54 protein-coding genes (2 of these 54 cut by a window edge) are annotated in these 56,797 nt (G+C 74.2%); 22 read left to right on the forward strand and 32 right to left on the reverse strand.

Going from position 1 to position 56,797, the window contains the following annotated elements; all coding sequences use genetic code 11:
• Positions 1 to 1,780, reverse strand: the 5' portion of a protein-coding gene (locus tag GA0070609_RS20745) for a hypothetical protein (protein ID WP_088997872.1). Its footprint begins 86 nt before the window's first position; only the first 1,780 of its 1,866 coding nucleotides appear in the window; the start codon lies at positions 1,778 to 1,780; its stop codon lies beyond the left edge, outside the window.
• A 381-nt stretch (positions 1,781 to 2,161) separates the two neighbouring features.
• On the opposite strand from GA0070609_RS20745, the gene GA0070609_RS20750 reads away from it, so the two are divergent.
• Entirely contained in the window at positions 2,162 to 3,358 is a 1,197-nt protein-coding gene (locus tag GA0070609_RS20750) for a hypothetical protein (RefSeq protein ID WP_088995316.1), read from the forward strand.
• A gap of 100 nt (positions 3,359 to 3,458) precedes the next feature.
• On the opposite strand, the gene dxs is transcribed toward GA0070609_RS20750, so the two are convergent.
• The 4 genes from dxs to GA0070609_RS20770 all read right to left on the reverse strand — a co-directional run bounded on the left by dxs (position 3,459) and on the right by GA0070609_RS20770 (position 9,977).
• Complete coding sequence (dxs, locus tag GA0070609_RS20755; protein ID WP_088995317.1) at positions 3,459 to 5,414, reverse strand: 1-deoxy-D-xylulose-5-phosphate synthase; 1,956 nt, start codon at positions 5,412 to 5,414, stop codon at positions 3,459 to 3,461.
• A gap of 82 nt (positions 5,415 to 5,496) precedes the next feature.
• Complete coding sequence (locus GA0070609_RS20760) at positions 5,497 to 6,654, reverse strand: anhydro-N-acetylmuramic acid kinase (protein WP_088995318.1); 1,158 nt, start codon at positions 6,652 to 6,654, stop codon at positions 5,497 to 5,499.
• A gap of 16 nt (positions 6,655 to 6,670) precedes the next feature.
• Positions 6,671 to 7,906, reverse strand: a complete 1,236-nt coding sequence (locus tag GA0070609_RS20765) for a class I SAM-dependent RNA methyltransferase (RefSeq protein WP_088995319.1) — start codon at positions 7,904 to 7,906, stop codon at positions 6,671 to 6,673.
• Positions 7,899 to 9,977, reverse strand: coding sequence for an APC family permease (locus GA0070609_RS20770; protein WP_088995320.1), 2,079 nt, complete (start codon positions 9,975 to 9,977; stop codon positions 7,899 to 7,901). The genes GA0070609_RS20765 and GA0070609_RS20770 overlap by 8 nt, the downstream gene beginning before the upstream one ends.
• Positions 9,978 to 10,138: 161 nt before the next feature.
• Here GA0070609_RS20770 and GA0070609_RS20775 point away from each other — a divergent pair, with 161 nt between their 5' ends.
• Both GA0070609_RS20775 and GA0070609_RS20780 read left to right on the forward strand, forming a co-directional pair.
• Positions 10,139 to 10,804, forward strand: a complete 666-nt coding sequence (locus tag GA0070609_RS20775) for a potassium channel family protein (RefSeq protein ID WP_088995321.1) — start codon at positions 10,139 to 10,141, stop codon at positions 10,802 to 10,804.
• Positions 10,805 to 10,806: 2 nt separating this feature from the next.
• A complete protein-coding gene (locus tag GA0070609_RS20780; RefSeq protein ID WP_088995322.1) occupies positions 10,807 to 11,496 on the forward strand; it encodes a potassium channel family protein in 690 nt (229 codons plus the stop codon).
• A gap of 36 nt (positions 11,497 to 11,532) precedes the next feature.
• Here GA0070609_RS20780 and GA0070609_RS20785 read toward each other — a convergent pair whose 3' ends face one another.
• The 4 genes from GA0070609_RS20785 to dut all read right to left on the reverse strand — a co-directional run bounded on the left by GA0070609_RS20785 (position 11,533) and on the right by dut (position 13,954).
• Complete coding sequence (locus tag GA0070609_RS20785; RefSeq protein WP_088995323.1) at positions 11,533 to 12,213, reverse strand: DUF3159 domain-containing protein; 681 nt, start codon at positions 12,211 to 12,213, stop codon at positions 11,533 to 11,535.
• Complete coding sequence (locus tag GA0070609_RS20790) at positions 12,210 to 12,590, reverse strand: OB-fold nucleic acid binding domain-containing protein (RefSeq protein ID WP_088995324.1); 381 nt, start codon at positions 12,588 to 12,590, stop codon at positions 12,210 to 12,212. Before GA0070609_RS20790 ends, GA0070609_RS20785 begins: the two co-directional genes overlap by 4 nt.
• 124 nt (positions 12,591 to 12,714) lie before the next feature.
• Complete coding sequence (locus GA0070609_RS20795; protein WP_088995325.1) at positions 12,715 to 13,416, reverse strand: DUF3710 domain-containing protein; 702 nt, start codon at positions 13,414 to 13,416, stop codon at positions 12,715 to 12,717.
• Positions 13,417 to 13,441: 25 nt separating this feature from the next.
• Complete coding sequence (gene dut, locus GA0070609_RS20800) at positions 13,442 to 13,954, reverse strand: dUTP diphosphatase (RefSeq protein WP_088995326.1); 513 nt, start codon at positions 13,952 to 13,954, stop codon at positions 13,442 to 13,444.
• Positions 13,955 to 14,043: 89 nt separating this feature from the next.
• Here dut and GA0070609_RS20805 point away from each other — a divergent pair, with 89 nt between their 5' ends.
• Positions 14,044 to 14,550, forward strand: coding sequence for a DUF3093 domain-containing protein (locus tag GA0070609_RS20805; RefSeq protein WP_088997873.1), 507 nt, complete (start codon positions 14,044 to 14,046; stop codon positions 14,548 to 14,550).
• Between the two features lie 10 nt (positions 14,551 to 14,560).
• On the opposite strand, the gene GA0070609_RS20810 is transcribed toward GA0070609_RS20805, so the two are convergent.
• Positions 14,561 to 15,388 carry a hypothetical protein gene (locus tag GA0070609_RS20810; RefSeq protein ID WP_088995327.1) on the reverse strand — a complete coding sequence of 276 codons (828 nt, stop codon included), beginning with the start codon at positions 15,386 to 15,388 and terminating at the stop codon, positions 14,561 to 14,563.
• 140 nt (positions 15,389 to 15,528) lie between these two features.
• Entirely contained in the window at positions 15,529 to 15,825 is a 297-nt protein-coding gene (locus tag GA0070609_RS20815; protein ID WP_007075406.1) for a DUF4193 domain-containing protein, read from the reverse strand.
• A gap of 434 nt (positions 15,826 to 16,259) precedes the next feature.
• On the opposite strand from GA0070609_RS20815, the gene GA0070609_RS20820 reads away from it, so the two are divergent.
• Complete coding sequence (locus tag GA0070609_RS20820) at positions 16,260 to 16,778, forward strand: LytR C-terminal domain-containing protein (RefSeq protein ID WP_172899539.1); 519 nt, start codon at positions 16,260 to 16,262, stop codon at positions 16,776 to 16,778.
• A gap of 214 nt (positions 16,779 to 16,992) precedes the next feature.
• Here the strand turns inward: GA0070609_RS20820 and GA0070609_RS20825 are convergent, their stop codons facing one another.
• Complete coding sequence (locus tag GA0070609_RS20825) at positions 16,993 to 17,808, reverse strand: inositol monophosphatase family protein (RefSeq protein ID WP_088995329.1); 816 nt, start codon at positions 17,806 to 17,808, stop codon at positions 16,993 to 16,995.
• A gap of 287 nt (positions 17,809 to 18,095) precedes the next feature.
• Between GA0070609_RS20825 and GA0070609_RS20830 the strand changes: the two genes are divergently transcribed.
• Positions 18,096 to 19,706, forward strand: a complete 1,611-nt coding sequence (locus GA0070609_RS20830; protein ID WP_088995330.1) for an RNA polymerase sigma factor — start codon at positions 18,096 to 18,098, stop codon at positions 19,704 to 19,706.
• A 245-nt stretch (positions 19,707 to 19,951) separates the two neighbouring features.
• Positions 19,952 to 20,185 carry a DUF7455 domain-containing protein gene (locus GA0070609_RS20835; protein ID WP_073835435.1) on the forward strand — a complete coding sequence of 78 codons (234 nt, stop codon included), beginning with the start codon at positions 19,952 to 19,954 and terminating at the stop codon, positions 20,183 to 20,185.
• 377 nt (positions 20,186 to 20,562) lie between these two features.
• On the opposite strand, the gene GA0070609_RS20840 is transcribed toward GA0070609_RS20835, so the two are convergent.
• From GA0070609_RS20840 to GA0070609_RS20850, 3 genes are all read right to left on the reverse strand, one after another.
• Complete coding sequence (locus tag GA0070609_RS20840) at positions 20,563 to 22,293, reverse strand: DEAD/DEAH box helicase (RefSeq protein ID WP_088995331.1); 1,731 nt, start codon at positions 22,291 to 22,293, stop codon at positions 20,563 to 20,565.
• A 293-nt stretch (positions 22,294 to 22,586) separates the two neighbouring features.
• Entirely contained in the window at positions 22,587 to 23,225 is a 639-nt protein-coding gene (locus GA0070609_RS20845) for a trimeric intracellular cation channel family protein (protein WP_088995332.1), read from the reverse strand.
• Between the two features lie 40 nt (positions 23,226 to 23,265).
• Positions 23,266 to 23,484, reverse strand: coding sequence for a DUF3039 domain-containing protein (locus GA0070609_RS20850; protein ID WP_088995333.1), 219 nt, complete (start codon positions 23,482 to 23,484; stop codon positions 23,266 to 23,268).
• Between the two features lie 88 nt (positions 23,485 to 23,572).
• On the opposite strand from GA0070609_RS20850, the gene GA0070609_RS20855 reads away from it, so the two are divergent.
• Both GA0070609_RS20855 and GA0070609_RS20860 read left to right on the forward strand, forming a co-directional pair.
• Positions 23,573 to 24,502 carry a pseudouridine-5'-phosphate glycosidase gene (locus GA0070609_RS20855; RefSeq protein WP_088995334.1) on the forward strand — a complete coding sequence of 310 codons (930 nt, stop codon included), beginning with the start codon at positions 23,573 to 23,575 and terminating at the stop codon, positions 24,500 to 24,502.
• Complete coding sequence (locus tag GA0070609_RS20860; RefSeq protein WP_088995335.1) at positions 24,499 to 25,392, forward strand: carbohydrate kinase family protein; 894 nt, start codon at positions 24,499 to 24,501, stop codon at positions 25,390 to 25,392. Before GA0070609_RS20855 ends, GA0070609_RS20860 begins: the two co-directional genes overlap by 4 nt.
• A 33-nt stretch (positions 25,393 to 25,425) precedes the next feature.
• Here GA0070609_RS20860 and GA0070609_RS20865 read toward each other — a convergent pair whose 3' ends face one another.
• Complete coding sequence (locus tag GA0070609_RS20865; RefSeq protein WP_088997874.1) at positions 25,426 to 25,782, reverse strand: DUF3099 domain-containing protein; 357 nt, start codon at positions 25,780 to 25,782, stop codon at positions 25,426 to 25,428.
• 108 nt (positions 25,783 to 25,890) lie between these two features.
• Here GA0070609_RS20865 and GA0070609_RS20870 point away from each other — a divergent pair, with 108 nt between their 5' ends.
• Together GA0070609_RS20870 and GA0070609_RS20875 are read left to right on the forward strand one after the other, a co-directional pair.
• Positions 25,891 to 26,202, forward strand: a complete 312-nt coding sequence (locus GA0070609_RS20870) for a hypothetical protein (protein ID WP_172899378.1) — start codon at positions 25,891 to 25,893, stop codon at positions 26,200 to 26,202.
• A complete protein-coding gene (locus GA0070609_RS20875) occupies positions 26,192 to 26,503 on the forward strand; it encodes a hypothetical protein (protein WP_088995336.1) in 312 nt (103 codons plus the stop codon). The genes GA0070609_RS20870 and GA0070609_RS20875 overlap by 11 nt, the downstream gene beginning before the upstream one ends.
• An 11-nt stretch (positions 26,504 to 26,514) precedes the next feature.
• Here GA0070609_RS20875 and GA0070609_RS20880 read toward each other — a convergent pair whose 3' ends face one another.
• The 3 genes from GA0070609_RS20880 to GA0070609_RS20890 all read right to left on the reverse strand — a co-directional run bounded on the left by GA0070609_RS20880 (position 26,515) and on the right by GA0070609_RS20890 (position 29,751).
• Positions 26,515 to 27,756: a low temperature requirement protein A gene (locus GA0070609_RS20880; RefSeq protein ID WP_088995337.1), complete on the reverse strand. Its 1,242-nt coding sequence runs from the start codon at positions 27,754 to 27,756 to the stop codon at positions 26,515 to 26,517.
• A gap of 53 nt (positions 27,757 to 27,809) precedes the next feature.
• The gene (locus GA0070609_RS20885) at positions 27,810 to 28,400 is read right to left on the reverse strand and encodes an HhH-GPD-type base excision DNA repair protein (RefSeq protein WP_088995338.1); all 591 of its coding nucleotides are present in this window, start codon (positions 28,398 to 28,400) and stop codon (positions 27,810 to 27,812) included.
• Positions 28,401 to 28,530: 130 nt separating this feature from the next.
• The gene (locus GA0070609_RS20890; RefSeq protein ID WP_088995339.1) at positions 28,531 to 29,751 is read right to left on the reverse strand and encodes a S8 family peptidase; all 1,221 of its coding nucleotides are present in this window, start codon (positions 29,749 to 29,751) and stop codon (positions 28,531 to 28,533) included.
• Between the two features lie 191 nt (positions 29,752 to 29,942).
• Between GA0070609_RS20890 and GA0070609_RS20895 the strand changes: the two genes are divergently transcribed.
• The 4 genes from GA0070609_RS20895 to GA0070609_RS20910 all read left to right on the forward strand — a co-directional run bounded on the left by GA0070609_RS20895 (position 29,943) and on the right by GA0070609_RS20910 (position 36,764).
• Complete coding sequence (locus GA0070609_RS20895) at positions 29,943 to 31,427, forward strand: DUF7782 domain-containing protein (protein WP_088995340.1); 1,485 nt, start codon at positions 29,943 to 29,945, stop codon at positions 31,425 to 31,427.
• Positions 31,427 to 31,849 (forward strand): D-aminoacyl-tRNA deacylase, encoded by a 423-nt coding sequence (gene dtd / locus GA0070609_RS20900; protein WP_088995341.1) that lies wholly within the window; start codon positions 31,427 to 31,429, stop codon positions 31,847 to 31,849. The genes GA0070609_RS20895 and dtd overlap by 1 nt, the downstream gene beginning before the upstream one ends.
• Positions 31,850 to 31,956: 107 nt before the next feature.
• Positions 31,957 to 35,658, forward strand: coding sequence for a S8 family serine peptidase (locus GA0070609_RS20905; protein WP_088995342.1), 3,702 nt, complete (start codon positions 31,957 to 31,959; stop codon positions 35,656 to 35,658).
• Positions 35,659 to 35,783: 125 nt separating this feature from the next.
• Complete coding sequence (locus GA0070609_RS20910; protein ID WP_088995343.1) at positions 35,784 to 36,764, forward strand: transcriptional regulator TrmB; 981 nt, start codon at positions 35,784 to 35,786, stop codon at positions 36,762 to 36,764.
• 65 nt (positions 36,765 to 36,829) lie between these two features.
• On the opposite strand, the gene GA0070609_RS20915 is transcribed toward GA0070609_RS20910, so the two are convergent.
• Positions 36,830 to 37,618 (reverse strand): sporulation protein, encoded by a 789-nt coding sequence (locus GA0070609_RS20915; protein ID WP_088995344.1) that lies wholly within the window; start codon positions 37,616 to 37,618, stop codon positions 36,830 to 36,832.
• A 242-nt stretch (positions 37,619 to 37,860) separates the two neighbouring features.
• On the opposite strand from GA0070609_RS20915, the gene sigB reads away from it, so the two are divergent.
• The 4 genes from sigB (at position 37,861) to GA0070609_RS20935 (ending at position 40,242) form a co-directional block, all read left to right on the forward strand.
• On the forward strand, positions 37,861 to 38,871 hold the full coding sequence (gene sigB / locus GA0070609_RS20920; RefSeq protein WP_088995345.1) for an RNA polymerase sigma factor SigB: 1,011 nt from the start codon (positions 37,861 to 37,863) through the stop codon (positions 38,869 to 38,871).
• A gap of 113 nt (positions 38,872 to 38,984) precedes the next feature.
• Positions 38,985 to 39,341 (forward strand): ArsR/SmtB family transcription factor, encoded by a 357-nt coding sequence (locus GA0070609_RS20925; RefSeq protein ID WP_088995346.1) that lies wholly within the window; start codon positions 38,985 to 38,987, stop codon positions 39,339 to 39,341.
• Positions 39,338 to 39,838, forward strand: coding sequence for an SRPBCC family protein (locus GA0070609_RS20930; protein ID WP_088995347.1), 501 nt, complete (start codon positions 39,338 to 39,340; stop codon positions 39,836 to 39,838). The genes GA0070609_RS20925 and GA0070609_RS20930 overlap by 4 nt, the downstream gene beginning before the upstream one ends.
• The gene (locus GA0070609_RS20935) at positions 39,835 to 40,242 is read left to right on the forward strand and encodes a VOC family protein (RefSeq protein ID WP_088995348.1); all 408 of its coding nucleotides are present in this window, start codon (positions 39,835 to 39,837) and stop codon (positions 40,240 to 40,242) included. Before GA0070609_RS20930 ends, GA0070609_RS20935 begins: the two co-directional genes overlap by 4 nt.
• A 4-nt stretch (positions 40,243 to 40,246) precedes the next feature.
• Here GA0070609_RS20935 and GA0070609_RS20940 read toward each other — a convergent pair whose 3' ends face one another.
• From GA0070609_RS20940 to GA0070609_RS20950, 3 genes are read right to left on the reverse strand one after another with little or no spacing between them, the layout of a single operon-like run.
• A complete protein-coding gene (locus GA0070609_RS20940; RefSeq protein WP_088997876.1) occupies positions 40,247 to 42,802 on the reverse strand; it encodes a bifunctional acetate--CoA ligase family protein/GNAT family N-acetyltransferase in 2,556 nt (851 codons plus the stop codon).
• 19 nt (positions 42,803 to 42,821) lie between these two features.
• Positions 42,822 to 44,003 carry an acetoin utilization protein AcuC gene (locus GA0070609_RS20945; RefSeq protein WP_088995349.1) on the reverse strand — a complete coding sequence of 394 codons (1,182 nt, stop codon included), beginning with the start codon at positions 44,001 to 44,003 and terminating at the stop codon, positions 42,822 to 42,824.
• A gap of 48 nt (positions 44,004 to 44,051) precedes the next feature.
• The gene (locus GA0070609_RS20950) at positions 44,052 to 44,909 is read right to left on the reverse strand and encodes a sulfurtransferase (RefSeq protein ID WP_088995350.1); all 858 of its coding nucleotides are present in this window, start codon (positions 44,907 to 44,909) and stop codon (positions 44,052 to 44,054) included.
• A gap of 172 nt (positions 44,910 to 45,081) precedes the next feature.
• On the opposite strand from GA0070609_RS20950, the gene GA0070609_RS20955 reads away from it, so the two are divergent.
• On the forward strand, positions 45,082 to 45,771 hold the full coding sequence (locus tag GA0070609_RS20955) for a metal-dependent transcriptional regulator (protein ID WP_088995351.1): 690 nt from the start codon (positions 45,082 to 45,084) through the stop codon (positions 45,769 to 45,771).
• Positions 45,772 to 45,810: 39 nt separating this feature from the next.
• Here GA0070609_RS20955 and GA0070609_RS20960 read toward each other — a convergent pair whose 3' ends face one another.
• From GA0070609_RS20960 to GA0070609_RS33370, 6 genes are all read right to left on the reverse strand, one after another.
• Positions 45,811 to 46,359 (reverse strand): hypothetical protein, encoded by a 549-nt coding sequence (locus tag GA0070609_RS20960; RefSeq protein WP_088997877.1) that lies wholly within the window; start codon positions 46,357 to 46,359, stop codon positions 45,811 to 45,813.
• A 74-nt stretch (positions 46,360 to 46,433) separates the two neighbouring features.
• Positions 46,434 to 46,676, reverse strand: a complete 243-nt coding sequence (locus tag GA0070609_RS20965; RefSeq protein ID WP_088995352.1) for a DUF5522 domain-containing protein — start codon at positions 46,674 to 46,676, stop codon at positions 46,434 to 46,436.
• A gap of 131 nt (positions 46,677 to 46,807) precedes the next feature.
• Positions 46,808 to 47,758, reverse strand: a complete 951-nt coding sequence (locus GA0070609_RS20970) for an asparaginase (protein ID WP_408630674.1) — start codon at positions 47,756 to 47,758, stop codon at positions 46,808 to 46,810.
• Positions 47,759 to 47,999: 241 nt separating this feature from the next.
• Entirely contained in the window at positions 48,000 to 49,289 is a 1,290-nt protein-coding gene (locus GA0070609_RS20975; protein ID WP_231928363.1) for a M23 family peptidase, read from the reverse strand.
• A gap of 56 nt (positions 49,290 to 49,345) precedes the next feature.
• A complete protein-coding gene (locus tag GA0070609_RS20980) occupies positions 49,346 to 49,606 on the reverse strand; it encodes a hypothetical protein (protein ID WP_088995354.1) in 261 nt (86 codons plus the stop codon).
• Positions 49,603 to 49,764: a hypothetical protein gene (locus GA0070609_RS33370; RefSeq protein WP_157748262.1), complete on the reverse strand. Its 162-nt coding sequence runs from the start codon at positions 49,762 to 49,764 to the stop codon at positions 49,603 to 49,605. Before GA0070609_RS33370 ends, GA0070609_RS20980 begins: the two co-directional genes overlap by 4 nt.
• 223 nt (positions 49,765 to 49,987) lie before the next feature.
• Here GA0070609_RS33370 and GA0070609_RS20985 point away from each other — a divergent pair, with 223 nt between their 5' ends.
• Together GA0070609_RS20985 and GA0070609_RS20990 are read left to right on the forward strand one after the other, a co-directional pair.
• Positions 49,988 to 50,950, forward strand: coding sequence for a helix-turn-helix transcriptional regulator (locus tag GA0070609_RS20985; protein ID WP_088995355.1), 963 nt, complete (start codon positions 49,988 to 49,990; stop codon positions 50,948 to 50,950).
• Positions 50,951 to 51,083: 133 nt separating this feature from the next.
• Positions 51,084 to 52,373 (forward strand): MFS transporter, encoded by a 1,290-nt coding sequence (locus GA0070609_RS20990; protein ID WP_197700175.1) that lies wholly within the window; start codon positions 51,084 to 51,086, stop codon positions 52,371 to 52,373.
• A 66-nt stretch (positions 52,374 to 52,439) separates the two neighbouring features.
• On the opposite strand, the gene GA0070609_RS20995 is transcribed toward GA0070609_RS20990, so the two are convergent.
• The 3 genes from GA0070609_RS20995 to GA0070609_RS21005 form a co-directional block, all read right to left on the reverse strand.
• A complete protein-coding gene (locus GA0070609_RS20995; protein WP_088995357.1) occupies positions 52,440 to 53,909 on the reverse strand; it encodes an alpha/beta fold hydrolase in 1,470 nt (489 codons plus the stop codon).
• Between the two features lie 104 nt (positions 53,910 to 54,013).
• Entirely contained in the window at positions 54,014 to 54,949 is a 936-nt protein-coding gene (locus GA0070609_RS21000) for a DUF2332 domain-containing protein (RefSeq protein WP_231928364.1), read from the reverse strand.
• A gap of 255 nt (positions 54,950 to 55,204) precedes the next feature.
• Positions 55,205 to 56,797, reverse strand: partial view of a vitamin B12-dependent ribonucleotide reductase gene (locus GA0070609_RS21005; RefSeq protein ID WP_231928365.1) — the 3' portion only. The gene runs 1,299 nt beyond the window's last position; the window shows 1,593 of its 2,892 coding nt (coding positions 1,300-2,892); its start codon lies off the right edge, out of view; its stop codon occupies positions 55,205 to 55,207.

Genomic DNA, 56,797 nt, shown 5'->3' on the forward strand with positions numbered 1-56,797 from the left:
TACGCCGCAGCGGCTCCGCGTGGTGCTGGCGCACCGGCAGCACCAGGATCGCCGCCCGCCAGTGCCGCAGCTCGTCCAGCGACCGGCGGCGCTGCCGATCGTCCAGTTTGGGGATACGCCCGGTGGTCGCCACCTCCTCCAGCAGCTGACCCAGCCCGCTCGGGCGGCCACCGAAGCGCCCCGGGTCGCCGGTGTTGCCGTTGCGCGGGGCGAGGAAATAGCCGCCGGGAATCTTGAAGTCCAGGTTGGTGGCCGCCGCCCAGCGCATCCCGTGCGTGTTGCCCATGCTCGGCACCGGGATCGGCACCAGGGTCTGGTCCGGCCCGACGTAGCCGCGCCAGCGGTCCGCGGTGATGAAGTCCGGCACCGGCGGGCGGGAGGTCATGTGCAGCGGCATCGGCGCGATCGGCAGCAGCGCCAGCACCAGCCCGGCGACGGTGAGCGTCCGCACGGTGCGCCGGTCGAGCGGGAGGGACCGGGCCCGCTCGACGGCGAGCGCCAGCAGCACGCCGATCACCACGCTGGTGATCAGGCCGAACCGGGTGGGCACCACCGCGTCGAGCAGCGGCAGCCGGACCAGCCATTCCCACGGCCCGGTGAACAGCTCCCGGTCCCACCAGGACACCCGCTCGCCGAGGGAGAGCACGGCGAAGAACACCCCGGTCGCGGCCAGCGCCCGGACCAGCGGTTCGCGGCGCAGCCAGAGCACGATGCCGACGGTGAGCAGCCCCAGGCTCCAGCCGAAGAAGGCGTTCTCCTCGGAGTAGTTCGGGGCCAGGTTGACGTTGGCCCGCTGGTTGCCACCGATGGTGGGCGAGCCGGGGGCGAAGAAGGCGGCGATGTCGTTGCCGTAGTCGCGCACCGCGTCGCTCAGCCCGTGGTACGCCATCGGCCCGCCGAACTGGATGTAGAGCGGGTACGCCAGCAGCGCGCCGGCGAGCACCGCGCAGACCGCCAGGCCCGCGCCGAGCGGCCGCCACGCCGCCGACCAGAGCGCGGGCCGCTGGACCAGCACGGCGAGCAGGAAGACCCCGCAGGCCAGCGCGGTGAAGAGCAGGATCTCCTCGTTGATGAACGCCTGCGCGGTGACCATCAGGGCCAGCAGCACGCCGTCGCGGACCGGCCGCGTCGACCGGGTGAGCACCAGCACCCGCCAGACGATGAACGGCAGCAGGAACTGGCTGATGATGTTCGGGTGCCAGCTGGCGTGCGACAGCATGGCCGGCGAGAACCCGCAGAACCAGCCGCCGACCACCGCGGCCAACGGGGTGCGTACGACGTGCCGGGAGAGCATCACGTACCAGGCCGTGGCGGTGCCGGCGAGGCCGAGGGTGACCAGCACCACGAAGGTGACCGCGGGGCCGAACAGCAGCGTCACCGGCACCATCGGGATGCCCAGCGCGAGGATGGCGGTGTTCGCCATCAGGTTCACGCCGTCGGGGTAGTTGAACTGCTCGGTGAAGAACGGGAACTCCCCGTGCAGCACCACCCGGACCGAGTGGGCGAGGAAGAACTGCACCTGGGCCGGGTCGCTGCTGTAGAGCGGGGCGACCCGGCCGGCCGGGTCCACCCAGATCTGGCTGGTCACCCAGAGCGCGGTGAGCAGGAAGAGCCCGAACACCGCGAGGTCGGTGCGCCGGCGGCGCCACCAGCGGGGCCGGGCGGCCCCGGCGTCCGCGTCGGCCCGCGCCGGCTCGGCGGCCGGATCCGGTTCGGTGGCGGGCACGGTGGCCGGCTCGGACGGGCTGGTACCGGGGTCCGTGGTGGACGGAGCCGGCAGGGTGCCGACCCCGGCGCGGGCCACCCCGTTCGGGGCCGGCGCGCCGTCCGGGGCGGGTTGGCCGTTCGCCGTGCCGCCGTTGGCCGGGTGGCCGTTGGCCGGGTGGCCGTTCGCCGTGCCGCCGCCGGCGGTCACCGGATCGGACGCGGTGGTGGCGTCGGATTCCGGCGAGGACTCGGCGCGGGTCTCGGCAGGCGTCACAGTCGGCGGAGTCTACCGGAGCGGGAAAATGTCCCCAAAGACACTGCGAGGTCCCTTGTGGTGGCTCGTGCCGACCGGGTCGACGGCGGTGGGAACGGGGACGAGGCGGCGCGTCCGGGTGACCGGACATCTCGTACTATGGCGCTTTCACGACGGCAGCTCGACCGAGGGGGCGTACAGGTGGCTCCAGCCCGCCGGCGCGGCACGACGGCCACCGCACTGCTGACCCTGCTGCTCACCGCCACGGCCTGCGGCCCGGTGGCCGACCGGCAGCAGCCCCGCGAGCTGCGGGTGGGCTTCGACAGCCGGGACGGCTCGCTCGCCGTCTGGCCGCCGCGCGGCCCCCTGGCCGGCGACGCCGCGGTCACCGCTGCGGTGACCGCGGCGGTACGCGACTGGCGGTCACCGGTCGACGACCGGGTGCACCTGCCCACCTCCGGCATCCTCTACGCTGGCGAGGTGGACGGCGCGCCGCTCGCCCTGGTGGCCGCGGACGTGCCCGGGGAGAGCGCCTCCTGGCTGCTGCAACTCACCCACGACGGCGACCGGTACGCGGTCACCCGGGCCACCGAGTACACCGACCCCGGCTACCTCGTCTACTCCGACGTGCTCCCGGTGCAGACCACCGACGGCCGGCGCTACCTCACCTCCGCCCGGGTGCAACGCCTGCTCGGCCCCGACGGCAAGGCGTTGACCAGCACCGACGGCCTCACCGAGCCGGTCGACGTGCCGGCCTGCCAGGCGGTGGCGGTGACCGCCACGCTGCGCTCCACCGAGTCGCTGCCCCGGGGCCGGGCCGCCGACCGGCTGCTCGACCTGGGCACCGGCACCGCCGATCCGCGCTACCCGCTGGTCCGCGACGAGAGCGGGTCGGGCAAGCGGGCGCTGGCCGGCCTGGACACCTGCGCGCTGGCCGGCGAGGAGGGCCCGTTCGGCAGCATCCCCCGGCGGATCGGCGACCGGGACGCGCCGCGCTCGGTGCCGTCGTCCTGGCCGATGGAGAAGGTCGCCGTCCGCACCCTCGGCGAGGTGGCGCTCGGCGGCGGCGAGCCGGCCGAACTGCAGCAGCTGAGCTGGGAGACCGCCACCGGCCCGATGACAGCGGTGGTCTACCGGCCGGCCGACGGCGGTCCGGCCGTGGTCTCCCCCGCCGACCAGGCCAGCCCGTTGCAGACGTACCTGCTGCCGGTGCCGGGGCAGCCGCTGGTGGTGTTGAGCTGGCGGGCCACCCGGGACAGCTCGCTGTCAGTGCCACCGGGCACCCCGCGGCTGGTCGACCGGCCGGGGCTCACGGTGGTGCCGGAGCCGGCGCGCAAGGAGACGTTCAGCCTGGCCGGTTCGGGCAAGACGCACTACCGCTCGGTCGGCGGCCGCTGACCCACGCCGGCCCCGCCGGCCCACGCCCGGGCGGCCGGTCCTGACCAACGCCGACGGCGGGCACTCCCGGTGACCCGGGGGCGCCCGCCGTCGGTGGTGCTCAGTTCGACGCGGCCGCGTCGTCGGCGGAGAGCCGGACCGGCTCCACCGGCTCGACGTCGAGCCGGGAGATCCAGCCGGTGACGTCGCGGGCCACGTTCTGCGCGGTCAGGCCGAGGTCGGCCAGGATCTGCGCCCGGGTGCCGTGCGGGTGCCAGTCGGCCGGTACGCCGAGGTCACGCAGCGGCACCCGGACGTCCGCGTCCCGCATCGCCTGGGCGAGCGCGTCGCCGACCCCGCCGACCCGTACGCCGTCCTCGACGGTGACCACGAGGCGGTGCCCGGCGGCCAGCTCGACCAGCTCGGCCGGGATCGGGCGGACCCAGCGCGGGTCGACCACGGTGACCCCGTAGCCCTGCTCGGCGACCCGGGCGGCCACCTCCATGCCGAGCTGGCCGAACGCGCCCACCGCGACCAGCAGCACGTCGGTACGCGCCGACTCGGCCAGCACGTCGACCGACCCGACCCGGCGGACGGCCGGCAGGTCGGCGGCCACGGTGCCGGTCGGGAAGCGCACAACGGTCGGGCCGTCGTCGACGGCCACCGCCTCGCGCAGCTCCTCGCGGAGGGTGGCGGCGTCCCGGGGCGCGGCGATCCGCAGCCCGGGCACCACCCCGAAGACCGACATGTCCCAGATGCCGTAGTGGCTGGGGCCGTCCGGGCCGGTGATCCCGGCCCGGTCCAGCACGAAGGTGACCGGCAGCTTGTGCATCGCCACGTCCAGCAGGACCTGATCGAAGGCCCGGTTGAGGAAGGTCGCGTAGACCGCCACCACCGGGTGCAGCCCGCCCAGCGCCAGCCCGGCCGCGGAGGTGGCCGCGTGCTGCTCGGCGATGCCCACGTCGTAGGTGCGCTCCGGGTACTTGCGGGCCAGCGAGGCGATGCCGGTGGGCTCGGCCATGGCGGCGGTGATGCCGACCACGTCGGGCCGCTCGTCGGCGATCGCGACCAGTTCCTCGGCGAAGACGTGGGTCCACTTCACCGACGGGGCGGCTACCAGCTTGCCGGTCTCGATGTCGAAGGCGCCGCCGGGACCGTGCAGGCAGTCCGCCTCGTCCTCCTCGGCCGGCCGGTAGCCGTAGCCCTTGCGGGTGACCGCGTGCACGATCACCGGGCCGCCGAAGTTCTTCGCCGCGCGCAGCGACGACTCCACCGCCGACACGTCGTGCCCGTCCACCGGGCCGACGTACTTGATGCCGAGGTCCTCGAACATCGCCTGCGGGGCGACCGCGTCCTTGATGCCCTTCTTGACCGCGTGCAGCACCTCGTACATCGGCTTGCCCACCAGCGGGGTCGAGCCGAGCGCGTCCTTGACGGTGTCCAGCACCTTCTCGTAGCCGGGGTTGAGCCGCAGCGAGGAGAGGTGGTCGGCCAGCCCGCCGATGGTCGGCGAGTAGGACCGGCCGTTGTCGTTGACCACGATCACCAGCGGGTTGCCGCTGGTGGCGATGTTGTTCAGCGCCTCCCAGCACATGCCGCCGGTCAGCGCGCCGTCGCCGACCACCGCCACCACGCTGCGCGACTCGCCGCGCAGCGCGTACGCCTTGGCCAGGCCGTCGGCGTAGGAGAGGGCGGTGGAGGCGTGCGAGTTCTCGATCAGGTCGTGCTCGCTCTCGGCCTGGCTCGGGTAGCCGGAGAGCCCGCCGCGCTGGCGCAGCCGGTCGAAGCCGGCCTGCCGCCCGGTCAGGATCTTGTGCACGTACGCCTGGTGCCCGGTGTCGAACAGGAGCCGGTCCCGGGGGGAGTCGAACACCCGGTGCATGGCCAGGGTCAGCTCCACCACACCGAGGTTGGGCCCGACGTGCCCGCCGGTGCGGGAGACCTTCGCGATCAGGAAGTCGCGGATCTCGGCGGCGAGGACGTCCAGTTCCTCGGCGGACATCCGCTTGACGTCCTGCGGACCGCGCACGGTGGCCAGCAGCCGGCCCGAGGCGGCCGTGTCCTGTTCAACACTCATGACCGGAGAGTCTATCGGCCGCCCGGTACTCCGCAGCCCGGGCCGAGCCCACCCGGGCCCGCCCGCCGGGCTGAGCGCCAGCTCAGGACCGGATCCGCAGCCGGCGCGGCGGGGTGGGCGGGACGGCGTCGCGGGCCGGCCCGGCCGGGGTCCAGGAGCCGAGCACGGCGGCCCGGGTGGCCCCGGTCACCGAGGGCAGCGCGCCGGGCAGCCCGTGCCAGGAGAGCCAGCCCAGCAGGGCGAACGCGTACGCCTCCTTGGCCTGCGCCGGCACCCCCAGCTCGTCGGTGCCGCGCAGCCGCCAGCGACCGGCGCCCAGCGCGGCCAGCCGGCGGCGCAGTGTGGGGTTGCGCACCCCGCCGCCGGCCGCCACCACCTCGACCACCTGGTGCCGGTCGCACTCGGCGGCGACCACCCGGGCGGTCAGCTCGGTCAGCGTGGCGAGCACGTCGTCGGCGGGCACCGGCTCGCCGACCGCGGCCAGGTGCCGGTCCAGGTAGCCGGCGTGGAACAGCTCCTTGCCGGTCGACTTGGGCGGCGGCGCGGCGTAGTACGGCTCGGCCAGCAGCGCGGCGAGCAGCCCCTGGTGCACCCGGCCGGCGGCCGCCCGGGCCCCGTCGAAGTCGCACGGGCGGTCCAGGAAGCGGCGGGCGGCCGCGTCGAGCAGCGCGTTGGCCGGCCCGACGTCGTACCCGAGGACCGGCGCGCCCGGCGCGACCACCGTGAGGTTGGCGATGCCACCGAGGTTGAGCGCCGCCCGCGGCCCGGCGGCCGGGTCGAGCAGCAGCGCGTCGAAGGCCGGGACCAGCGGGGCGCCCTGCCCGCCGGCCGCGATGTCCGCCGAGCGCAGGTCGCTGAGCACGGGTACGCCCACCCGGGCGGCCACCCGGGCCACCGCGCCGAGCTGCAGGGTGCCCCGGGCGCGCCCGTCGGCGACCCAGTGGAAGACCGTCTGCCCGGGCGAGACCACCGCGTCCGCGCCGCCGGCCAGCTCGACCCCGACCGCCGCCGCCTCGGCGAAGGCGTCGCCGAGCCGGTTGTCCAGCCGGCAGACCGCCTCGATGGTGGTGCCGGCCGGGGGCAGCAGCGCGCCGATCTCGGCCCGCAGCTCGTCGTCGTAGTCCAGCTCGCGGTGGCCGAGCGGGCGCAGCCACAGGGTGTCGCCCTCGACCTCGAACTCGGCGGCGGCCACGTCCACCCCGTCGTAGGAGGTGCCCGACATCAACCCGACGATCTTCACCGGGCCAGGCTAGCGCTCAGTCGGGCGGCAGCAGCAGCCCGACCAGCTCGACGTGCTGGGTCATCGGGAACAGGTCGAAGCCGCGCAGCGTGGCCAGCCGCCAGCCGAGCCCGGCGAAGGTGCGCACGTCCCGGGCGAAGGCCGCCGGGTCGCACGCCACGTACGCCACCGCCCGCGGACCGGCGGCGGCCAGCTCGCGCACCACCCGGCCGCCGGCGCCGGAGCGGGGCGGGTCGAGCACCACCACGTCGACCGGGCCGGTGATCCGGCGGCGGGCCAGCGCGCTCTCCACCCGGGCCGCCACCACCTCCACCTGGCGCAGGTCGCGCAGGTTCTCCCGGGCCGCGGCCACGCCCTGCGCGGCCGACTCGACCAGGGTGACCCGCCCACCCGGGCCGACCCGGTCGGCCAGCGCCGCGGCGAACAGCCCGGCCCCGCCGTAGAGGTCCCAGGCCGACTCGCCCGGGCGCGGCTCCAGGGCCGCCAGCACCGCGCCGACCAGGGTGTCCGCCGCGGCCGGGTGCACCTGCCAGAAGGCGGACGCGGGCAGCGTCCACTCCCGGCCGGCGGCCACCTCGCGCACCTCGGCCGGCCCGTCGACCGGCGTGGCGACCCCCTCGGCGACGGTGGAGACGGTGACGTCCCCGCCGGTGGAGGCGACGGTGTCGACCGCGTCCCCCTCCGGCCAGCGCGCCCCGCTCGGGGTGAGCACCGGCAGCGCCTGGATCGCCGGGTGGGCGATCAGGCAGCGGTCGATCGGCACCACTTCGTGGGAGCGGTGCTTGAGCAGGCCGGCCCGGCCGGCCGCGTCCACCGCGTAGCGCACCCGGGAGCGCCAGCCCAGCGGGCCGCCGGGCAGCGCCTCGACCCGTACGCCCAGCCCGTCCAGCTCGTCCGGGGTCAGCCCACCGAGGCGGGTGAGCTGCTCGCGCACCACCGCGGCCTTCCACTCCAACTGCGCGGCGGGGGTGACGTGCTGCAGGTCACAGCCGCCGCAGCGGCCCGGCTTCGCGTACGGGCAGGGCGGCTCGACCCGCTCCGGCGCGGCGGCCAGCACGGTCACCGCATCGGCCCGGACGAAGCCCTTGTGCACCTCGGTGACCTCGGCGACCACCCGCTCACCGGGCAGCGCGTGCCGGACGAAGACCACCTGGCCGTCCACCCGGGCCACGCAGTGCCCGCCGGGGGCGACCGCCCCTACGGTCAGCTCGACCCGCTCGGCCTCCTCCAGGCCCCGCCCCGGCTCAGTCACGGTTGGCCCCGGCGGTCCGGCCGCCCTCCCCGGGCTCGTCGACGCCGAGCGGCGGCACGGCCGGCGGCAGGGTGCTGCGCGGCACCACCCGCGGGCCCCGGGCCGGGCCGCGGGTGAGCGTGGCGTCGAACCGGTCCAGGTTCTTGCTGGCGGTCGACTCGAGCTGCCACGGCACGCTGGTCACCATCACCCCCGGCTCGAAGAGCAGCCGGCCCTTGAGCCGCAGCGCGCTCTGGTTGTGCAGCAGGTTCTCCCACCAGCGGCCGACCACGTACTCCGGGATGAAGACGGTGACCACGTCCCGCGGGGACTCCCGGCGGACGCCGGCCACGTAGTTGAGGATCGGCCGGGTGATCTCCCGGTACGGCGAGTCGATCACGGTCAGCGGCACCGGCAGCTCCCGCCGCTCCCACTCCCCCTGCAGGTCCCGGGTGTCCTTGTCGTCGACGTTGACGGTCACCGCGGTCAGTGTGTCCGGCCGGGTGGCCCGGGCGTACGCGATGGCCCGCAGCGTCGGCTGGTGCAACTTGCTGACCAGCACCACGGCGTGGTTGCGGGCGGGCAGCACGGCGCGCCCGCCGTCCGGCGGGGTCAGCTCGGCGGCGACCCGGTCGTAGTGCCGGCGGATGGCCAGCATCAGCACGTAGATCACCGCCATCGCGGCGATCGCGATCCACGCCCCGAGCAGGAACTTGGTGACCAGCACGACGACCAGCACCGCGCCGGTCATCGCCATCCCGAAGGTGTTGATCGCCCGGGAGCGGAGCATCCGCCGCCGCGCCTGCGGGTCGCGCTCGGTCTTCAGGTGCCGGTTCCAGTGCCGGATCATGCCGGCCTGGGAGAGGGTGAACGAGACGAACACCCCGACGATGTAGAGCTGGATGAGCTTGGTCACCTCGGCCTGGAAGCCGACGATCAGCACGATCGCGAAGACGGCCAGGAAGACGATCCCGTTGGAGAACGCCAGCCGGTCGCCCCGGGTGTGCAGCTGGCGGGGCAGGTACCGGTCCTGGGCGAGGATCGAGCCGAGCACCGGGAAGCCGTTGAAGGCGGTGTTCGCGGCCAGGAAGAGGATCAGCGCGGTGGCCCCGGCCACCACGTAGAGCAGCACCGAGCCGGAGCCGAAGACCGTCTCGCCGAGCTGGGTGGTGACCGTCTTCTGCACGTACCCATCGGGGCCGCCGACGATCTGCAGGGCCGGGTCCTCGACGAACTGCAGCCCGGTGAGCCGGGACAGCCAGATGATGCCGATCAGCATCGCCACCGCGATGGTGCCGAGCAGCAGCAGGGTGGTGGCCGCGTTGCGGCTCTTCGGCGCCTTGAACGCGGGCACCCCGTTGGAGATCGCCTCCACGCCGGTGAGCGCGGCGCAGCCCGAGGAGAAGGTCCGCAGCAGCAGGAAGACCAGGGCGAAGCCGGTGACGCTGTGCTCGGCCTGGATCACCAGGTCGGCGCTGGGGGCGCGCAGGTCGTGGCCGAGCACGAAGACCCGGATCAGGCCGGTGAGCAGCATGGCGCCGATCACGATGACGAACCCGTAGGTGGGGATGGCGAAGGCCGTCCCGGACTCGCGCAGGCCGCGCAGGTTCATCGCGGTCAGCAGCACCACCGCGAGGACCGCGATGAGCACCTTGTGGGTGGCCACGAACGGCACCACGGAGCCGAGGTTGGCCACCCCGGAGGAGACCGACACCGCGACCGTCAGCACGTAGTCGACCAGCAGCGCGCTGGCCACGCCGACGCCGGCGCGCGGCCCGAGGTTGACGGTGGCCACCTCGTAGTCGCCGCCGCCGGAGGGGTAGGCGTGCACGTTCTGCCGGTAGCTGGCCACCACGGTGAGCATCACCCCGACCACGGCGAGGGCGATCCACGGCGAGAAGAGGTACGCCGACGCGCCCGCGATGGAGAGGGTCAGCAGGATCTCGTCCGGCGCGTACGCCACGCTGGAGAGGGCGTCGGAGGCGAAGACGGGCAGCGCGATGCGCTTCGGCAGGAGGGTGTGCTGGAGCCGGTCGGACCGGAACGGTCGACCGACGAGCAGCCGCTTCAGCAGCGAGGTGGGACTGGCCACAACCGCCAAGCGTACGACCCGCCGTCCGCGGGCGCGGGGGTGGTCGATCACGTCGGGCCGCCCCGGCGGAGTACCGTCGGTCCCCGCCCCTGCCGGGAACGTGGCAGGCTCGCAGACACACGCCCGATCCGGCGGGGCGGGTGGCACCTTGGGAGGGCAGCGTGCACGTCGTGATCATGGGGTGTGGCCGGGTCGGCTCGACCCTCGCCCACAGCCTGGAGTCCCGGGGGCACTCGGTGGCGGTCATCGACCAGGACGCCGACGCCTTCCGCCGGCTCGGCCCGGACTTCGCCGGGATCACGGTCACCGGCGCCGGCTTCGACGGCGAGGTGCTGCGCCAGGCCGGCATCGAGCGCGCGGACGCCTTCGCCGCGGTCTCCAGCGGCGACAACTCCAACATCATCTCGGCCCGGCTGGCCCGGGAGACGTTCGGGGTGTCCCGGGTCGCCGCGCGGATCTACGACCAGCGCCGCGCGCAGGTCTACGAGCGCCTGGGCATCCCCACCGTGGCCACCGTCCGGTGGACCGCCGACCGGATGCTGCGGCACCTGGTGCCGGAGGGCAACGTGGAGATCTTCCGCGACCCGACCAGCACCGTGTCGATCGTCGAGGTGCCGACGCACAAGGACTGGATCGGCCGGCCGGTGCGCGCCCTGGAGGAGGCGACCGGCGCCCGGGTGGCCTACCTGAGCCGCTTCGGCATCGGCACGCTGCCCACCACGTCCAGCGTCGTGCAGGAGGGTGACCAAATCTTCATGCTGGTCACCGACGACATCGTGGCGACGGTCACGTCGGTGGCGGCGGCGCCGCCGGAAGGAGTGCACTGAGCATGCGGATCGCCATCGCCGGCGCCGGCAACGTGGGCCGTTCCATCGCCCAGGAGCTGATCGACAACGGCCACCAGGTGATGCTCATCGAGCGCCAGCCCAAGATGCTGCGGCCCGACCGGGTGCCGGCCGCGGAGTGGGTGCTGGCCGACGCGTGCGAGCTGACCAGCCTGGAGGAGGCCAACGTGGCCGGCTGCGACGTGGTCGTCGCGGCCACCGGCGACGACAAGGTCAACCTGGTGGTGTCGCTGCTGGCCAAGACCGAGTTCGCGGTGCCCCGGGTGGTCGCCCGGGTGAACCGGGCCGAGAACGAGTGGCTCTTCACCGAGCAGTGGGGCGTCGACGTCGCGGTGAGCAAGCCCCGGGTGATGGCCGCCCTGGTCGAGGAGGCGGTCACGGTCGGCGACCTGGTCCGGCTGATGACCTTCCGGCAGGGCGAGGCGAACCTGGTCGAGATCACCCTGCCGACGACCGCCCCGTACGTCGGGCAGCCGCTGCACGCGGTGCCGCTGCCCCGCGACTCCGCGCTGGTGGCGATCCTGCGCGGCAAGCGGGTGCTGGTGCCCAGCCCGGACGACCCGCTGGAGGCCGGCGACGAGCTGATCTTCGTCTGCACCGCCGAGGTGGAGGACGCGGTGCGGGCCGTGGTGCTCGGGCCGGACAGCGTCGAGCGGACCCGCGAGGCGCGCTGACCCGCCCGGGTGGCTCGGCCGGCCCCGGCGGGTGGCTCAGCCGCCGGCCAGCGGGGCCGAGCGGGTCTCCCGGGTCACCCGGCGGACGGTCCAGACGGTGATCAGCAGCAGCAGCGCGTACGGCGGGTAGCCCAGCGCCAGCCGGGCCACACCCAGCGCGGTGTCCTGCTGGGCGAGGTAGAGCCCGGCCTGCACGCCCACCTTGGCCAGCCAGACCACGCCCCAGAGCACGGTCAGCCCGGTGAAGGTCTTCACCAGCCGGGGGTCGTCGCGCCACTCCGAGCGGCCCTTGGCCACCAGCACCGACCAGATCCAGCCCACCAGGGGCTGCCGGATCGCCGCCGAGAGCAGCAACGCCAGCCCGTAGCCGATGCCGTAGAGGATGCCGGGGAGGTAGAAGTCCCGCTCGTCGCCGGTGCGCCAGGCGATCGCCGCGCCGACGGCGATGCCGAACAGCCCGTTGACCGCGTGCCGGACGGGCCGGCGCTGGACCAGCCGCAGCACCGCGATCGCCAGCGCCACCGCCACCGAGGCGATCACCGCGGGGCGCAGCTCGCCGAGGATGTTGGCGACCACGAACACGAACACCGGGATGCTCGACTCCACCAGCCCCCGCCAGCCGCCAAGCTGGTCGGCCATCTGTTCGGCGATGGTGGGCAGCCGCTCCTCCTCCGGCCCGGTGTCCGGCTCCGCCGCCCGGTGCTGTCCCGTCGTCACTTCGGCGACTCCAGCTCGTAGTACGGGTTGTAGATGACCTTCCGGTCGTCCCGGACGGCCACCCGCCCGCGCGCGGTGAGGTGCCGGCCGGGCTCGATCCCGGCGATGTGCCGCCGGCCCAGCCAGACCAGCGTCACCACGTCGCTGCCGTCGTAGAGGTCCGCCTCCAGCGTGGGCAGGTTGGTGCGCGGGGTGTAGACCACGGTGCGCAGCCGCCCGGAAACCGACACCACCTGGCCCCGGTGGCACTGCCGGGCGGGCACCCCGCCGTGCTCGGCGCTCTCCTTCTGCAGCTCCTGCGCCTCGATCTCGGCCTCGCTGGCCGTGAGCCGGCGCAGCATCCGCCGCAGCGGCCTCCGGTCCTCGTCGGTCGTCATGACCTCCGCGTCACCCTTCCACGCCGGCCGGCCCGCGCCGGCACTGCCCGAGCCCGGCGGCGCCGGGACCGTTCCGCCAGCGTACGCCGAGCGGGCCGGTCCCGGCGGGCCGGCGAAACGGCGGTCAGACCTCGCGGGGCTCCGGGGCGGGCCGGCCGGCCGCCGCGTCGGCGTCGGCTCCCCCGGCGCCGGCCGGACCGGCCTGGTCGGCGACGTCGCGGGGCAGCCGCAGCGGCAGCGGCTCGCGCACCGGCTTCGCCTCCGGGCCCCGGTCGACCACCAGCCCGTCGAGGCACTGCGCCAGCGGCCCGGCCGCGGCCGGGTCGACGGCCGCCGGGCCCTGGTAGACGCCGCGGACCATCCAGCGCGGCCCGTCGATGCCGACGAACCGCAGGTCGGTCAGGCCGTCCGGGGTGCGGACCCGGGCGCGCAGCTCGGTGCCGTACTCCCCCTCGACCTCCTGGGCGGCGGCACCGTCGTTGAACAGCGACTGGCGGATCTCCTCACGCACCTCGTCCCAGATGCCCTCGGAGCGGGGTGCGGCGAAGACGCCGAGCTGGAGCGCGTTCTCGCCGTGCACCAGCACCACCTGCTGGATCACGCCCTGCGGGTCGGCCTGCACCCGCACCTCCACCTCGGGCACCGCCGGGATGTGCAGGCTGCCCAGGTCGAGCCGCTGCACGCCGGCGGGCGCCTCGCCGATGTCGTACGGGCCACGGGCCGGGGCCGCCGAGGTCTGCTCGCCGTCGTGACTGTCGAGGACCTCGGTGGTCCGCTCGTCGCGGCCACGCCGCCCGGCGTCGGCCCGCTTACGGGAGAAGATCACTGCGCCAACCCTCCGCTGTTCGCACTCACCCTGCCACCTCTTCCGTCCGCCCGTCCGCCCCGCCGGCGCGCGGCGCGGGCGGCACCAGCCCGGCGTGCCCGCCGGTGGAGCCGTGCCCGCCGGCACCGCGTGGGGACGCGGGCAGCTCGGCCACCGCCTGAAAGACCGCCCGTTCCACCCGCTGGATGACGAGTTGGGCGATCCGGTCGCCACGGGAGATCTTCGCCGGCAGGTCCCGATCATGGTTGATCAGGTTGACCAGGATCTCACCCCGGTAGCCGGCGTCGACCGTACCGGGCGCGTTGAGCACGGTCACGCCGAGCCTGGCCGCCAGCCCCGACCGGGGGTGGACCAGGCCCACGTACCCCTCGGGCAGGGCGATCGCCAGACCGGTCGGGACCAGGGCCCGACCGCCGGGCGGCAGCTCGACGTCCGCGGCGGCCACCAGGTCGGCCCCGGCGTCACCGGGATGGGCGTACGCCGGCAGCGGCAGCTCCGGGTCGAGCTGCCGTACGGGCACGGGTACGACGTCGGTCACGGTTCCCCTCTTCCGTCCGGTTCACGGGGTGACCCTGCCATCCTGCCGGGTACCCGGGCGGTTGTGCGCCGTACCCTCGGACTGTGAGCCTGTCGCCATCCTCGCCGTCGCCGACGCCGCCGGTCTCGCCCGCCGCGGCGCCCACCGCCGGGCACTCCGAGCGGCTCGGCCTGCCCTGGTGGCTCTGGCTGGCCGGGGTGGCCGCGGCCGTCCTGCTCGCCGCCGAGCTCTGGATGGGTTACTCCGGGGTCCGCGCGTGGCTGCCGTTCGCGGTGCTGCCGCCGGCAACCGTGCTCGGCCTGGCCTGGCTCGGCCGGGTCCGGGTCGCGGTACTCGACGGCGAGCTGCGGGTGGACGACGCCCGGCTGCCGGTGCGGTTCGTGGCCGACGCGATCCCGCTGGACGCCGCCGGACGGCGTGAGGTGCTCGGGGTCGGCGCGGATCCGCTGGCGTTCGTGGTGCAGCGGCCGTGGATCAGCGGCGCGGTGCAGGTGGTGCTGGACGACCCGGCCGACCCGACCCCGTTCTGGGTGGTGAGCAGTCGCCGCCCGGTCGAGCTGGCCGAGGCGATCCTGGCCGCCCGCGACGCCGGCTGACGGCCGCCGCTCAGCCGGCGGCGGACGCGCCGGGCAGCGCCGGCGGGGCGCCCGGCAGCATGCGGCGCTTGCGGTGCAGGTCGGCACGGACCTGGTCGGCCAGCCCACGGGTGGCCCGCCGGTTGAGGTAGCTGGCGACCGCCGCCCCGGTGAGGAACGGCCCGAGCGTGGTCAGGTTGCGCCCGAAGCGCCGCAGCAGGGTCTCCCGCAGTTCCCGGCGGGCCGCGGTGCCGAGCACCGCCCCCACCCCGGCGCCGGGGATCATCGGGTTGATCCCGCGCTGGCTGGCCCAGGAATGCACCAGCGCGACGGCGCGCGGGGTGCCGCCGACGGGCAGCGGTACGCCGTAGACCTCGTGCAGCTCGCCGACCAGTTTCAGTTCGATCGCCACCACGGCGACCGTCTCGGCGGCCAGCAGCACCGGCGCGGAGAGCAGGGTCGGGGTGACCGCCCACTCCACGGCGGCGACGCCGCCGCCGGCCGCACCCACCCCGGCCGTCGCCCGGGCGGCGTTGCGGACCAGCCGGTCGGCGAGCGCGTCGTCGTCCAGGCCGGGAAAGTGCCGGCGCAGGGTGGCCAGGTCGCGCACCGGCACGTGCGGCGCGATCTCGGCGACCGTGTCGACCATCCAGCGGACGGCCGCGCGGGGCTTGAACAGGTCGCCGAGCCCACGCGCCCGGGCCTGCCCGACGAGCCGGGTGAGCAGTTGCCGGCGCCGGGCCGGCCCGATCTCGTCGGCGGTCAGCGCGGCGACGGTCGCCCCAAGCTCGTCGTCCGCCCCCCGCTCGCCCGCGCCCGCCTCGCCCACACCCGCCTCGTCCGCGCCGCGCTCGCTCATCGAACCAACCTCCCGGATGGATCGGCCGCCGCCGTGCCGGCTACCCGTTCCGAGTCAAGCAGTTCCCCCGGCCCGCCGCACGGCGACTCGGACAGCGGCGGCCCCCGCCTGGGAGCCGCCGCTGGTGGACCCGGTGCGGATCAGACGCACTCGCGGCAGATCAGCTCGCCGTTCCGCTCGACCGCCAGCTGGCTGCGGTGGTGCACCAGGAAGCAGCGAGCGCAGCGGAACTCGTCCTGCTGCATCGGCAGCACCTTGACCGTGAGCTCCTCGTCGGCCAGGTCGGCGCCGGGCAGCTCGAAGCTCTCGGCCACCTCGGCCTCGTCGACGTCCACGGCGCCCGACTGTGAGTCGACGCGCCGGGCCTTGAGCTCTTCCAGGCTGTCCTCGCCGAGGTCGACCTCGTCGCGACGCGGGGCGTCGTAGTCGGTGGCCATCGGTTTCACTCTCCCATATCGATGTTGTCGCTTCCGGTTGTAACGCCGGACGACGCTGTTTCGGTTCCGCTGGCCGGCCACCACTTTTGTCGGTCACCCGACCCGGCTGACCGTACGGGCCGTCGCCGCCAGAGAACTCCCCCAGCGAGCGCGGAACCATACCCCCCCTTTGGGCGAGGCATGTATACCGCCCTCGTGGCTGAGATGTACGCCCCCGCACGCGAACTTGTTCCCAATGTGACTCAGGCGACACGAAGATAGGGGTAGTAGTACCCGGTTCCGGGATGGCGCGCCGGCATGTCCGGCTGTTTCCACGCGACGGCCGGACAACCGTTAACCTCAGCGGCGTACTCGACGGCCGGCGGGGCGGTCCGACCGCCGGCGTCCGCCGCCACCCATCACTGTCCGGGAGCGCCCTGATGAGCTTTGCGCGAGTGCGAGCACTCGTTGTCGTCGGCCTGCTGGGGGTGCTCGCCCTGGTCTTCGTGGTCGTCGCGCTGGTGCGCGACACCCAGGGCAGCGCCGGCCTCGCCGAGGGCTGCCCGGAGGGCTGGCCGTTGGCCGACGTGACCCTGCGCGAGCCCAAGGACGTCAAGATCAATGTGCTGAACGCGACGACGGACCGGGACGGCCTGGCCAGACAGATCGCCGACGACTTCCGCAACCGGAAGTTCCAGGTGAAGAGGACCGCCGACGAGAAGAAGAAGTCCGACGACATCGCGGTGCTCCGGTACGGCCCGAAGGGCGTCGGCTCGGCACACCTGCTGCGGGCGTACTTCCTGGACAACGCGGAGCTGGTGTACGACCCGAAGCGCACCGACGACGTGGTCGACGTGGTGCTGGGCAACTCCTTCCAGCAGTTGGCCACCACCACCGAGGTCAACCAGTCCCTCGGTGACCTGGGCTCCCCGAACGCGCCGCCCGAGTCCTGCCCGGCCCCGGTCGAGAAGTGACGTCACCGCCGGCGGCGCTCACCCCCGCCCGGCCGCCGAGCAGTCTGACGGACGCCGTTCCGAGCGCCGTGATCCGCGACCGCCGCCCGGCCGCTCCGGGCGACACCGGCCGGTCGCGACTTCCCTGACGCCGTCCCGGCCCGCCGGCCAGCCACGCTGACGCGCCGGCCAGGCCGCCGGAGGCGTCCAGGTCGGCCGGCCGAGCATGCACCGGTCAGGGGCCGCCGGAGGCGTCCAGGTCGGCCAGCCGGGCGTGCAGCGGCTCGAACAGCGCCGGTGGCGCCGCGATGACCATGTCCGGGCCCGGCGGCAGCCCGCCCAGCCCGCCGACCCGCAGCCCGGCCTCGCCGGCCACCAGGCCGCCGGCGGCCAGGTCCCAGGCGGCCAGCCCCTTCTCGTAGTACGCGTCCACCCGGCCCTCGGCGGCCAGGCAGAGGTCGAGCGCGGCGGCGCCCAGCCGGCGGATGTCCCGGACGTGCGGGATCAGCTCGGCGACCACCCGGGCCTGGTGCGCCCGGCGACCCGGGTCGTAGCCGAAGCCGGTCGCCACCAGCGACTGACCGAGCTCGGTCTCGGTGGAGCAGCGCAGCCGCTCGCCGTCGCGCCAGGCCCCGCCGCCGAGGGTGGCGGTCCACTCCTCGCCGGTGCTGACGTTGCGCACCACCCCGGCGACCACCTGGCCGTCCACCTCGGCGGCGAGCGAGACCGCGCAGTGCGGCAGGCCGTAGAGGTAGTTGACCGTGCCGTCGATCGGGTCGAGGATCCAGCGCACCCCGCCCGGCCCGGCCGGGCCGTCCGCGCCGTACTCCTCGCCGAGCACCGCGTCCGCCGGACGCAACCGGTGCAGCGCGTCCATCACCTGCCGCTCCACCGCCCGGTCCGCGGCCGTCACCACGTCGGTGGCGGTGCTCTTGGTGGCCGCCACCGACACGCCCTCGGCCCGCATCCGGTACGCCGTCGCGGCCGCGTCCCGGGCCACCTCGACCGCGATCTCCAGCAGTTCCCGCGGCGCCGGCGCCGTCCGGTCCATCGTCCGTCCCCTTCCCGCACGACCGGGGTGTTCCGGATCCCGCGCGGGTATCATCCTTACAAAGTCCACATCTGCGTCGAATCGGCGGTCCCCACGGGGGCACGCCGTGCGGCGGAGGATGATCGCCGCAGACGGCGTTACAATTCACCCCTGCCCACGCGCCACGGACCGCCAGCGACCGGCCGGCCCGGGACACGGGGGTTCCTCAACCACATCGTTCGGCACGGTGCCCCGCTCTGCGTCGGACGACCCGGCCGTGCTCGCTCTTCGCCTCCGGAAGGTCATTCGTGACAGAACCCCGCCAGACCGGCGCCGACGTTCGCTCGCTCACCGACACCCTGATCGCCCACGCGCAGAGCGCCGGCGGCCAGCTCACGTCGGCCCAGCTCGCGCGCACCGTCGAGTCCGCCGAGGTGACTCCGGCCCAGGCCAAGAAGATCCTGCGGGCGCTCTCCGAGGCGGGAGTGACCGTGGTGGTGGACGGCTCGGCCAGCACCCGTCGCCGGGTGGCCGCCGCCCGCTCGGCCACGCCGGCGTCCCGGGCCACCACCGCCAAGACCACCAAGAAGGCCGCCGCGCCGGCCCCGAAGCAGGCGCCCGCCGCGGAGGAGGCCCCCGCCCCCGCGCCGCGGAAGGCGACCGCGCGCAAGGCCGCCGGCACCACCGCCGAGGTGGCCGCCAAGGCCGCGGCGCCGGCCAAGAAGGCCACCCGGGCCACCAAGGCCACGGTGGCCGCCGCGACCGGCCCGGCGAAGGCCACCAAGGCCGCCGGCAAGGCCAAGGGCGACGCCGCCGAGGGCGAGATCGACCCGGAGGAACTCGCCGCCGAGATCGAGGACGTAGTGGTCGAGGAGCCGGCCGAGCTGACCCAGGCCGCCGAGACCGACGCGGCCAACTCCGCCAGCGACAACGACTTCGAGTGGGACGACGAGGAGTCCGAGGCCCTCAAGCAGGCCCGCCGGGACGCCGAGCTGACCGCCTCCGCCGACTCGGTCCGGGCGTACCTCAAGCAGATCGGCAAGGTTCCGCTGCTCAACGCCGAGCAGGAGGTGGAGCTCGCCAAGCGGATCGAGGCCGGGCTCTACGCCGCCGAGCGGCTGCGCGCGGCCGACGAGGGCGAGGAGAAGCTCACCCGCGACATGCAGCGGGACCTGCTCTGGATCTCCCGCGACGGTGAGCGCGCCAAGAACCACCTGCTCGAGGCCAACCTGCGACTGGTCGTCTCCCTGGCCAAGCGCTACACCGGTCGCGGCATGGCCTTCCTCGACCTGATCCAGGAGGGCAACCTCGGCCTGATCCGCGCGGTCGAGAAGTTCGACTACACCAAGGGCTACAAGTTCTCCACCTACGCCACCTGGTGGATCCGCCAGGCCATCACCCGCGCCATGGCCGACCAGGCCCGCACCATCCGCATCCCGGTGCACATGGTCGAGGTGATCAACAAGCTCGGCCGGATCCAGCGTGAGCTGCTCCAGGACCTGGGCCGCGAGCCCACCCCGGAGGAGCTGGCCAAGGAGATGGACATCACACCGGAGAAGGTGCTGGAGATCCAGCAGTACGCCCGGGAGCCCATCTCGCTCGACCAGACCATCGGCGACGAGGGCGACAGCCAGCTCGGCGACTTCATCGAGGACTCGGAGGCCGTGGTCGCGGTCGACGCCGTCTCGTTCTCGCTGCTGCAGGACCAGCTCCAGCAGGTGCTGCAGACGCTCTCCGAGCGTGAGGCGGGTGTGGTACGCCTGCGCTTCGGCCTCACCGACGGCCAGCCGCGCACCCTGGACGAGATCGGCCAGGTCTACGGCGTGACCCGGGAGCGGATCCGGCAGATCGAGTCGAAGACGATGTCCAAGCTGCGCCACCCGTCGCGGTCGCAGGTGCTGCGGGACTACCTCGACTGATCCGCGATCGTCAACTCGGTGTGTCGTTTTGGCCACTTGGCGTGCAACGTCGGATGGTGATCGTTCGGTTGCACGAATGTGATCGTTGACGTGGCACCCTTGGTGCACGGCACACTGTCCCTGCCATGTGTGACCTCCGTCCCCCGCGGGCACACAGGGAAGGCAAGGCCCCACAAGGGTGTTGCACGATAGGTGAGCAACGACCGAAGAGATTGTTCATCGGTGACGACCAGAGGAGGAAGGCGATGACCCCGACCCTCACGCCGCCGCCCGAGACGGTGAGCCCCCCGGCCGCCGATGAACGGTGCGACCGCTGCAATGCTGCCGGCAAGCTCCGGATCACTCTGGCGGGTGGGAGCGAGCTGGTGTTCTGTGGGCACCACGCGAACAAGTACGCGGAGGATCTCGTGAAGATCACCGTGCGGTACGCGACGGACCCGGAGTTCAGCTGGCGTGGCGCCGATCTGATGGCGAACTGAGTCCGCTACCCGACATAGCCGGCCGGAGGCACCCCAGGGTGCCTCCGGCCGGCTTTTCGCTGTCCGCACCCCGCCAGCACCGCACTCGCCCGGCGGGCACCACACTCGCCCCGCAGGCACCACACTCGCCCGCCCGGACCGCCTGATCGCACGCGCCCACCCGCGTGACCAACCGCCTCGCACCGCCCACTCGGCACGCCCGCCCATCAAGCCGGAAGATCGTCTGATGCTGGGCAGGCGTGATTCGGGCCGGCTGCCCTGCTCACCGACAGACGATCATGGGCAGCGAGGCTGAGCACGCACAGGGGTGAGCGTCCCGGCTCGGGAGGGGGCGGGACGGGCGGCCGGAGGCGACGCCCCGGCTCGGCCGGCGGCCGTCAGAGGGTCTGGACGGTGGCGATGCGTTCTTCCAGCTGCTCGATGGTGGCCTGGGCGCTGGGCGGGCCGCCGCAGAGCCGGCGCAGCTCGGCGTGGATCTTGCCGTGCGGCTGGCCGGTGCGGTGGTGGCGGGCGGCGACCAGGGCGTTCAGCTGCCGGCGCAGCGCCACCCGGCGCTGGGCGGCGCTCATCGGCGCCGCCGGCTGCGCAGCGTCGGCGGCCGGCTCGGCCGACCGCGCGGCGGCCTTGCGCCGCTGGGCGGCCAGCTGCTCGGCCTGCCGCTTGCTCAGCAGCAGGGCCACCTGGTCGGGGGAGAGCAGGCCAGGCAGGCCGAGGTACTCCTCCTCTTCCGGGGTGCCGGCCTGCGCGGCGGTGCCGAACGAGGCGCCATCGAAGATCACCTGGTCGAGCTCGGCGGTGGCGGACAGCGCCGCGAACCGCTTCTCCAGCTCGCCGCTGGCCTGCTCGTCGCGCTGGGCGCGTTCGAGCAGGTCGTCGTCGAATCCCTCGCGGTCCTTCGGCTTGCCGAGCACGTGGTCCCGCTCGGCCTCCATCTCGCTGGCCAACCCGAGCAGGTGCGGCACGCTGGGCAGGAAGACCGAGGCGGTCTCGCCGGGCCGGCGGGCCCGGACGAACCGGCCGATCGCCTGGGCGAAGTAGAGCGGCGTGCTGGCGCTGGTCGCGTAGACCCCGACCGCCAACCGGGGGATGTCCACCCCCTCGGACACCATCCGCACCGCCACGAGCCAGCGCTGCTCGGACGCCGCGAAGCTGGCGATCCGCGCGGAGGCGCCGACGTCGTCGGAGAGCACCACGGCCGCCCGCTCGCCGGTCACCTGCTCGACCAGCTTGGCGTACGCGCGGGCGGCCTGCTGGTCGCTGGCGATGACCAGACCGCCGGCGTCGCTCATGCCGGCCTCGCGAAGCACGGTGAGCCGCGCGTCGGCGGCCCGCAGCACCTGCGGCATCCAGTCACCGGCCGGGTCCAGGGCGGTCCGCCAGGCCTGGGCGATCAGGTCCTGGGTCATCGGCTCGCCCAGCCGGGCGGCCAGTTCCTCCCCGGCGTTGGTGCGCCACCGCGTCTCCCCCGAGTACGCCAGGAAGAGCACCGGCCGGACCACGCCGTCACGCAGCGCGTCGGAGTAGCCGTAGACCGAGTCGGCGCGTGACCGGAGCAGGCCGTCGTCGCCCCGTTCGTAGCTGACGAACGGGATCGGGTTGTCGTCGGAGCGGAACGGGGTGCCGGTGAGCATCAGCCGGCGGACGGCCGGCTCGAAGGCCGCCTTCACGCCGTCGCCCCAGGACCGGGAGTCGCCGGCGTGGTGGATCTCGTCGAGGATGACCAGGGTGCGCCGGGTCATGGTGCGCCGCCGGTGCACCTGCGGGGCCATGCCGACCTGGGCGTAGGTGACCACCGCGCCGTGGAAGTCGGCCGAGGAGTGCAGGTCGGCGTTGCGGAACGCGGCGTCGAGCTGGATGCCGACCCGGGCGGCCGAGGCGGCCCACTGGGTCTTCAGGTGCTCGGTCGGGGCGACCACGGTGACCGCCTCGACGGTGCCGTCGGCGAGCAGCTCGGCGGCGATCCGCAGGGCGAAGGTGGTCTTGCCGGCACCGGGCGTGGCGACCGCGGTGAAGTCCTCGCTCCGGCGGCGCAGGTACTCCACCAGCGCCTTGCGCTGCCAGGCGCGTAGTGCCGGAAACGTCTCGATCGCCGGCAACCGGGCAGCCACGCGAGCGCTCCTCTCCGACCGCACACAGGCGGACCCCGGCCGAGGGCCAACGGGGACCGCCGCCCATGAAAACGCCTCCGCGCAGAAGATGCCGCGAAGGCCGACTCAGCATAACCAGCGGCCCCCACCCGGCGCAGCGGACGCCACGCTGGTCGCCCGGGTCACACCGGGACCGCCGCCACCGGTGGCCGCTCAGCCACCGGTGACCCCGGTGTCCACCGCACCGGTCACCGGTGCCGGGAGTGCCCCGGAGCGGGCTCCTCCCGCCGCACGAGCAGGCTCGACGGGCACGGTCAGAGGCCGGGGCCGCGCGGCGGGCGCAGCGTGGCCACCGGGGCCGACCAGCGCCGACGCAGCGCCACCAGACGGATGCCGAAGACCAGCATCGCCGCGGCGGTCAGCCAGCCGGCGTCGGCCAGCCCCAGGGCGTACAGCATCGCCACCGCCACCGAGCCGACGAGCGCGGCCACCGCGTAGATCTCCCGCCGCAGCACCACCGGGATCTCTGCGGTGAGCAGGTCCCGGCCGAGGCCGCCGCCGATCGCGGTGAGCATGCCGATCACGCAGGCGCCGACCGCTGGCACCTGGGCGTCCAGGGCCTTCAGCGTGCCGGTGACGGTGAACAGGCCGAGGCCGGCCGCGTCCAGCACCAGCACGGTGGTGCGCAGCCGGGCGAGCTGGGGATGCAGCCAGAACACGGCGGCGGCGGTGATCGCTGCCGTGGCCGGGTAGCGCCAGTCGGCGAAGGCCAGCGGCGGTACCTCGTCGATGGCGAGGTCGCGGAAGATGCCGCCGCCGAGCGCCGCCACGAAGCCGACGAAGACCACGCCGAAGAGGTCGAGCCGCTTGGCCACCGCCGCGGAGGCGCCGGAGGCGGCGAAGACGGCCACCCCGGTCAGATCGGCGAGGAGCAGTGCGGTGGAGGTGGTCACCGCCGCAGGCTACGTGGGCGGCCGGACGGGCCGCCCGGGATCAGTCGGCCCAGGAGTCGTAGATCTCCTTGCACTTCGGGCAGACCGGCGAGCCGGGCTTGGCGGCCTTGGTCACCGGGAAGGTCTCCCCGCAGAGCGCCACGACGAAAGTGCCCATCACGGCACTTTCGGCAATCTTTTCCTTCCGGACGTAGTGGAACATCTCCGGACCGGTGTCGGCGTCCTTCAGCTCCGGACGCTCGAGAACCTCTGTGCTCACTTTTCCACCTCCAACCCGCAAGTCTGGCAGGTCACCGCGGCCCGGTCCACCTCAGCCCGGCCGGGGCGCAGCCCGTACCGTGGCTGTCGTGAACAACTTCCACATCCGTTACGGCACCGAGGTGGCCGACGCCCTGCGCGACGGACGTCCCGTCGTCGCCCTGGAGAGCACCATCGTCTCGCACGGGCTGCCCCGCCCGGACAACCTGCGGGTGGCCCGGCAGATCGAGCAGGCGGTCCGGGACGCCGGGGCGGTGCCCGCGACCATCGGCATGGTCAGCGGCCGGCTCGTGGTGGGCCTGGACGACGCAGAGCTGACCCGGCTGGCCACCGCCGACGGCGTGACCAAGCTTTCCGTACGCGATCTGGCGGTGGCCGCCGCCACCGGCGCGGACGGCGCCACCACCGTGGCCGCGACCAGCGCGGTGGCCGCGGCGGCCGGGATCGGGGTGTTCGCCACCGGCGGCCTCGGCGGGGTGCACCGGGAGGCGGCCCAGACCTTCGACGAGTCGGCCGACCTGGTCACCCTGGCCCGGACGCCGATCGCGGTGGTCTGCGCCGGGGTCAAGTCGATCCTCGACGTGGGCGCCACGCTGGAGCGGCTGGAGACCCTCGGGGTCGGCGTGGTCGGCTACCGGACCCGGCGGTTCCCCGGCTTCTTCGTCACCGACGGCGGCTTCGACCTGGACTGGTCGGTCGACAGCCCGGAGCGGGTGGCGGACGTGCTGGCCGCGCGTGAGCAGCACGGGGTCCACCGCGGCGGCCTGATCGTGGCCAACCCGCTGCCGACCGACGAGCAGCTCGACCCGGACCTGCACGACCGCACCCTCGCCGAGGGGTTGGCCCGGCTGGAGCGCGACGGGGTGACCGGCAAGGCGGTGACGCCCTACCTGCTGGCGCACTTCCACTCGGCCACCGAGGGGGCGAGCCTGGCGGTGAACGTCCGGATCATCCTGCGCAACGCCGACCTCGCCGCCCGGATCGCGGTCGCCGCGGCCGCCCGCCGCGCCGACGCATGACCGCAGGCCGCGTCCTCGTCGTCGGTGACCTGATCACCGACGTGGTGGCGGTGCTGGCCGGTCCGCCGGCCACCGGGTCCGACACGCCGGCGGCGATCCGGTTCAGCGGTGGCGGGCAGGCCGCCAACACCGCGGCCTGGCTCGCCGCCCGGGGCGTGCCGGTGACGCTGGTCGGCGCGGTCGGCGACGACAGCCAGGGGCGGGACCGGGTGGCCGAGCTGGCGCGCGCCGGGGTCGACTGCGCGGTCAGCCGGCATCCGGACCACCCCACCGGCACCGTGATCGTGCTGGCCGCCGACGGCGAACGCACGATGATTACCGAGCGGGGCGCGAACCTGCGGCTGACTCCGGAGCACGTCGAGGCGGCGCTGGCCGCCGCGCCGGACGCGGCGCACCTGCACCTGTCCGGCTATTCGCTGCTGGACGCGGCGTCCCGCCCGGCCGGGCTGGCCGCGTTGGCCGCCGCCCGCGGGCGTGGGCTCACCACCAGCGTCGACGCGGCCTCCGCCGCGCCACTGCGGCGGGTCGGCGCGGCGGCCTTCCTGACCTGGGTACGGGAGGTCGACCTGCTGCTGGTCAACGCGGACGAGGCGACCGTGCTGGCCGGCGGGCTGGACCCGGCCGCCCAGGGGCGGGCGTTGACGGCGTCGGCCCGGCGGGTGGTGGTGAAACGGGGCGCGGCCGGGGCGGTCTGGGTAGACCGGGGCGGGGCGGTGACGGTGTCGCCGGCCCGCCGGGTGGCGGTGGTGGACGTCACCGGTGCCGGCGACGCGTTCGCGGCCGGACTGCTCTCCGCCTGGCTGTCCGGGGCGGCACCGGCGGCGGCGCTGGCCCGGGCCGGTGACCTCGGCGCGTCGGCGGTGTCACAGGTCGGCGCCCGCCCGGGCTGAGCCGAGCCGGCCGGGTGGGGCCCGGTCGGCCGGTCAGGGCTCGGCGTCGATGACCTTGTGCGGCCGTTCCTCGGCGGTCAGGCTCATCGGCGGGGTCTCGTCCCGGTGCCGGGCCTGGAACCGGCTCATCAGCCGGTGCTCGTCCTTCGGCGGCCGGTCGTTGGCCAGCAGCACGGCCAGCCACGGAATGAGCACCATGCCCAGTGCGACCATCGGCAGCCAGAGCCAGAGCAACGGGGCCTGCACGCCGACCAGGATCGCACCGACGATCAGGCAGGCCACCCGGATGCCCATCATCAGCACGTACCGCTTCTGCCGGCTGGTGAGCTGGTCGTCCTGGCTGCGCGAGGCGTCGGTGATCAGGATCGGCTGGTACGCCTGACGCTTCACCACGGACCTCCTCGAGGGGGTTACGCCTCATCCTGTCACCCCGAGGCCGTGATCAGCGAAATTCCGGGTATCGAAGCTTCGTGTTACGTACGTGGTACGCTCGCCCCCGTGGGCAGCAGGTTCAGCTTCACCGACGAGGCGTTGGCCAACCTGAGGGTCTACGACGTCACGCCGGGGGAAGTCTGGGAGGCGCTGCACAGCAGCCGGCGGGTCATCCGCCACCTGGGCGACGACGTGATGGTCGTCTACGCCGCCGCCCGCCGGGGGCGCCGGCTGGCCGTGCTGCTCGCCGAGGCCGACGGCACCGACAACGACTGGGACATCCTCTCCGCCCGGGAGCTGAGCGACGTCGAGGCCAAGCGCTACGACGAGGCAGTGCGGAGGTCCCACCGACGAGGAGGCGGTGACGATGCACCGTAACGACGCGACCAAGCAGTTCCACAGCGGCGGTGACCGGCTCGCGGAGCTGATCGACGAGAGCCCGCCGGTGGAGCTGCCCACCCCCGACACCGACACCCCGATGGTGAGCCGCTCGGTCCGGTTGCCGCTGGAGACCTACGAGCGGGTGCGGGCCGCCGCGGACGCCCGGGGCATCGGCGTCACCACCCTGATGCGGCAGTGGATCGAGGCCGGGCTGGCCGACCTCGACGACTCGGCCACCGTCTCGCTCGCCGACGTCCGGCGCGCGCTGGCCGCGCTGGCCCACCCGACGGCCGCCTGACCCGGGCCCGCTCAGGGGGCCCGGTGGAAGTCGCCACCCGGCTCCCCGCCGTGCAGCAGCGGTGAGGCGGGCACCTCAGCGGCCCGACCTCGGCTGCGCCACGTGTCGGCGGTGGCCACCGCGGCCAGCACGGCGGCGACCGCCACCAGCGCCACCATCGGCGAGCCCCGGGTGAGGGCCGGCGCCAGCAGGAGCAGTGCCGCCAGGCCGCCCCACCGCGACCAGGACACCCGGCCGAAGATCTCGTACTCGAAGCGGGCCCGGGCGATCAGGAAGATCGCCGGGCCGCCGACCACGAAGGCCAGCCAGACCGGGTCGATCCGGTCGTACGGGTGCTGGATCACCAGCTCGTAGCCGACGCCGGTGGCCAGCACCCCGACCACGATGGCCAGGTGGGTGGCGCCGACCGAGGAGCCGAGCCGCCCGGCCGACCGGGCCATCCGCAACGCCTCGGCGAGCAGGTGACCCGCCCGGTGGAAGTAGATCCGCCAGAGCAGCGCCGTGGTGACGAACGCGGCGGCGAAGGCGCCGGCGCGGTCGGCGGTGAACGCCTCGCCGCTGTACGTCACGCCGATCACCAGGATGGTCTCCCCCAGGGAGATGAGGAAGATCTGCTGGTACCGGTCGGCCAGGTGCTCGCCGGCGATCAGCCAGCCGGACGCCCGTGCCGGGCCCAGTCGGGGCAGCGGCCAGCCGAGCAGAAGCCCGGTGCCGTCGACGGCCAGCGCGAGCACCCACAGCGGCAGGCGCAACTCCTCCGGCGCGAACGCCCCGGCCAGCCACGGCACGGCGCCGGCCGCGGCCCAGGCGGCGAGCCGCAGCGGGACCGAGCGGCGCGGATGGCGGTGCAGCGCGGCGGCGACGATCAGCGGCCGGCCGATCATCGCCGCCAGGTAGCCGAGCACGAACGGCAGGGCCCGGTCCTCGAACGCCCCGGGCAGCGCGACCGCCATCACCATGGCGGCGAACATCGACCCCACCACGACGAACTGGATCACGCCGCGCTCGGGCTCGTACCGGCTGGTGACCCAGGTGGTGATCGACCAGAGTAGCCAGAGGGCGAGGAAGAGCACGCCGGTACGCCCGATCTCGGCCACCAGCTCGACGACGGACGCCCCGGCGGTGTCGATCAGGCGCACCGAGACCCGGGTCAGCGCGAAGACGAAGACCAGGTCGAAGAAGAGTTCGAGGAAGGTGGCCCGGGTCGCGCTGACCTCGGGACGCAGCAGCCGCGCACCGCGTCGGTCCGTCATCGGTCGCCCGTCGCCATCCTGCCTACAACGACCGGGCCGACGTCGGGGTTGCGTCAGGCCGGCGCGGACTTCGCCTTGGCCGCCGCCTTCATCTGCTGCTTGTACTCCCGCACCCGGCGCAGCGAGTCCGCGTCGACGACGTCCGCCACCGACCGGTGGGCGTCCGGGTCGCCGTAGCCGCCGGCGGCCTCCCGCCAGCCCTCCGGCGTGACGTCGAACCGCTTGCCGAGCAGGGCGAGGAAGATCTGCGCCTTCTGCTTGCCGAAGCCGGGCAGGTCGGCGATCCGTCGCAGCAGTTCCCGGCCGTCGGCGGCGTCGGACCAGAGCCGGGCGGCGTCGCCGTCGTACCGGTCGACGAGGACCCGGCACACCTCCTGCACCCGGGCGGCCATCGCCTTGGGGAACCGGTGCAGCGCGGGCGGCTGGGCGAAGAGAGCGACCAGTGCCTCCGGGTCGTACCCGGCGAGTTCGGCGGCGTCCGGCTCGTGGCCGAGCCGCTGGGTCAGCACGTACGGCGAGGAGAACGCCTTCTCCATCGGCACCTGCTGGTCGAGGACCATGCCGAGGAGCAGGGCCAGCGGGCTGCGCGCCAGCAGCCGGTTGGCCTCGGGGTCGATGGGCAGCGCGAGCGTCATGGCAGTCATGGTCCCGCACGAACCGGCCCGGGTGCAGCCGGGACGCCCGACACGCCAGCGCGCGCCGCCGCCGGCCCGGCACCCGGGCGCGACCCGGCGGACCGGTCAGGTCGGTCCGCCGGGCCGGGTCGGGTCGGGGTCAGTTGACCACGAACAGCAGCCGGTTCGGCGAGCCGGAGCCGGGGTTGGTCACCTTGCCGGTGGTGGCGTTGCTGGTCAGGTAGCTGCTGACCTGCGACGGCGACCAGGACGGGTTGGCCGACAGCACGAGGGCGGCCGCGCCGGCCACGTGCGGCGAGGCCATCGAGGTGCCGCTGATCGTGTTGCTGGCGGTGTCGCTGGTCCGCCAGGCCGACAGGATGCTCGAACCGGGGGCGAAGACGTCCACGCAGGAGCCGTAGTTGGAGAACGACGAGCGGGCGTCGCTGCTGGTGGTGGAGCCGACGGTGATCGCGGCCGGGGTACGGGCCGGCGAGTAGTTGCAGGCGTTGGCGCTGGAGTTGCCGGCCGCCACCGCGTAGCTCACCCCGGAGTTGATCGAGTTGGCCACCGCGTTGTCGATGGCGCTGCTCGCCCCGCCGCCGAGGCTCATGTTGGCGACCGCCGGCTTGACCGCATTGGCGGTCACCCAGTTGACACCGTTCACCACGCTGGTGGTGCTGCCGCTGCCCGAGCAGTTGAGCACCTTGACCGCGATCAGTCGCACCTGCTTGGCGACGCCGTAGGTGGAGCCACCGACCGTACCGGCGACGTGCGTGCCGTGGCCGTTGCAGTCGGTGTTGTTGCTGTCCACCGTGTTGGTGCCCCAGGTGGCCCGGCCGCCGAATTGGGAGTGGGTGGTCCGGATGCCGGTGTCGATGATGTACGCCCGCACGTTCGACGCGGTGTTCGGGTAGGTGAAGCTGCGGCTCAACGGCAGGTTGCGCTGGTCGATGCGGTCCAGCCCCCACGGCGGGTTGGACTGGGTGGCCTGGGCGGTGAGCACCTGGTCCTGCTCCACGTACGCGACCGCCGGGTCGGCGGCGAGCCGGCCGGCCTGGGTGGCGGTCATCCGGGCGCTGAAACCGGTCAGGGCCGCGCTGTACACGTCGCCGACGCTGCCGCCGTACCGCTTGGTCAGCGCGCTGGCCCGCTCCGGCACGGCGGCCCGGGCGGTGGCGGTGCCCGCGGCGCCCGCCGCGTCCGGCCGGAGGACGACCAGGTAGCTCCCGCTGATCGCGGTCGGGGACGCGGCGCCCCGGATCTCCCCGGTGGGTGGCGCCGCCAGGGCGGGGGTGGCGGCCGCGGTGACGGCGGCCATGCCGGCGGCGACGGCGAGCGCCCGGAACAGACGCCGCCGCGGAACGGACCCTGCTGGCATCGTGTGCCTCCTCATCGGTACGCCCGGCCGGTGTCTGCTGGGCCGCGGGGCGCACCCTCGACGACTGGTGCCGCAGATGGTAGCCGTTATATCGATAATGATGATAGAGATGGCTGTCGATTAATTCGGTCGTCCGGCGCGGATGTCGTGGGTGGCGCCGCCCACCGCGGCGCAGGAGGCAGGATGGCGACGTGGACGAACACGACATGCTGCTCTCCCCCGCCGGGGTGACGGCGCTGCGGACCGCGCTCACCCGGGCCGGGTTCACCGCCAACGGCATCGCCACCCGGCTGGGTCCGCAGGCCACCGGCGGGGTGGCCCGCAACGACTTCCGGGCCGCGCTGCGGGCCACCGAGGAGCGCGACCCGCTCGGCACCCTCATCCGGGTCTTCATCTGCGAACAGACCGAGCCGGAGGCGGCGGTGGCCGCCGCGCTGGCGCCCCTGTCCATCGAGGAGGCGCTCGCCGGCGGTCTGGTCGAGCGGCACGGCGACGGCCTCCGGATGGGCCTGGACCTGGAGCCGTACGGGGACGACTGGTGGGTGCTCGCCGACGTGCCGGCCAGCGCCCGGCCGGGTCGGCCGCTGCACGCCGAACACGTGCTCGGCATCGGCGGGGCGACCCAGACCCTGATCGGCGCCACCGCCCGGCGGCCGGTGGAGACCGCACTCGACCTGGGCACCGGCTCCGGGGTGCAGGCGCTGCACCTGTCCACCCACGCCCGGCGGGTCACCGCCACCGACGTCTCCGAGCGGGCCCTGCGCTTCGCCGCCACCACCGCCGCGCTCAACGGGCAGGACTGGGAACTGCTCCGCGGCGACCTGGTCGCCCCGGTGGCCGGGCGCCGGTTCGACCTGGTGGTGAGCAACCCGCCGTTCGTGGTCGGTCCCGGCACCACCACCCACGTCTACCGGGACTCGGGGCGGGTGGGCGACGCGATCGGGGCCGAGTTGGCGGCCGCCGCGCCCGACCTGCTCACCGAGGGCGGCACCATGCAGTACCTGGCGAACTGGGTGCACGTTACCGGGGAGGACTGGGCCGAGCGGGTCACCGGCTGGTTCGCCGGCACCGGTCTGGACGCCTGGGTGGTCCAGCGCGAGGTGGCCGACCCGATGGCGTACGTCAACCTGTGGCTGACCGACGTCGGCGAGGCCGCCGACCCGCACCGGATGGCCGACTGGCTGGACTGGTTCGACGCGCACAAGGTGGAGGCGATCGGCTTCGGCATCGTGTCGCTGCGCCGGGCCGGGCACGACGACCCGGTGATCCGGGTCGAGGAGCTGCGCCAGCGGGTGGAGGCGCCGATGGGCGACCGGATCGCCGGCTGGTTCGACCGGCAGGACTGGCTGCGTAGCCGCGGTGCCGACGGCCTGCTCGCCGAGCGCTACCGGGCGGCCGAGGGGCTCCAGCTGCGCCAGGAGGCCACCATGGGCGACGAGGGCTGGGCGGTGGATCGGCAGGTGCTCGCCATGCCGCACGGGCTGCGCTGGACCGAGGAGATCGACCCGCTGGTGCTGGCCCTGGTCGGCGGGGCCGACGGGCGGTTGCCGCTGCGCGACCAGCTCGCCCTGCTCGCCGCCGCGCACGACGTCGCCGTCGAGGAGCTGGCCGAGGCGGCCGGGCCGATCGTGGCGCACCTGGTCGAGCGGGGCTTCATCGAGCCGGTGGCCGGCTGATGCGGGCGGTGGTGCAGACCGTCGGCCGGGCCGGCGTGACCGTCGACGGCGAGCTGGTCGGCGCGATCTCCGACGGGCTGCTCGTGCTGCTCGGGGTCACCCACACCGACACCGTGGAGACCGCGCGCACGATGGCCCGCAAGGTGCACGAGCTGCGCATCCTCGACGACGAGCGGTCAGCGGCCGACACCGGCGCGCCGATCCTGGTGGTCAGCCAGTTCACTCTCTACGGTGACGCCCGCAAGGGGCGCCGCCCGACCTGGACCGCGGCGGCGCCGGCCGAGGTCGCCGAACCACTGGTGACCGCGGTCGTCGAGGCGCTGCGCATCCGGGGGGCGAAGGTCGAGACGGGCCGGTTCCGCGCGCACATGCTGGTGGAGAGCGTCAACGTCGGGCCGCGCACCATCCTGCTCGATCTCTGACCGGCGCCGGCCCAGCGACCGCGAGGGCGGTGGCGGAGTGACGCCGTGGCACGACCCCGCCACCGTCAGCTGTTCACCAGGCCGGACGGCGGCGGTAGAACCGTCGCATGCCATCGCCCTCACAGCCCTCCGCCGCTGGCCGGACGAGACGGCGGCTGATCGCCGCCGCGGCCGCCGCCGGACTGGTCGCGGCCGGCGCCGCCGCGATCCAGTCACCCGCCACCGCGGCCGCCCCGGCCCCGCCCGCACCGGCGGCGACCCGGGACACCCACACCGTCACGCTGGTCACCGGCGACGTGGTCACGGTGACCACGTTCGCCGACGGCCAGGCCACCGCCGACGTCGACCGGCCCGACCACGCCACCGGCGGGGTACGGATCCAGCAGAGCGGCGGCGACCTGTACGTGCTGCCCGACGAGGCGCTGCCGCTGCTCGGCAGCGACCGGCTCGACCGGCGGCTGTTCAACGTCACCGACCTGATCGAGATGGGCTACGACGACGCCCGGACGGCCGAGCTGCCGCTGATCGCCACCTATCCCCCGGCCAAGGCCCGGGCGGGTCGCCCGGCCGCGCCACGCGGCGCCAGGGTCGTCCGCGACCTGCCCAGCGTCACCGGCGCCGCGCTGGCCGCCGACAAGAAGCAGGCCCGCGCCCTCTGGTCCACCGTCGCGTCCACGCCGGCGGCCCGGTCCGGCTCGGCGCTCGGCGGCGGGCTGGCGAAGCTCTGGCTGGACGGCCGGGTGAAGGCCAGCCTGACCGAGAGCGTGCCGCAGGTCGGCGCCCCCGAGGCGTGGGCCGCCGGGTACGACGGCGCCGGCGTGACCGTCGCGGTGCTGGACAGCGGGATCGACGCCGGCCACCCCGACCTGGCCGGCCAGGTCGACGAGGCGGTCAGCTTCGTGCCCGGCGAGGACGTCTCGGACGTGCACGGGCACGGCACCCACGTCGCCTCGACGATCGCGGGCACCGGGGCGGCCTCCGGCGGCGACCGCAAGGGCGTCGCGCCCGGCGCCGACCTGATCGTCGGCAAGGTGCTCGGCAACGACGGGTACGGCCAGGACTCGTGGATCATCGCCGGCATGCAGTGGGCGGCCGAGTCCGGGGCCGACGTGGTCAACATGAGCCTCGGCGACGCGTCGCGGACCGACGGCACCGATCCGATGACCGCGGCGGTGGACACCCTCACCGCGCGGCACGGCACCCTCTTCGTGGTCGCCGCGGGCAACTCCGGCCCGCAGACCATCGGCTCGCCGGGCACCTCGGCCAGCGCGCTGACCGTCGGTGCGGTGGACAAGCAGGACGAGCTGGCCTGGTTCTCCAGCACCGGCCCGCTGGCCCGTACCGGCGCGCTGAAGCCGGACCTCACCGCGCCCGGCGTCGCCATCACCGCCGCCCGCTCCGGGCAGGCCCCCGGCGAGGGCGCGTACCAGAGCATGGACGGCACCTCGATGGCCGCGCCGCACGTGGCGGGCGCGGCGGCGATCCTCGCCCAGCGGCACCCCGACTGGTCCGGCCCGCAGCTCAAGGACGCGCTGATGAGCAGCGCCAAGGGCCTGTCCGACGGCTACCAGCCGTACCAGGTGGGCAGCGGCCGGCTGGACGTGGCGGCGGCGGTACGCGCCACCGTACGGGCCACCGGCTCGGCGTTCTTCGGCAACTTCGACTGGCCGCACGAGCCCACCGACGCGCCGGTCAGCAGACCGGTGACGTTCACCAACTCCGGCCCGACTGACGTCACCCTGGACCTCGCGCTCACCGGCGCCGGCCCGTTCACCCTGGGCGCCACCTCGGTGACCGTGCCCGCCGGCGGCAGCGCCGACGTCGCGGTGACCGGCGACCCGCGGGACGACGCCCACGGCCAGCTCACCGGCTACCTGGTCGGCACCGACGCGGCCACCGGCGCGCCGGTCACCCGCACCGCGCTCGCCCTGCTCAAGGAGGACGAGCGGTACGACCTGACGATCAAGCTGACCGGCCGGGACGGCAAGCCCGCCAGCTCGCAGGTGGTGCTGAAGAAGGCCGGCGAGTTCTACCCGTGGCGGTATGCCGTCGACGGCGAGCGGACGCTGCGGCTGCCGCCGGGCACGTACACCGTCGAGACCGTGCTGGACGTCCAGGGTGAGCGGCCCGACCGGCTCGGCCTCGCCCTGCTGGTCGACCCGGAGACGGTGCTCGACGGCGCGGCCGAGGTGGTGCTGGACGCGAGCCGCGCCCGGCTGCTCGACACCACCGCGCCGCAGCGCGCCGAGGACCGGCAGCGCCGGCTCGACTACCTGGTCGAGTACGCCGGCGGGGACGCCTACCGGGCGGCGTACCAGGTGCCGGTGGCCTACGACGACCTCTACGTCATGCCGACCGAGCCGGTCCGCCAGGGTTCGTTCACGATGGCCACCCGGTGGCGCAAGGGCGAGCCGATGCTCAGCCTGCGCTCCCCCGGCGAGCCGCCGCTCGACGCCACCGTGCAGCCGGGCAGCACGCTCACCGCGGGCACCGGGAAGCTGCGCCCGGTCCACGTCGGCACCGGCGCCCCCGCCGAGTACGCCGGCGTCGACGCGAAGGGCCGGATCGCGGTGGTGACCCGCAGCGACGCGGTCTCCCCGGAGGAGCGCGCCGCCGCCGCCGCGGCGGCCGGGGCGGCGCTGCTGCTGGTCGTCAACGACGGGCCCGGCATCCTCAACGAGTACGTCGGCGAGTCGCCGATCCCGGTCGGCACCGTGCACCGCGACGCCGGGCAGCGGCTGATCGCGGCGATCCGGGGCGGCACGGCGCCCAAGCTGACCGTCGACCGGACGCCGTACGCCGGCTACGTCTACGACCTGACCCGGGTCTACCCGGACCAGGTGCCGGACCGGGCACTCGCGTACCACCCGGGCCACCAGGACCTGGCCCGGCTCGACGCCCGGTACCACGCCGTGCGGGACACCGCGGGGGCCGGCTACCGGTACGACATGACCTTCAGCCCGGCGTTCGGCTTCTCGGAGTCGGAGTGGCACCCCGGCACCCGTACCGAGTGGGTCACGCCGGACGTGGTCTGGCACGAGGTGCACCAGCAGAGCAGCTGGACCGACACCGCGTACCTGAACACGTACGCCAAGGGCACCGCTACCCGGCTGGACTGGTTCGCACCCGCCGTCCGGCCCGCCTTCAACCGGGCGTTCGCGGTCCGCAACAGCCGGTACCGGGACTTCATGACCCTCAACGTGCAGGCCTGGAGCCCGTCGGACGACATCCTGGAGCACGGCGGCAACCTGGACTGGGGGTCGGTGCCGACCAACCTGAAGCTCTACCAGGGCGACACCCTGCTGGCCGAGAACACCTTCAACGCCGACCTGCAGTGGACCGAGGTGCCCGCCGGCACGCTGCCGTACCGCCTGGTGCTGGACGCCTCGCGGCCGGCCGAGCAGTGGCGCCTGTCCACCCGTACGCACACCGAGTGGGACTTCGTGTCCAGCTCGAACGAGGCGGACACGTTCGTGCCGTTCGCGCTGCTCCAACTCGACTACGCGCTGGAGACGGACCTGCGGGGTGACGTCAAGGCGGGCACCAGTCAGCAGATCAGCGTCAAGGCCGGACCGCAGCCGGGCGGCACCGACACCGGCACGGTCACCTCGGTCGAGCTGGAGGTCTCGTACGACGACGGCGGCAGTTGGCAGCGGGTGACCTTGAGCCGGGGCGCCGACGACCGGTGGACCGGCGCGCTGAAGGTGCCGAAGCAGCCCGGCGGCTTCGTCTCGGTACGCGCCGCCGCCCGCACCGATGCCGGCTTCGCCATCCGGCAGGAGCTCATCCGGGCGTACGGCCTGCGCTGAGCTGGCCGGCGGAGCCCCGGGACCGGCACCGTCCCGGGGCTCCGCCGGCCCCCACCCCCTGTTCAAGATCCATCAGCGTGGCCCATACTCTCCGTGCCGTCACCGCCGGAGGGAGGCAGCCACCGATGCTGGGCGCGCTGGGTCTGAACCCGGACGACGAGGCGGTCTACAACCTGCTGGTCCGGCGCGGGTCGGCCGGTCCGGCCGAGCTCGCCGACGCCCTGCGGATGCCGGTCGCGGCGGTCGGCGCGGCGCTGTCCCACCTGACCGCGTCCGGCCTGGTGAAGTGCGGACCGGACGAGGCGTACTCGGTGGCGCCGCCCGCGGTCGCGCTCGGCGCGCTGATCAGCGAGCAGCGCAGCGCCCTGCGCAGCGCCGAGCTGGCGCTGGTCACGTTGGCCGAGGAGTACCGGGGCGCGGTCGCGGGCCGGGCCATCGACGAGCTGATCGAGGTGGTCACCGGGGTGGACGCCGTCCGCCACCGGTTCGCCCAGGTGCAGCACGCCGCCCGGACGGAGGTCCGCAGCTTCGTCACCACGCCCTTCCTCGCCGTACCGCCGGGCACCAACGCGGTCGAGGAGGTGGCGGTCGGCCACGGGGTGCGGTTCCGGGTGGTGGTGGACCGACCGACGCTGGCCGAGCCCGGGGTGGTCGCCGAGACCCTGGAGTCGCTGCGCAACGGGGTGCAGGTGCGGGTGGTCGACTCGTTGCCGATCAAGCTGATCCTGGCCGACGCGGACCTGGCCCTGGTGCCGCTGACCGCCACGCCCGGTGGCGAGCCCGGTGCCGTGCTGCTGCACCGCACCGGCCTGCTGGCGGCGATGGACGCGCTGTTCGAGACCGTGTGGCGCACCGCCCGCCCCCTCGACCTGACCGCCGAGGGGCTGACCGAGCGCCCCGACGGCGACGGCGCGGCCGGCCCGACCGAGCTGGACCGGCGGATCCTGGCGCTGCTGCTGGCCGGGCTCACCGACCAGGTGGTCGCCGCCCAGCTCGACCTGTCGTTGCGGACGCTGCAACGGCGGCTACGCCACCTGATGGACCTGGCCGGGGTCGAGACCCGGATGCAGCTCGGCTGGCACGCCGCGCGGCACGGCTGGACCTGACCGGCCGCCGCCCGGCGGGCAGCCGGACCGGCCCGGCCCCGTTTGCTCCAGTCAGTCAGGTCAGGTCAGAAGAAGAGGCCCCGGCGCTGCAGCGACTGGCGCAGCCAGCCGTCGAGCTGGGCGGCCCAGTCGGTGCGGTCCATCGTGGCGTAGTCGACGGTGAACCGGCCGAACGCGTCGCGGCCCTCGGTGAGCAGCCCACCCCGCTTGTCCAGCTCCAGCACCACCTGCAGCTGGCGCGGGTCGGCGATGAAGGTCACCTCCAGCTGGTTGATCGCGCGGGCGTACTGCGGCGCCGGGTGGAACTCGATCTCCTGGTAGAACGGCAGGGTCTGCCGTACGCCGTAGATGTGGCCGCGCTCCACGTCGGCGCGGGCGAACCGGAAGCCGAGCCGCAGCAGCGCCTCCAGCAGCCGCTCCTGGGCCGGCAGCGGGTGCACCGCGACCGCGTCCAGGTCGCCCTTGTCGACCGCCCGGGCCACCTCCAGCTCGGTCCGCAGCCCCATCGTCATCCCGTGCAGGTGCTGCCCGTACAGCTCGGTGACCGGGGTCTCCCAGGGCACGTCGAAGCGGAACGGGATGTCGTAGCGCTGCCCCGGTTCCAGCCGGAACGCGCCGGTCACCTGCTGCCGGTGGAACTCCTGGGTGGTGTTGTACTCGTTGTCGCCACTCTCCACCTCGACCCGGGTGACCAGGCCCAGCGCCACGTAGCTGACGTCGACCTGGTGGTCGCCGCCGGCCACGTGGACGGTGCCCTCCAGTTGGCCGCCGGGCCGGCAGTTGGGGTTCGCCAGCACGGTTTCCACCGACGGGCCACCCACACCCATCGCCTGCATGAGCCGCTTGAAGACCACGACGCCCTCCGTTGCCTGTTCCGCGCCGGCCGGCGCGATCGACCCCGCTGGCCGACCGCTGGCACGGTAACCGGGCCCGGCAACCACCGGCGGCCGACACCCCGGCATGCGCCGTCGCGCCGAGATTGGTGTCGGTTCCCCGATCGCCTCACTCCCGTTTCACGCCCCGCCCGCCAAGCTGTGTGTCACACCGGCACCACTGGGCCGGGCGAGCGGCACCGAAGCGGACACGGGGAGAAGAGATGGCCCTGCAGATGACGGAGCACCGGATGCGCGGCACCATCGAGGCCGAGCACGGCACCGACACCCTGACCGACCTGGACGCCACCGACGAGCGCGGCGTCTCCACCGACCTGGTCCGGGCGTACCTGAACGGCATCGGCCGTACCAAGCTGCTCACCGCTGCGCAGGAGGTCGACCTGGCCAAGCGGATCGAGGCCGGGCTCTTCGCCGAGGAGAAGCTGGCCACCTGCACCCCGGTCTCGGCCGAGCTGCGCGCCGACCTGGAACTGATCGCCACCGAGGGCCGCGCCGCCAAGAACCACCTGCTCGAGGCGAACCTGCGGCTGGTGGTCAGCATCGCCAAGCGGTACACCGGTCGCGGCATGGCCTTCCTCGACCTGATCCAGGAGGGCAACCTCGGCCTGATCCGTGCGGTGGAGAAGTTCGACTACACCAAGGGCTACAAGTTCTCCACCTACGCCACCTGGTGGATCCGCCAGGCGATCACCCGCGCCATGGCCGACCAGGCCCGCACCATCCGCATCCCGGTGCACATGGTCGAGCAGGTCAACCGGATGGTCCGGGCCCGCCGGGAGCTGTCGGTCACGCTGGGCCGCGAGCCCACCGTCGCCGAGGTGGCCCGGGCGCTGGACATCCCGGAGTTCCAGGTGATCGAGCTGATCTCGTACGACCGGGAGCCGGTGAGCCTGGACCAGGCGGTCGGTGAGGACGGCGAGAGCGCGCTCGGCGACTTCGTCGCCGCCGTCGACCCGGGCGCCGAGCCGGGCGACGCGGCCGCGCAGGGCGAGCTGCGCAACGAGGTGAGCATCGTGCTGGCCACCCTCTCTCAGCGGGAGCAGGCGGTGATCCGGCTCCGGTTCGGTCTCGACGACGGCCGCCAGCGCACCCTCGACGAGGTCGGGCGGGAGTTCGGCCTGTCCCGGGAGCGGATCCGGCAGATCGAGAAGGTGACTCTGCTGAAGCTGCGCGCCCCCGAGCGGGCCCAGCGCCTGGAGGCGTACGCCTGCTGACGGCGCCTGCCGCACCGTGGCCCCGGCGGTTCGCCGGGGCCACGGTGCTGCTTGACCCGGCACCGGATCCGCGATACAAACCTACTGGTTATAGAACCAGGAGGTTATGAACGGTGGGCACCGATCTGGACGCGACGTTCGCCGCGCTGGCCGACCCGACCCGGCGCGCCATCCTCGCCCGGCTGGCGGCCGGCGAGGCCACCGTCACCGAGCTGGCCGCGCCCTTCGCGATGAGCCAGCCGGCCATCTCCAAGCACCTCAGGGTGCTGGAGCGCGCCGGGCTGGTCAGCCGGGGCCGGGACGCCCAGCGGCGGCCCTGCCGGCTGGCGGCCGGTCCGCTGCGGGAGGCCAGCGCCTGGCTGGCGCACTACCGCGACTACTGGGCGGAGAGCTACCAGCGCCTGGACGGCCTGCTCGACGAGCTGCAGGCCGACGAACCGACCACCGGGCGACGGGACGCGGCCCGGTGACCGGCACCGACCCGCTGGTGGTCGCCACCCCGGGCGACCGGGAGATCGTGCTGAGCCGGCTCTTCGACGCGCCCGCGCACCTGGTGTTCGCCGCCTTCACCCGCCCCGAGCTGCTCGTCCGCTGGTACGGGGCCCGCGGCTGGCGGTTGGTCGAGTGCGAGGTGGACCTGCGGGTGGGCGGGCGCTGGCGCTACGTCTCCCAGGGCCCGGACGGCGAACGGATGGGCCAGGGCGGGGTGTACCGCACGGTCGAGCCACCACACCGGCTGGTCTGCACCGAACTCTTCGACGACCAGTCCTACCCGGGCGAGACCCTGGTCACCCACGAGTTCACCGAACTGGTCGGGCGGACCACTGTCACCACCACGCTGCGGTACGCCACCGCCGAGGGACGCGACCGGGTGTTGCGTTACCCGATGACCCGCGGCGTCGGTGAGAGCTTCGCGCGGCTCGCCGAGCTGCTGCACGAGACGACGAGGTTAGGAGAGGCACCGTGAACTGGACCCTGGAAGTGGTGATCGTCCCGGTCTCCGACGTGGACCGGGCCAAGGCGTTCTACGCCGACCAGCTCGGCTTCGCCGTCGACCACGACACGGTGGTCGGCGACGACGCGCGGATCGTGCAGCTCACCCCGCCCGGCTCCGGCTGCTCCATCGTGATCGGCAAGGGCGCCGTGCCGGAGATGCCGCCGGGCTCGCTGAAGGGCCTCCAACTGGTGGTGCCCGACCTGCACAAGGCCCGGGCCCAGCTGGTCGAGCGGGGCGTCGAGGTCAGCGAGATCCAGGTCCTGGGCGAGAACCCGCGCCCGATGCCGGACCCGCTGGACAACGTCGGCTTCGTCTTCTTCACCGACCCGGACGGCAACGCCTGGGCCGTCCAGCAGATCTCCGAGCGGGCCTGAGGCGCTACAGCCGGCGTGGGCCGGTGTCCGGCCGGTCGGCCGCGGCGCCGGTGCGCACGGTGGCGTGCAGCACCGAGAGGCCGTCCGGCCGGACCAGCACCGGGTTCAACGTGAGCGATCGCACCCGGGGCTGCTCGTCGGCGAGCCGGCCGACCCGCAGCAGCAGCTCGGCCAGGGCCGCCCGGTCCACCGGCGCGGCGCCCCGGTGGCCGCGCAGCAGCGGCGCCGCGCGCGGCTCGTCGACCAGCTCGGCGGCGTCCCGGTCGGTCAGCGGGACGGCCCGCCAGGCCCGGTCGCCGAGCAGCTCGGTCGCGACACCGCCGAGCCCGAAGCCGACCACCGGCCCGAACGCCGGGTCCTCCACCAGCTCGACCACGCAGGCCACGCCGGGCGCGACCATCGGCTGGACCAGCACGTCCGCGCCGAAGACCGGCGACATCTCGGCGTACGCGCGGCGCAGCGTCGCCGCGTGGGGCAGGTCGAGCCGGACCGCGCCGAGGTCGAGCCGGTGCCGCAGCCCGGGGGCGGCCGCCTTCAGCGCCACCGGGTAGCCGAGCCGGTCCGCCGCGGCCACCGCCTCGTCGGCCGAGCGCGCGGGCACCGACTCCACCACGTCGATGCCGTACGCGGCGAGCAGTCCGGCCGGGTCGGTGGCCTCCGGGCGCAGCGCCGCCTGCGCCGCCGCCCGGTCGACGCCGGGCAGCCCCGGCAGCGTCCCGGGTGGGCGGCGCAGCCAGTCGGCGTAGGCGGTGACCCGGGCCAGGGCGCGGACCGCCTCCTCCACGCTCGGATACGCCGGCACCCCGGCCGGCGCCCGGCCGACCAGGAACGTGGCCACGGTCGGCTTGCCGGCCGCGAGCGCGTCCGGCAGGGCGGCCGAGAAGTCCGCCTCGGCGTCGGGGAGCTGACCCGGCAGCGGCGGCGCGAAGACCACGACGAGGGCGTCCACCCGGTCGTCGGCGGCGGTCTCGGCCAGCGCGGCGGCGAACTCGGCCGCCCCGGCGCGCGGGCCGACGTCCCGCACGCCGCCGGCGGCGACGGTCAGGCCCTGGGCGGCGCAGGCGGTGGCGGCCAGCCCGGTCAGCGCCGAGGAGTTGCCGACCACGCCGACCCGCCGGCCGGCCGGCAGCGGCTGGTTGGCCAGCAGCACGCCGACGTCGAGCAGCTCGGCCACGGTGTCCACCCGGATCACGCCGGACTGGGCGAACAGCGCGCTCACCGCGACCTCGTCCGGCCCGACGGCGTCGCCGACGCCGGGCGGGCGGGCCGGCGAGGCGAGCGCCACCACCGGCTTGTCCCGGCCGATCCGGCGGGTTAGCCGGGCGAACTTGCGCGGATTGCCGAACGTCTCCAGGTACAGCATGATCACGTCGGTGCCCGGGTCGTCCTGCCAGTACTGCAGCAGGTCGTTGCCGGAGACGTCGGCCCGGTTGCCGGCGGAGACCAAGCTGGACAGCCCCAGCCCGCGCCGGTCCGCCTCGGCCAGCAGGGCCACCCCGAACGCGCCGGACTGGCTGAAGATGCCCACCCGGCCGGGCACCGGCAGCCGCGGCGCGAGGGTGGCGTTGAGGCGTACCGCCGGGTCGGTGTTGGCGACGCCGAGACAGTTCGGACCGACCACCCGCATCCCGGCGGCGTGCGCGGCGCGAACCAGGGCCCGCTGCGCGGCGGCCCCCTCCGGGCCGGCCTCGGCGAAGCCGGCGGAGATCACCACCAGGCCGTGCACCCCGGCGGCGGCCGCGTCCGCGACCACCGCCTCCGCCGCCGCCGGCGGCACCGCGACCACGGCCAGGTCCACCGGCAGGCCGGCCGCGGCCGCCGACGGGTACGCGGGCAGGCCGGCGACCGTCGCCGCGCTGGGGTGCACCGGCACCACCGGCCCGGTGAAGCCGAAGTCGCGCAGGTGCCCCAGCACCGCCGCGCCGACGCCCTGCCCGCTGGCGCTGGCGCCGTAGACCGCCACCCCGCGGGGGGCGAGCAGCCGGGCGATGGACCGGGCCTCGGTGCGGTGCTCGCGGCCCCGCTGCACCTCGAGCGTCGCCTCGGTGGGCGCGATCGGGAAGCTCAGGTGCACCACACCGTCGGCGAACTCGCGCTGCACCTGGTAGCCGAAGTCGGCGAAGACCCGCAGCATCGCGCCGTTGGCCGGCAGCACCTCGGCGACGAAGTTGACGATGCCGACCCGGCGGGCGGCGTCGGCCAGGTGCTCCAGCAGCACCGAGCCGATCCCCCGGCCCTGGTAGGCGTCCTCGACCACGAAGGCCACCTCGGCCTCGGGCGCCGCCGGGCCGAGCCGCTCGTAGCGCCCGACGGCGACGATCCGCTCGCCGGCCAGCACCACGAACGCCTCCCGGTCGCGGTGGTCGACGTTGACGAAGCGCCGCAGGTCGCGTTCCGGGATCCGCGGGTACGGCGAGAAGTAGCGCAGGTAGCGGGTGCGCTCGGAGAACCGGGAGTGCATCGCCACGATGCCCGGGGCGTCCGCCGGCCGGATCTGTCGCAGCTGGACGGTGGTGCCATCGCTGAGCAGCACGTCCACCGGTTGCGGCGCGGTCGCCACCGGCCCGGCGTTGACCGGTTCAGTCACGGGGGTCGTGCGGGTCGAGCCCGAACAGCGGGAAGACCGCCTTGCGGGTGGCCGCGATGGCCCGGTCCACCGCTGTCGGTTCGCCGGTCGGCTGCCACGGCTCGTACGCCGGATCGACGTCGTCGGTCATCCGCAGCGGCACCTGCTGGCCGGGGCGGCGCGCGGCGGCCAGTTCCCGCCAGGCCGGCGGGGTGAGCGTGGCCGGGGCGACCGGCTCGCCGGTGGCGACCGCCAGCAGGTGCGTCCACGCCCGGGGCACCACCTCGACCAGCGCGTACCCGCCGCCGCCGGTGGCCACCCAGCGGCCGTCGCAGAGCTCGTCGGCTAGCGCCCGCAGGGCCAGGTACGTGGCGCGCTGCCCGTCCACGGACAGGTGCAGGTCGGCCAGCGGGTCGAGCCGGTGCCCGTCCGCGCCGCACTGGGTGACCAGCAGCTGCGGCCGGAACGCGCGCAGCACCGAGGGCACGATCGCGTGGAACGCGCGCTGCCAGGCGGCGTCGCCGACGCCCGGCGGCAACGGCACGTTGACCGCCGTGCCCACCGCCTCCGGGCCGCCGGTCTCGTCCGGGAACCCGGTGCCGGGGAAGAGCGCGAGCGGGGTCTCGTGCAGGCTGACCGTGAGCACCCGCGGGTCGTCCCAGAAGATCTGCTGTACCCCGTCGCCGTGGTGCACGTCCACGTCCACGTAGGCGATCCGCTCGGCGCCCAGGTCGAGCAGGCGGGCGATGGCCACCGCCGGGTCGTTGTAGACACAGAAGCCGGCGGCCCGGGCCGGCATCGCGTGGTGCAGGCCACCGGCCACGTTGACCGCGCGGCGGGCGTCACCCCGCCAGACCGCCTCGGCGGCGGCCACGCTGGCGCCGGCGACCAGCGCGCTGGATTCGTGCATCCCGGGGAAGACCGGATTGTCCGAGGTGCCCAGCCCGAAGCCGGCGAAGAGCGGGTCGCTCGGGGCGGTGCGCACCGCGTCCAGGTAGCGCGGGTCGTGCACCCGGGTCAGCAGCGCCTCGTCGGCCGGCTCCGGCTTGACCAGCCGTACCCCTGGCCGTTGCAGGATGCCGAGCTCGCGGGCGAGCGCCATGGTCAGCTCGACCCGCACCGGGTCCAGCGGGTGGTCACCCATGTCATAGGCGAGCAGCGACTCGTCCCACACCACCACTGTCTCGTCGGACATGGGCTCATCGTCGCACGAGCACCGGGGTGACCTCCGCGCACGCGCTGCTCACGCGTCGGGTGTCGCTCCGGTGGCCACCGGCCGGGCCGGCTCGGCGACCCAGTTGCTCCACGAGCCGACGTAGAGCGCGGCGTCCGGGCGGCCGGCCAGGTGCAGGGCGAGCACCGCCTGGGCGGCGGTCACCCCCGAGCCGCAGTACGCCCCGACCGGGCGGTCCGCGCCCACCCCCGCCGCGGCGAACCGGTCGCGCAGCGCGTCGGCGGCCGGGAACCGCCCGTCCGGGCCGACGTACTCCGCCGCCGGCAGGTTGGCCGCGCCCGGCACGTGCCCGGCCACCGGGTCGATCGGCTCCGTCTCGCCCCGGTAGCGGGGCGCGGTCCGCACGTCCAACAGCACGCCGTCACCGGCGGCGAGCCGGGCCGCCGCGCCCGCGTCCAGCACCGGCAGCTCGCCCGGGCGGACGGTGACGTCGCCGGGGCGGGGGGCGGGCGCCTCGGTCGAGGTGGGCAGCCCGGCCGCCAGCCAGGCCGGGAAGCCGCCGTGCAGCAGCCGCACCTCGCGGTGGCCGGCCCAGCGCAGCGTCCACCAGGCCCGCGCGGCGGCCATGCCGTCGCCGCCGTCGTACACCACCACGGGGTGACCGGCGCGAACGCCGGCGGCCCGCAGCGCCGCCTGCAACGCGGCCGGGTCGGGCAGCGGGTGCCGGCCGGCGGCGCCGGGCGGCCCGCAGAGGTCGGTGTCCAGGTCGACGAAGACCGCGCCGGGCAGGTGACCGGCCGCGTAGTCGTCCCGGCCGGGCGGGCCGGCGAGCCGCCAGCGGACGTCGAGCACGGTGGGCGGGTCGGCGCGGTCGAGCTCGACGGCGAGCCGGTCGGGTTCGACCAGAAGATCATCGGTACCGGACATGGCGTCCAGTCAACACCATCCGGGCCGGCACCACCGGTTCGGCGGCGGTCAATCGTCGGACGTCCGAGGTAGCATCGATCACCGGAGGGCCGCTGACGATATGAAGTCTCACGACCTGGTCGACACGACCGAGCGCGGGATCACCGCCGCCACGTGAGGGATTGGTGACGCTGTGAAGTCGCACGACCTAGTTGACACGACCGAGATGTACCTGCGCACCATCCTCGAGCTCGAGGAGGAGGGGGTGCCGCCGCTGCGTGCCCGGATCGCCGAGCGGCTGCGGCAGAGCGGCCCCACCGTCAGCCAGACCGTCGCCCGGATGGAGCGCGACGGCCTGCTCACGGTCGAGGGCGACCGGCACCTGGCGCTCACCGCCCAGGGCCGGGCCACCGCGATCTCGGTGATGCGCAAGCACCGGCTGGCCGAGCTGTTGCTCGTCAACGTGATCGGCATGCCCTACGAGGAGGCCCACGAGGAGGCCTGCCGGTGGGAACACGTGATGAGCGACGCGGTCGAGAAGCGGGTCTACGACCTGCTCAACCGGCCCACCCGCTCGCCGTACGGCAACCCCATCCCGGGGCTGGAGGAGCTCGGCTCCCCCGAGCCGGAGGCCGTCGACGTGGCCGAGGGTGAGCGCAACCTGGCGTTCCCCGGCCTGTCCGGGCCGGTGGTGGTGCGGCGGATCTGCGAGAGCGTGCAGACCAACGCCGACGTGCTGCGCCAACTGCACGCCGCCGGCGTCGACCCCGGCGCCCGGGTGACCGTGGCGCAGGAGCGCGACGGGGTCTCCATCGACCGCGACGGCGGCCGGATCCGGCTGCCCCGCGAGGTCGCCTCGCGGGTCTTCGTCGCGGCCGGCTGACCGGTCCCGCACCCCCGGCTGGCACCCAGCCCGCCGCGCTCAGAGGGCGCCGGTGTCGACCTTCTTGGCCAGCTCGACCAGCCCGGTGACGAGGTCGTCGACAGCGCCCCGGTCGGTGCCCTTCGGGCTGGTCCAGTGCAGCGTGGCCAGCCGTCCCCCGCCGGCCAGCCAGCCCACCTCGGCCACCGGGCCGTGACCGCCGGCCGCGGCACCGGTTCGCCGGTACGCCTTCTGGCCGAGGCCGGTGACCTTGGTCGCCTTCGCCGGCACCACGTCCTCGGTGAACGTGGTGGCGTCGATCGACGTCTCGGTGACGGTCAGGGTGAGCTCGGGCAGGCTCGCCGTTCCGGAGCGCACCACGCAGGTGTGGCTGTCGCCGCGCGCGCTGGCCGCCGCCACGTCGAAGCGCACCTGGGCGTGCTCCTCGATCACCGCGAAGTCGAGCAGCCGGCACGCACCGCCGGACGAGGCCGCCGGCACGTCGATCGAGACCGGCGCCGGCGGCGGCACCGCCACCGGTTCGGCCTCCGCGGCACAGCCCGCCGCCAACAGCACGGCCACGCCGGCGACCACGCTCCGCCCGTGCACGATCACTCCTCCGCTGGTCCACCCGACGTGTCCGCCGGACACCGTACGGGTTCGCCCCGGCCGGACGGAAGACCTCAATCGGTGACGTACGGGCAGTGCCGACAGCCGCGACCGCAGCAGGTACCTCGGCGGGCCAGGAAGCCCGCGGTGAGCACGAAGAGCCCGGTGGCCGGATCGAGGTAGCCGGCGTCCCCGGCGGCCAGCGCGGCTGCGTGCGCGGCGAGGATCGGGTCCCGGTCGGGATGCTCGGGCGGCAACCGGGACGGGTGCGGCTCGGTCAGCGGCCGATCCGCCAACGGTCGTCGCTCTCCGGTCACCGGGGCAGTCTAGGGAGCCGGCTCACCCGCGCCGGACCAGGGCCGCGGCTCAGCCGGGTCCGCCCAGGGCGGCAACTCAGCCGGGCCAGAACAGCGCGGCGGCTCAGCCGGGCCGGAACAGGGCGCGGCGCCTAGCCGTGCCGGGCCAGGGCGGCGGCGATCTCGTCCCGGCTCGCGTTCGCCGCGAGCAGCAGGCGGAGCAGCACCTTCGCCTTGTACGGGTCGAGCAGCCCGCCGTCCAGCAGCCCGCGCCGGCGCAGGTCGGTCTCCGAACCGACCGCGCCGTAGGTGTTCCGCAGCACCGAGCCGGCGCCGGAGCGGGAGGTGAGCACCACCGGCATCCGGTCGGCCAGGGCGCCGAGCACCGGGGCCAGCGTGGCCGGGACGTGCCCCACCCCGAAGCCGGCGACGACCAGCCCGTGGTGGGTGTCGGCGACGCGGTCGAGGAGCAGGCCGTCGTCGTCCAGGGTGATCGTGTGCAGGAAGACCCGGGTGCCGTCCAGCCGGGCCGGGTCGACCGGGGGCAGCGGCGCCGGCCGCTCCGGTCGCACCAGCACGCGTACCCGCCCCTCGATCACGTGCCCGAGCGGGCCGGTGTTCGGCGAGGCGAAGGTGGCGGTGCTGGTGCTGTGCGTCTTGCGTACCCAGCGGGCGGCGTGGACCTCGTCGTTGAAGGCGACCAGCACGCCCAGGCCGCGGGCCGCCGGCGTGGCCGCCACCCGGGCCGCGGCCAGCAGGTTCGCCGGGCCGTCCGGGCCGGCCAGGGTGGGGTTGCGCATAGCGCCGGTGAACACCAGCGGCGCGGGGTGCGGCCAGACCAGGTCGGCCAGGAACGCCGACTCCTCCAGCGTGTCCGTGCCCTGGGTGACCACCACACCGGTGGCGCCCCCGGTCACCGCCCGGGCGGCGGCGTCGACCACGCCGAGCAGCTGGCGGTACGTCAGGTGGGCGCTGGGCACCGCGAGGGCGTCCCGCACGTCCAGCGGCGCGTCGAGGTCGCCGAGCCCGGGCACGGCGGCGGTGAGGTCCGCGCCGGTCAACCGGGTGACCACCCCGGGGCGGCCCGGGTCGTGCCCGGCCATCGCGATCGTGCCGCCGAGGGTGAACAGGGCGATGGACACCTGCCGGACCTCCCGTCTGCGCCGCGGCGCGGCCCGCCGACCGTACCGGCCGGGCCGGAATCGGCTGGCGCCGGGCGGGGGGCACGCCGGCAGGCTGGCCGGGTGCCCCGCCGCCGGTTCGAGACCGACCCGCCCCGAGGCCGTACGACGGCCGCCTGCCGCGACCGGGTGGTCGCGGCAGGCGGGGTGACTGTCGTACGGATCAGCTGACGGTCCTCGGCTGCGTGGAGAGCAGCACCTGCGTCCAACCGGACGCGTCGACCGGGTCGCTCAGGTGGTACTGGACGTCGCTGCCGTTCAGGTCGTATGGGTTGACGTCGTGGTAGTGGTACATACCGCCGGAGGAGGTACGGCCGAAGTAGATGCCACCGCCCGGCGACATCAGATGGGTGAAGCCCCAGCCGTCCGGGTCCAGGGTCGCCGCGTTCCAGTCGTCCGGTCCGTTGATCTTGTAGGACCGGAGGGTGCCGGTGCTGGTGGTGCCCAGGATCCAGTTGGTCCCGGTCGCGGTCAGGGTGTTCAACGTGAAGCCGCTACCGATCAGGGTGTTGCTGTTGATCGTCACGGAGTGGGTGCCGACGGTGACGCCGTAGCGACGCAACTGGCCGTCGGCGATGCCGAACAGATTGCCGGCCCCGTCGTAGGCGAGCAGGTCGCTGGTCCAGCCCTTCGAGCCGATCTCGACGGGCGCGTCGAAGGTGAGGGACTCGTTGTTGGTGCGGACGTCGACCCGGTAGAGCTTGCCGGCGGTGGAGGTGACCAGGATCGTGTTGAAGTTCATCGTGGCCATGGCCTTCGGCGTGAACCCGAGGGTGGCGGTGGAGATGACCGGCCCGAAGGTGCGGTCGCCGGTGCCGGCGTCGATCACCGAGTAGGTCATCCGGCCGTCCGGCAGCACGCCGTAGACCGAGGCGTTCCCGGCCACGTGATCCGCCGACCACCAGCTCGTCCGCTTCTGCGCGCCGGCCCAGCTGAAGCTGAAGTGGATGTGGTCGGTGTGCGGACTGGCGCCGCTGTACGACTGCCAGCCGGCCGACGGCTCGTACGCCTTCCAGATCTTGTTGTTCCAGATGATGTACATCATGCCGAGCCGGCGGGCCATCGCGTGCCGGTTGCCGTACGAATCGGTGGCGAGCAGCCAGTTGAGCAGATCGGTGGCGTCGGCCCGCTGACCGGCGTCGTAGTAGTTGAAGTGGTAGTCGAGGGCCCGGCCCTCCTTGTGTTCACTTGTTCCGCCGCTGCCGCAGTCCCGGCCGATACCCCAGGTGTGCGAGCCGTAGGTCGCGTTGACCAGGTCCTTGAAACCGACCACACCCGGCTTCGCGGTGGGGTCGCAGGTGTCCTGACCGTCGTAGGCGGCGTAGCCGTCGATCCGGGAACTGAAGGAGGGGGTGCTGGGGGCGGCCAGGGCCGCCGTCGGTGCGACGACGGTCGCCGCCAGGGCGGTGGTCACGGCGGCGGCCAGGCCGGCCATCCGGAACAGGCTTTTCACGAGCAGGGGTGTCCTTTCAGGGGGTGGTAAGCATTCGCAGGAATCGGAGAGGGACATCAGACGATGCGCCAGAGGTCGAGTTGCGGATCGTCGGCGAGACACCGCTGAACCGTTCGGCGCAGAATTGCGTACGCCAACGACGGCTCGTCGGTGGCCACGAATGCGAGAATGTCGAATCCGGACGGTCCGGCCCGGATACGAATATGGTTTATCCGCTCGTCCGAGCGGGCCCGCCGCGACAGCAGGCCACTCAGCTCGAGTTCCGGATATTGGCGATCCCCGCCAAGTGGGGCTATCCGGACCACGGCGGCGATCACGCCTGACCCGGTGCCGGAAGCGGCGGCGTCCAGCCGAAACCCTCGGCGAGCGGGCCGGTGGTGACCTCGACGCCGAGGGCCGCGGCGAGCGCCGCCAGCACCGCGAGGACGACCACCGGAACGAACAGTCGGGTTGCCAGCAAACGGCACGCAGACATGACTTGCCCCTTTCGGATAAGTGGCGGGAGAAAGGCCCCTCGACGCTTATTCGGTGATTGCTCACCGGCGTTGGGACAAGCGTGCCGTCCCCACCGACCGCTGTCACCAACTTGCGGCTGGCCAGACCCTGCCTGGCGAGAAGTCGCAACGACCGGCTCGGGACAGCGAAAAAGACCCGCAGACATCTACACTCGTGCCCATCGAGCCAACGGGGAGGTTTCGGTGCTGGAAGCGCTGGGTTTGTCCACTGTCAATGAATCCGTCTACCGGGCGATGCTCACGCATCCCGCCCTCGACGTGGCCGGCCTCGCCGCCCACCTGGATCTCGACCCGGCGCAGGTGCACGCCGCGCTCGACGTGCTGGCCGATCTGGCCCTCGTCCGGCTGGACGACACGGACGGTACGGCGCGGGCGGTACGCCCGCAGACCGGGCTCGCCGCGCTCCTGGCCAAGGTGGAGGCCGACATCGCCGTACGGCAGCAGCAGATCGAGGCGGTGCGCGCCGCGATCGCGGACATCGCGGTGACGCACGAGCAGCACGAGGTGGTGCTCCGGCTGGAGGGGATCGACGCGGTCCGCGACCGGCTGGCCGAGCTGGCCCGCACCGCCACCACGGAGTGCCTCTCGTTCAGTCCCGGCGGCGCCCAGCCCGCCGACACGCTGCACGCGGAAGCACCCCTCAATGCCGCTGCCCTGGACCGCGGCGTCCGGATCCGCAACGTCTACCAGGACAGCTTCCGCAACGACCCGGCCACCCTGGCCCACGCTCGCCGGATGGCCACGCTGGGCAGCGAGTCGCGCACGGTGCCGACCCTGCCCATGCGGCTGATCATCGTCGACCGGAGCATCGCCCTGACCCCGATCGACCCGCGGGAGCCCCGCCTCGGCGCCCTGGAGCTACGCAGCCCCGGTCTGGTCGCCGGGCTGCTCGCGCTCTTCGACCAGGTCTGGCAGCAGGGCAGCCCGTTCGGCGAGGTTCCCGGTGCCCGGGCCGGCGAGCTGACCCCGCAGGAGAGGGCGTTGCTGCAGCTGTTCGCCGACGGGCACACCGACGAATCGGCGGCCCGGCAGCTGGGCATCTCCGCACGGAGCGTCCAGCGGCTGATGAACGCGCTCACCGAACGGCTGCAGGCGAGCAGCCGGTTCCAGGCCGGCGTCGAGGCCTCCCGGCGCGGCTGGATCTGACCGCTCGACCCGCGCCGCGGGGCCGGAAATGGCTGGCACCGGGCGGGGCCCGCCGGCAGGCTGGCCCGGTGCCCCACCGCCGCGTCGAGACCGCCCCTGCCCCCGTACGTCTGCTGAGGGTGGGGGCAGCGACGTGACACAGCACCTGCTGGCACCCGCCGAGGCGACCACCCCGGCACCGCTGCGGCGCAGCCGGGACTTCGGTCTGCTCTGGGGCGGCCAGACGGTCGCCGAGCTCGGCACCCGGATCTCCGGCGTGGCGGTGCCGCTGCTCGCCGCGGACACCCTCGGCGCCAGCGTCTTCCAGGTCTCCCTGCTGACCTTCCTCGCCTGGCTGCCGTACCTGCTCTTCTCGCTGCCGGCGGGGATCGTCGCCGACCGGGTCGACCAACGCCGGCTGATGGTCGCCTGCGACCTGGGCCGGGCCGCGCTCCTGCTGTCGGTGCCGGTGGTCGCCCTGGTCGGCCGGCTCAGCCTGCCCTTCCTGTACGCCGTGGTCGGCCTCGCCGGCGTGCTCACCGTCTTCTTCACGGTGGCGTACAAGAGCGTGCTGCCACGGCTGGTGCCGGCCGAGCGGTTGCTGGACGCCAACGCGAAGCTCACCATCAGCCAGGACTCGGCCGAACTGGTCGGCCCGACGATCGGCGGGGTGCTGGTCGGGCTGGTCGGCGCCGCGAAGACCTTCCTGGCCACCGGGGCGACCTACCTGGTCAGCGCGGTGACGCTGCTGCTGCTCCGGCACCGGCCCGCCGCCCGTTCGGCACATGCGCGAGGGCCGCTGCGGGCGGAGCTGACCGGCGGGCTCGGCTTCATCCGCCGGCAACGGATCCTGCTGGCCATCCTGGCCTGCACCACCACCTCGAACTTCTTTGTTATGGCGGCCAGCTCCATCGAGGTCGTCTTCATGCTGCGCGAGCTGCACGCCTCCCCCGCTCTGGTCGGGCTGGTCTTCTCGGTCAGCGCGGTGGGCGGGCTGGTGGTCGGCGCGCTCGCCGGGCGGCTGACCGCCTGGCTCGGGTCGGCCCGGGTGATCTGGGTGGCGATGGCCGCGCCCGGCCCGCTCTACCTGCTGATGCCGCTGGCCCAGCCGGGGTGGGGGGTGCTGCTCTACGGGATCGGGCTGGCCGCGTTCTCGGCCAACGCGGTGTTGTTCAACGTCGCGTCGATGACCTACCGGCAGCAGATCACCCCGCCGGAGCTGCTCGGCCGGGTCAACGCGGCGTTCCTCTGGATCTGCTTCGGGGTGATCCCGCTCGGCGCGCTGCTCGGCGGCGCCCTGGGCAGCCAGCTCGGGCTGCGGCCGGCGCTGTGGATCTGCGTGCTCGGCACCTGGAGCGCGTCGCTGTTCGTGGTCTGCTCGCCGCTGCGCGGGATGCGCGACGTGCCGGCGGCCGTCGCACCCGTCCGCGATGCTGTGAGCTGACCGCAGCCGACCCGTCGCCGGGTCTGTGCTGCTCTGCCATCAGCGGGCGCGCGCGACTGAGCAGGGTCAGACGCCGGCGCCGCCGGTCTCGGCGAGGACCCGGGTGAGCAGGTCGACGAACGGACCGGGGCGCTCGAACAGCGACCGGTGCCCGGCGCCGTCGAGCACCACCCGCTCCTTGCGGGGCGCCTGGAGCTGGGCGTACCACTCCTGGAGCAGGGCGAGCCGGCCGGGCACCTCGTGGGCGCCGTCGACCAGCCACACCGGCACCTGAAGCTGGCGCACCTCGCGCCGCAGGTCGAGATCCTGAAGTGTCGGGTAGAGCACGTCCCACCCGTCGAACTGCCCGCTGAGCGCGTGCGCCTTCTCCAGCAGGGTGTACTCCGACACGCCGAGGTTCTCCGCCATCCCGCCGCGGCCCTCGCTGGCCCCGGTGCGGTCGTAGTCGAACGCGCCCACCTCGTTGGCGAGCAGCGGCTCGTAGTCGTACATGCCGGCGTAGGGCGGCGGGCCGAGGCCGGTCAGCTGCTTCGCCAGGTCGGTGCGCCCGGTGCGCCGGGCCCAGGCGAGCGTGTCGTCGTACTGGCTGCGGTCGGCGGCGCGTAGGTCGACCGCCTGGCCGACGCCCACGTACGCCTGGAACAGGTCGGGACGGCGCTGCACGGCGGTGACCCCGACCAGCGAGCCGCCGGAGTGCGCCACCAGGTAGACCTTGCCCTTGCCGAACCGCTGCCGCAGGTGCTCGGTGACGGCGACCGCGTCGGCCACCTCGCTGTCCAGGGTGAGCGACGACGAGGGCGCAAAGGACGCCCACGATTTCGCCGCGCCCCGCCGGTCCACGGTGGCCACCACGAACCGCTGTTCCAGGCCGGCGAGGTGCCGGCGTACCGCACCGATCTCCGAGCCGCCCGGTGCGCCGGGCAGGAAGAGCAGCACGGGCGCGTTCCGGTCGGCGCCGCGCAGCATCAGCCCGAGCCGCCGGTCGCCGGTGTCGACGCTGGTCAGTTCGGCGATACCGCCGTCGATCCGGTCCGTCCGCGCGGGCACCGCCACGGCCACCGTGACCAGCAGAAGCAGCACGGACAGCAGGCCGGTCGCGCCCCGCCCCAGCCACCTCCACACCGGCCGCCGGTCGGCGGCGGGCGTGCCGCGCCGGGCGATCCCGGCCCCGTACGCGGCCCCGACCAGCAGCGGCAGCCCGGTCAGCAGGCCGTGCAGGCCACGGCCGAGAAGCAGAGCGGCGAACCCGAACCCGCTGGCGTGCGGAGCGTCCACCGTGAGCCCGCGCAGATCGACCCGGACCAGCTCCACCGCCACCACGAAGAGCACGGGCACGCCGAGCATCGCCCAGCGCGACCGGCCGAGCCAACCGGCCCCTAGCCCCACCACGAGGCTGACGGCGATCGACACCAGAGCTTCCGCGTTCGTGCCCGGCCCCCGCGGCGTCCACCAGCCGACCGTCAACCCCCACACGACCGGGAGCAGGACCGCGACGGCGAGGCTCGGGATCGGACGCGGGACCGACAGCTTCGCCATGACACCTCACCGGGTCGTCGGGACCTCAGCCTAGTGACGATCGATCTCACCCGCTGCCCCGTGACGACGACGCACGGCAACGATCCGCTCCGGATCCGGCGACGTCAGGCGAACCAGGTCATCTCCTGCCCGTGCCCACGGGTCCAGGCGAGCGGCGTCCCGTCCAGCGCCAGCACGTTGTGGTGGGCGTCGCCCGGCGGCTCCGGCAGCGCGTCGTGCGGCAGCACGTCCGGGGCCTCGTTCGCGATCCAGTGGCCGGGCAGCCCGCGTACCACCTCGGCGAAGGCCGCCCGGCGCGGCGCCGGCACCTGGTAGAGCACGGAGGTGTGGAAGACCACCAGCGTCGCGCCCGCCGGCGCCCGCGCGGCCAGGGCCGGCAGGTCGTCGACCAGGTCGCCGCGGGCGAGCAGTGGCGGGTCGGCCGCGGCGACAGCCGCCGCGGCCCGCAACCGGTCCCGGCGGTGCTCGTGCTCCGGCCAGATCAGCGCGTCGAGCCAGGCGACGTCCGCCGGGTCGGTCACGTCGAGCGGGTTCAGGTCCAGGCCGGCCCGCCACACCACCTCAGGCCGGCGCTCGGGCGGCGCGGTGCCGGTGAGCGCGCAGTCGAGGACCGGGTCGCCCGGGCCGAGGCGATGGCCGCCGTAGCGGTAGGCGTACCGGTCGGGGTAGAGGCAGAGCCCGGCGGACGCGCCGACCTCGATCAGCGCGAGCGGCTGCGGCAGGGTGGCGAGCACCGGCAGCAGTACGGCACACCGCCCCGGCTCGTTCGTCTGCACGGCGCGGGCCCGCAACTCCGCCTCGATCGCAGGCCAGTTCGCCAGGGTGAAGTCGTGGAACGCGGCCGGGTCGTGCACCGGCCCGCCGAGCAGCCGTACCACGCCGAACAGCAGGTTCGGCTGCCGCTTCCCCGGCGGGAGCGTATCGACGAGCGCGAGCAGCTCGGCGTCTCGGGCGACGGCCAGGGACAGGCGCTCGTACGCCGGCGAGACACCCCGCGCCTCACGGGTGCCGAACTCGACGTAACTCTCGACGATCGTCACAACCCGATGATCCCTCTCGACGTCCCGCTCTGTCCCGCCCCGATGGCGGCGGCCCGCTCCGAAGCGGTCGTCGCGATGGGGCACGCGAGCGTGATACCGCGGAGTCATCGTGATACCGCTGAGGTATCCCGCTCCACGGCATGACCTGCCCGGCGAGGAGACACACCGCGAGCGACCGCCACCGGCCGCGGGCTCGACGCGACACCGCCCCGACCCGCCGAAGCGGGGCCGGGGCAGCGTCGCGGTCGGCGTACGTCAGCTGCAGCCGCTGGTGGAGCCGCAGCCCTCACAGACGTAGCAGCTACCGGCCGGGCGCATCTTCGTACCGCAGGTGAAGCAGAGCGGCGCGTCGGCGGCCTTGCCGATGACGGCCTCGAGCAGTTCGGTGCTGGAACCCACCGACGGCGCCGGCTTGGCGGCGGCGACCTCGGCGGTCTCCTGGGCCGGCTGGGCCACCGGGCCGGTCTTCGGCTCCTCCGGCCTGGTCTCGACCGGGGCGGAGGCGGCCATCGCGGCGAGGTCCGCGCCGCTCTCCGCCTCCGCCTCGGCCCGCAGCTGGGCAGCCCGCTCCTTGGCGGTGAAGATGCCCAGCTCCGCGCGCCGCTCGTACGGCAGGAAGTCCAGCGCGAGCCGACGGAAGATGTAGTCCATCACCGAAGCGGCCATCCGCACGTCCGGGTCGTCGGTCATGCCCGCCGGCTCGAAGCGCATGTTGGTGAACTTGCTGACGTACGTCTCCAGCGGCACGCCGTACTGGAGACCGATGGAGATGGCCACCGAGAAGGCGTCCATCACCCCGGCGAGGGTCGAGCCCTGCTTCGACATCTTGAGGAAGACCTCGCCGAGGCCGTCGTCCGGGTAGGACGACGCGGTGAGGTAGCCCTCGGCGCCACCGACGGAGAAGCTGACCGTCTGGGACGGGCGCTTCTTCGGCAGCCGCTTGCGCACCGGGCGGTACTCGACGACCTTCTCGACCACCTTCTCCACCTCGGCCGGAGCCTCGGCGGTGGCCTTGTTCGGCTTGGCCGCCGACAGCGGCTGGCCGACCTTGCAGTTGTCCCGGTAGATCGCCAGGGCCTTGAGGCCGAGCTTCCAGCCCTCGAAGTAGATCTTCTCGACGTCCTCGACGGTGGCCTGCTCCGGCATGTTGACCGTCTTGGAGATCGCGCCGGAGATGAACGGCTGGACCGCCGCCATCATCCGCACGTGCCCCATCGGCGCGATGGACCGCTCGCCCATGGCGCAGTCGAAGACCGGGTAGTGCTCCGGCTTCAGGCCGGGGGCGTCCACCACGTGGCCGTGGTCGGCGATGTGCTCGACGATCGCCTCGACCTGCTCCTCCGGGTAGCCGAGGCTGCGCAGGGCGCGCGGCACCGTCTGGTTGACGATCTGCATCGAGCCGCCGCCGACCAGCTTCTTGAACTTGACCAGCGCCAGGTCGGGCTCCACGCCGGTGGTGTCGCAGTCCATCATCAGGCCGATGGTGCCGGTCGGCGCGAGCACGCTGGCCTGCGAGTTCCGCCAGCCGTTCTTCTCACCGACCTTGTTGCCCAGCGACCACTGCTTGGTGGCCTCGCGCTGGATGGCGGTGGCCACGGTGCCGGCCGGCTTGATCTCGTCGTTGGCGGCGGCGTGCTTGCGCATCACCCGCTTGTGCGGCTCCGCGTTGCGGGCGTAGCCGTCGTACGGGCCGACGATGCCGGCCAGCTCGGCCGAGCGGCGGTAGGCGGTGCCGGTCATCAGCGAGGTGATCGCCGCGGCGACCGAGCGACCCTGGTCCGAGTCGTACGGCAGGCCGGAGGCCATCAGCAGGGCGCCCAGGTTGGCGTAGCCGATGCCGAGCTGCCG

The sequence above is a fragment of the Micromonospora echinaurantiaca genome (genome assembly GCF_900090235.1).
GTDB classification, from domain to species: domain Bacteria; phylum Actinomycetota; class Actinomycetes; order Mycobacteriales; family Micromonosporaceae; genus Micromonospora; species Micromonospora echinaurantiaca.

Coding starts and splice junctions, on each gene's coding strand:
- dxs (WP_088995317.1), bottom strand. CDS start 5,414: ATGAGTGTTGAACAGGACACGGCCGCCTCGGGCCGGCTGCTGGCCACC.
- GA0070609_RS20780 (WP_088995322.1), top strand. CDS start 10,807: ATGCGGATCGCCATCGCCGGCGCCGGCAACGTGGGCCGTTCCATCGCC.
- GA0070609_RS20790 (WP_088995324.1), bottom strand. CDS start 12,590: ATGACGACCGACGAGGACCGGAGGCCGCTGCGGCGGATGCTGCGCCGG.
- GA0070609_RS20810 (WP_088995327.1), bottom strand. CDS start 15,388: ATGAGCGAGCGCGGCGCGGACGAGGCGGGTGTGGGCGAGGCGGGCGCG.
- GA0070609_RS20815 (WP_007075406.1), bottom strand. CDS start 15,825: ATGGCCACCGACTACGACGCCCCGCGTCGCGACGAGGTCGACCTCGGC.
- GA0070609_RS20825 (WP_088995329.1), bottom strand. CDS start 17,808: ATGGACCGGACGGCGCCGGCGCCGCGGGAACTGCTGGAGATCGCGGTC.
- GA0070609_RS20835 (WP_073835435.1), top strand. CDS start 19,952: ATGACCCCGACCCTCACGCCGCCGCCCGAGACGGTGAGCCCCCCGGCC.
- GA0070609_RS20860 (WP_088995335.1), top strand. CDS start 24,499: ATGACCGCAGGCCGCGTCCTCGTCGTCGGTGACCTGATCACCGACGTG.
- GA0070609_RS20875 (WP_088995336.1), top strand. CDS start 26,192: ATGCACCGTAACGACGCGACCAAGCAGTTCCACAGCGGCGGTGACCGG.
- GA0070609_RS20880 (WP_088995337.1), bottom strand. CDS start 27,756: ATGACGGACCGACGCGGTGCGCGGCTGCTGCGTCCCGAGGTCAGCGCG.
- GA0070609_RS20885 (WP_088995338.1), bottom strand. CDS start 28,400: ATGACTGCCATGACGCTCGCGCTGCCCATCGACCCCGAGGCCAACCGG.
- GA0070609_RS20890 (WP_088995339.1), bottom strand. CDS start 29,751: ATGCCAGCAGGGTCCGTTCCGCGGCGGCGTCTGTTCCGGGCGCTCGCC.
- dtd (WP_088995341.1), top strand. CDS start 31,427: ATGCGGGCGGTGGTGCAGACCGTCGGCCGGGCCGGCGTGACCGTCGAC.
- GA0070609_RS20905 (WP_088995342.1), top strand. CDS start 31,957: ATGCCATCGCCCTCACAGCCCTCCGCCGCTGGCCGGACGAGACGGCGG.
- GA0070609_RS20910 (WP_088995343.1), top strand. CDS start 35,784: ATGCTGGGCGCGCTGGGTCTGAACCCGGACGACGAGGCGGTCTACAAC.
- sigB (WP_088995345.1), top strand. CDS start 37,861: ATGGCCCTGCAGATGACGGAGCACCGGATGCGCGGCACCATCGAGGCC.
- GA0070609_RS20945 (WP_088995349.1), bottom strand. CDS start 44,003: ATGTCCGACGAGACAGTGGTGGTGTGGGACGAGTCGCTGCTCGCCTAT.
- GA0070609_RS20950 (WP_088995350.1), bottom strand. CDS start 44,909: ATGTCCGGTACCGATGATCTTCTGGTCGAACCCGACCGGCTCGCCGTC.
- GA0070609_RS20970 (WP_408630674.1), bottom strand. CDS start 47,758: ATGGCCGGGCACGACCCGGGCCGCCCCGGGGTGGTCACCCGGTTGACC.
- GA0070609_RS33370 (WP_157748262.1), bottom strand. CDS start 49,764: ATGTCTGCGTGCCGTTTGCTGGCAACCCGACTGTTCGTTCCGGTGGTC.
- GA0070609_RS20995 (WP_088995357.1), bottom strand. CDS start 53,909: ATGGCGAAGCTGTCGGTCCCGCGTCCGATCCCGAGCCTCGCCGTCGCG.